Origin of the sequence: Aeromonas sp. TW 6 (assembly GCF_013168745.1) — a bacterium.
Lineage (GTDB): Bacteria > Pseudomonadota > Gammaproteobacteria > Enterobacterales > Aeromonadaceae > Aeromonas > Aeromonas caviae.
In genome coordinates, this window is record NZ_JABERS010000010.1 from 57,180 (window position 1) to 114,670 (window position 57,491).

Consider the following 57,491-nt stretch of genomic DNA (forward strand, 5'->3'; position numbering starts at 1 on the left):
GACCACGCGATACTGCACGTCCATCTCGACCCGCACCACGTTTTCATCCTGGGTCAGCATGAAACCGGACGCCGGCAGGGAACGGACAGACTCTACGTCCACCGGGATCACCCGGTCGATGAAGGTCGGTTTCCAGCGCAGACCCGGGTCCACGTTGTGGGAATATTCGCCAAAACGCAGCACCACGCCCCGCTCGGCTTCGCGAATGGTGTAGAAGCCGCTGACGACCCACACCACCACGGCCACCACCAGCGCGATGGAGAGGCCGAACTTGCCGACGTCACCACCACCGGATTTGCCACCACCGAGCAGACCGCCAAAACGACGGCTCACCTTGCGAAGCATCTCGTCCAGATCAGGGGGGCCCTGATTCTTGCCGTTGTTCCCCCAGGGGTCACGGTCTTTGCCATTGTTACCAGGCTCATTCCAAGCCATCAGCGTCTCCATTAATACATGCGGATGGATATCATCTCTATCGGGCCACAGAGGGGCGATGAAGTCAGCAAACCAGTTATGTTCATCGACCCATCAATGCCTGATAAAGCGTTGTAAACTCTCACCTTCTTGTTTCATGAGGCGGTTCCAGTCAGCCAGTTGCAGGCGAACTTCCAGCACAAAGTCCCCCTCCTCGCTGAAACCTTCCTGCTCGATACCTTTCAGCCGATAGAGCGCACTGCGCAGTCTGGCGGCGGAAGGGGGCAGTTGCAGGGTGTGATGCACCATGGAGCCGGCCAGCAGTTCGGTCAGTGCCTGGAACAGGTATTCACTGCCCTCGCCAGTCTGGGCCGACAACCAGACTCGCACCGGTCGTCCAGCCTCATCCCGTTCAAGACCAGCCGGACGATCCCCCAGCTTGTCGATCTTGTTGCAGATCATCAGTTGGGGACGGTCATCCGCCTCGATCTCGGCCAGCACACGCTGGACCGACTCGATATTCTCCTGCATCTGTTCATCGGCACAGTCCACCACGTGCAGCAGCAGGTCCGCTTCGCGAGTCTCCTGCAGGGTCGCCTTGAAGGCCGCGACCAGATCATGGGGCAAGTGTCGAATAAATCCAACTGTATCCGCCAGGATCACATCACCCACATCCTGGATCACCAATTTGCGCAGGGTGGGGTCCAGGGTTGCGAACAATTGGTCGGCAGCATACACGCTGGCATCTGTAAGTTGGTTGAACAAAGTGGATTTTCCGGCGTTGGTATACCCCACCAGAGAAACGGTCGGCACTTCGTTGCGGTTGCGGGCACGGCGCCCCTGCTCCCGCTGCTTGGCCACCTTGTCGAGGCGGCGCAAAATGGCCTTGATGCGCTCACGCAGCAGGCGTCGGTCGGTTTCAAGCTGGGTTTCACCCGGGCCGCGCAGACCGATCCCCCCCTTTTGTCGCTCAAGGTGGGTCCAGCCTCGCACCAGACGAGTGGAAAGATGGCGCAACTGGGCCAGTTCGACCTGCAACTTGCCTTCGTGAGTGCGGGCGCGCTGGGCGAAGATATCGAGGATAAGGCCTGTTCTGTCCACGACCCGGCACTGGAACAGACGCTCCAGGTTGCGCTCCTGGGCGGGGGTCAGGGCATGGTTGAAGATGACCACGTCGGCGTCCAGCATCTGGACCTGGGACGCGATCTCTTCCGCCTTGCCGCTGCCGACAAAAAATTTGGCGCTGGGTGCGCTGCGACTGGTGGTGATCACCCCCAGTGCATTGACCCCGGCCGAGCTCACCAGCATCTTGAGCTCGTCCAGATCCTCCCGCTCGCCCTCATCGCTGAAGTTGACATGTACCAGAACGGCCTGTTCACCAGCTTCGTAACGGTCAAACAAGCGCTTGCTCCTTGACAGGTATCATGATGGATCTGAGTTGGCGAGTGAACTCGCCGCAGGATATCACGCCTCGGCTTCACCCTGCTCTTCACCGGCGGCGCCCGGGGCGTGCTGGTGATGGTTGACGGCACGGGCCGGCACCACGGTGGAAATGGCGTGCTTGTAGACCATCTGGCTCACGGTGTTCTTCAGCAGAATGACAAACTGGTCAAACGATTCGATCTGACCCTGCAGTTTGATACCGTTCACCAAATAGATAGAAACAGGAATACGCTCACGGCGCAGCGCATTCAAAAACGGGTCTTGGAGAGATTGCCCCTTAGCCATCTTTCTTTTCCTTATAGTTTGTTGTTTTTAAACACCGGATATTCAATATAACAACCTGATTATACAGGAGTGTCAAGCCGGACCAGCTTGGGCGACGACCCTGGCCAGATTGCCAGACTCACCAGATTCCAACCAGGTCACATCAGGCCAACCGCGCAACCAGGTCATCTGACGCTTGGCCAACTGGCGGGTGGCAACAATACCGCGATAACGCATCTCATCATACTCGACTTCCCCCGCCAGGTAGTCCCACATTTGGCGGTATCCCACGCAGCGAATGGAGGGAAGATCCGGGGTAAGATCCCCCCGCTCGTAAAGCGCCCTGACCTCCTGCTCGAAGCCGCTGCCCAGCATCTTGTCAAACCGCTGTTCGATGCGCTGGTGCAGCACGGCCCGATCCCTCGGCGCGATGGCAAACTGCAGCGCCCGGTAGGGCAGCCCCTCTCCCTGTACCTGGGTCAGCTCGGTGAGGGTCTTGCCGCTGATGCGGTAAACCTCGAGCGCCCGGCACAGGCGCTGGGGATCGTTGGGGTGGATGCGTGCACCGGCCACCGGGTCGATGCGCACCAGTTCGTCGTGCAGCGCCTGCCAGCCGAGGCGGGCAGCATCTTCCTCGATGCCGGCCCGAATGGTGGGATCGGCGGAAGGCAGCGGAGAAAGCCCCTCCAGCAGCGCCTTGAAATAGAGCATGGTGCCGCCCACCAGCAGCGGAATGCGGCCACGGTCGGCGATCTCTTTCATCTCCCGCAGGGCATCCTTGCAAAAATCCGCCGCCGAATAGCTCATGGCGGGATCCAGGATGTCGATCAGCCGATGCGGGGCCTGCGCCAGCTCGGCTGGCGTCGGCTTGGCGGTGCCTATGTCCATGCCGCGATAGATGAGCGCGGAGTCCACGCTGATGATGTCGCAGGGCAGGGCCTGGCACAGTTCAATGGCGAGATCCGTCTTGCCGGAGGCCGTCGGCCCCATCAGAAAAATTGCAGTCGGCAAGTCAGCCACGTTAAACACTCCCTTCGGCCGCCCCTTCACGGGCGAGCCGGCATAAAACTGGTCATATGGATGCAACAGACGACGAGACGCCGTCAGTTGCCATCGGCAAACTCGGCCAGCACGTTCGCCAGCGACAACGGGCGCACCATGCGAACGTCTGCCAGTTGGTCACTGAAATCGGCAACAAGTTCCGTCAACAACCGGGTGGCAGTGGCAAAATCGTATATTTTTTCGTCACTTATGCCTTGTTCCACCAACCACTGGCATAGTACCCCAGCCTGCGCGTCGGCATCACTGTCAGATCCGCTCTCGACCAGTTGCAACAATTCGGGTAAGAGGCGGGCCAGATCGGTCTGGCGCAGCAGGGCGGGCACCCGAGTCAGGATCATGGTGTCGCGCCCCCCGCTTTTCAACTCCAGCCCCATGCGTTTGAGCAGACGTTCCCGCTCCTCCACCAGGGCTACCAGGTTTTTCGGCAACTTGAAGGAGACCGGCAGCAATAGAGGCTGGGCCGCCAGCCCCTGGCCCCAGGCATCCAGCAGCCAGTGGCGCAACAACAGACGCTCGGCGCGCACCAGGGAGAGCAGCGCCAGCTGCCCCTGACGCTCCATCAGCAGATAGGCCTGCTCGACCAGGCTCAGGGCGCGCCACTCCCCCGTTCGGGCTGGCGTCTCGACGGCACCGCTCTCGGCTCCGGGCCGGGATGCCGGCGTCGCCACCTCGGGCAGGGTGGTGAGCAAGGCGCCCATGCCTCGCATCGCGGCCCGGCTCGGGGGTTCGGGAGGCTGGTAGTGTCCTCCCCTGCCACCACCGCCTTCCCGCACGCCGTCGCCATCTCGTGCAGGGGCAGGAGCCCGATAGCCGTGTTCGGCACCGTACCACTCGGTGCGCGGCGCCTGACCCGGATAGGTGATCTCCGGGCTGCCCGGCAGCTCGACCTGGGTCTCGGCCAGGGGTTCATCGGTGGCGCTCCCTGCTCCGTCCTGGCGCAGGGCGGTAAACAGCGCCTGGAAGATAAAATCGTGGATGAGACGCGCCTGATGGAAACGCACTTCGTGCTTGGCCGGATGGACGTTGACGTCCACCTGGCGGGGATCCAGCTCGATATAAAGCACATAGGCCGCGAAGCGATCGGCGGGCAGCAGCTCGTCATAGGCCTGGCGGATGGCGTGATTGATGAGCTTGTCCCGCATCATGCGGCCATTGACATAAGTGTATTGCAGGTCGTTCTGCGGCCTGGCCCCTGCCGGAGTGGCCAGCCAGCCCCACAACCGCACGTCGCTGTGTTCGCTCGATACCGCCAGGGCATGGTGCATGAAGGGGGAGCCGCAGACGGCGGCAAGGCGGCGCTCCTGCTCCGCCACCGTGTTGGCCGCCTTGTACTGGCGCACCACTTTGCCGTTGTGACGCAGGATCAGGGTGGCGTCGAAGCGGGAGAGCGCGATGCGGCGCACCAGTTCGTCGATGTGGGCAAATTCGGTCTTTTCGCTGCGCATGAACTTGCGCCGCGCCGGGGTGTTGAAGAAGAGATCCACCACCTCCACCGTGGTGCCCACCGGGTGGGCCGCCGGCTTGACGGTGACGCTCATCTCACGCCCTTCCGCCTGGGCCTGCCAGGCCTCGCTCTGCTCTGCCGTACGGGAGGTGAAGGTGAGGCGGGAGACGGAGCTGATGGAGGCGAGCGCCTCCCCGCGAAAGCCCAGGCTGTTGATCCCTTCCAGATCGTCCAGGGTCGCCACCTTGGAGGTGGCGTGGCGCGACAGCGCCAGCACCAGCTCATCCCTGGCGACACCGCAGCCGTTGTCACGAATGCGGATAAGCTTGGCGCCTCCCTTGTCGATGTCGATCTCGACCCGGTCAGCCCCCGCATCCAGGCTGTTTTCCACCAGCTCCTTGACCACGGAGGAGGGCCGCTCCACCACCTCACCGGCAGCAATCTGGTTGGCCAGAATCGGCGGCAATATACGGATTGGCATCGCTTGCTCCTGCAGATGAAAAAGGGGAAGAGGTGGACCTGGCGCCATCAACGCTCACCGCCCCTCCCTGCCATCGGCAGAGAAGGGCTGCGTTCTTCAGCCCGCGCTATTTTCGCGGAATATAGAGCACCTGCCCTATCTGGATGTCCCGTGACTTGAGCTTGTTGATCTCCACCAGTCGCGCCTGACTCACCCCATGTTTTTCGGCGAGCCGGGAGAGACTCTGGCCACGGGTGACCACGTGGCGGATCATGTTGGACTTGTCGTTGCTCTGCACGCTGGCTACCGGCGCACTCGGCTCCTGGGCTGCGACCTTGTAAGGTTTGATCACGCCGGCACCGGAGGCGCTGCCGACACTGCTGACCGGGGCGCCGCCCTCACCGACGCGATAGGGCTCGCTCGCCGGCATCCGGTTGGTCACGACCTGCTGCGTTGGCTGGGCAGCCGGCTTGCTGACAGCGACCGGCTTGCTGGCAGGCGCCTGACGCGGTGGGGCGGCAACCTGCCCCTTGCCGGTGAGCATGGGCCCCTTGGTCGGGTGGCTGCGGTAATAGTTGCGGATCCCCTCGAAGATGGCCCGGGCCAACTGATCCTGATAGCTGGCGGTGGCCAGCAGCTTCTCCTCGGCGTGGTTCGAGATAAAGCCCGTCTCCACCAGTACAGAGGGGATGTCCGGCGCCTTCAGCACCGCCAGACTCGCATGTTCCGGCGCCTTCTTGTGCAATCTGGCCACCCGGCCGAGCGAGCGCAGGATCTGACGGCTGACGTCATAGCCTTCGGCCCTGGACTTGTCCATGGAGAGATCCAGGAAGGTCTGTGCCAGATAGGGGTTGGGATCGGATTCGGCCAATACCTTGCCGACGCCGCCGAGCAGCTCACCCTGCTTCTCCTGCTTCTCGAGCCAGCTGCCCATCTCGCGGTTGGCACGGTTGGTCGACAGCACCCAGACGGACGCGCCGCGCGGGGTCGAGTTGTGGAAGCTGTCGGCGTGCACCGACACCAGCAGATCCGCCTTGGCCTTGCGGGCGATCTCGGAGCGCTTGTTCAGGTCGACGAAGTAGTCGCCGCGCCGGGTCAGCACGGCACGCATGCCGGGCTCGCGATCGATGAGGGCCGCCAGCTTCTGCGACACCGACAGGGTCACCCGCTTCTCGTAGGTGCGGCGCGGGCCGATGGAGCCCGGGTCTTCCCCGCCGTGACCAGGATCGATGGCGATGACGATGGCCTTGCCCTGTCCCCCGACGGGCGCGGGTTGTGCCGCCGCGCTGCCCTTCTCTTCGTAGGGCAGATCGATCACCAGCCGGTGGCCATAGGGACCGGCCGGCGCCAGCGGGAAGACCACTGGCTTGATGGCAGAGCCGAGATCCAGCACCAGGCGCAGGCTGCCTTGTTCAAGGGGCGTGCTCTCGCGGATCTTGCGCACCAGCTCGCTCTTGTTCTCGATGCGGGCCAGGTTGGTGGCGTTGCTCGCCCCTTTCAGGTCGATGACCAGACGGTTCGGACCGGTCAGGGTGAAGTAGTTGAAATTGGGGGCGCTGCTCATGTCGAGCACCACCCGGGTGTTGTCCGGTGATGGCCACACCCGCACACTCTTGAGCTGATTGGCCCAGGTGGGCAATGCCATCAGGGAGAGAACAAAGACAAGGATCACGCGCACTGAGATGACAACCGTTCCAGAATGGCTTCGCCGATAGCAGTGCGGGCATCAATCTGCACCTCGCGCTGCTCGTTTGCATAACTCAGGGTGATCTCGAGATCCGGGGCTGGCAGCCAGCCCTCGCCCTTCTCTGGCCACTCCACCAGGCAAAGGGTATCGGCGGCGAAATAGTCGCGAATGCCCATGAACTCCAGCTCTTCCGGGTCGGCCAGTCGATAGAGATCGAAGTGATAGACCTGCCACTGGGCAAGCTCATAGGGCTCCACCAGGGTATAGGTCGGACTCTTGACCTTGCCCTCATGACCCAGTCCCTGCACCCAGCCTCGGGTCAGGGTGGTTTTGCCGGCCCCGAGGGCACCGTGCAGAAATACCGTGGTGGCCTGCTGGCACGCCTTTGCCAGACGGCCACCCAGCGCCACTGTTGCTGCCTCGTCCGGCAGTGTCATCATCAAGGTTTTTGCCATGTTCTTCTTGTTACTTGTTACTGTGTCGGATTGACCAGACGACGGATCCAGGGCAGCAGATCCGATGCCAGCATGCCCCTCTCACCCTCGGCGGCGGCCAGATCGGCGGCCTCTGCGTGGATCACGGCCCCGAGTCGGGTGGCCATGCCCGCAGACCAGCCCTGAGCCAGAAGGGCGGCGATTATACCAGACAAGAGGTCACCCATGCCGCCACTGGCCATGCCGGGGTTGCCCTCGTCGCACAGGGAAATACGCCTGCCGTCGCAGATGAGCGACCCCGCCCCCTTGAGCAACACCACACCACCGTAGCGCTGTTGCAGCCGCGAGACGGCCGCAAACCTGTCCCCCTCGACCTCGGCGATGGAGCAACCCAGCAGGCGAGCCGCCTCCCCGGGGTGGGGTGTGAGCACCCAATTATCCTGATGACGGGGGGCCTGCGCCAGCCAATTCAATCCATCGGCGTCCAATACCAGTGGCACGGCGGCTCCGATGCCCTGTTCGAACCGGTCCCGGCCCCACTCATCCTGACCGAGCCCGGGGCCCAGTACCTGCACCGATGCCCACCCTTCATCCATGTCCGCCGGGCATCCCATCAGCTCGGGTTGAACCAGGCTGGCCGCAGGGCAATCCGGGTGCTGGCGCAGGCGTACCAATCCCGCCCCCGCCCGCAGACAGGCCTGACCCGCCAGCAGGATGGCCCCCTGCATCCCGAGGTTCCCCCCCGTCAGCAGTACCTTGCCGCTGTGTCCCTTGTGAGCCGAGCGCCTGCGCGGGGTCAGCAACCCCTTGAGGCTGGGATAATCGATCCGCTCGGCAGCGGGAACCCGTTCCTCCCCCGGCGTCACTCCCAGGGGATCCCGGTCGAGGTGGCCGACTCCGTCTACCCCGTCGGCGGTGTGCATGCCCTGCTTGATGCCGATGAAAGTGAGGGTGCGGGTGGCGCGCACCAGTGCGCCCATGGCGCGGCCGGTGTCGGCATTGAGACCGGAGGGGAGATCCACCGCCAGCACGGGCGCGTTCAAGCCATTGATTGTTGCGACGATCTTTGTCATTGACGAGGAGAGGGGAAGCTGGACACCGGTACCGAGCAGTGCGTCTATGACCAGATCCGGCGGCGGCAGCGTGGCGGGCAGCAGATCCTCGGCCATGGTCACGCTCCCCCCCGATGCGAGCCACTCTTCGGCAGCCCGCCTGGCATCTCCCCTCAGCAGGCCGGGAGCCCGGGCAGCAATCACCAGAGGCTCGAGGCCGATGCGCCGGGCAAGGCGGGCCAGCACGTAGCCATCCCCACCGTTGTTGCCAGGGCCGACGAAGATCCACCACTGACGGCTGTCGGGCCAGTGGTGACAGGCATAGTTGCACAGCGCACTCCCGGCCCGCTCCATCAGCACATAGAGGGGCAACCCCTCCTGCTCGGCCCAGCGCCGTTCCATGCTGCGGATCTGCTCGGCCCGCCACAGGGGTTGTGCTAGACTCTCCCACTCATTTTTGCGGATAGCGTCCCCGAACACCTCTACCATGACGGCCCCCACGTTTCATCATCCCATGACCCGGCAACTGGCACGCCATATTGCCGCCCTGCGCCTGCCACACTCCTGCAGGCAGAGGGGGGATGCTGCATGACGGCTGCCGAACTTGCGCAACTGGCCCACGATATCAAGCTCTGGGCAAGGGAGCTAGGATTTGACCAGGTCGGCATCGCCGACACCGACCTCACCCTGGAAGAGCCAAGGTTGCAGGCCTGGCTGGATGCCGGTTATCACGGCACCATGGACTACATGGCGCGCCACGGCATGATGAGGGCCCGCCCCCACGAGCTGTTGCCGGGCACCTTGCGGGTCATCTCGGTGCGGATGAACTATCTGCCGTTCGAGGCGGGCTTTGCCGCCACCCTGCGCGATCCCACCCTCGGCTACATCAGCCGCTATGCCCTCGGCCGCGACTACCACAAGGTGCTGCGCAACCGGCTCAAACAGTTGGGGGAGCGCATCGAGCTGCGGTGCGAAACCCTGTTGCAGGCGGCGGGACAAACCCTGGGCGAGTGGCGCCCCTTCGTCGACTCGGCCCCTATTCTGGAAAGGCCGCTGGCGGCCAAGGCGGGCCTTGGCTGGGTGGGCAAGCACTCGCTGCTGATCAACGAGTCCGCCGGCTCCTTCTTCTTTCTGGGAGAATTGCTCATCGCCCTGCCGCTGCCCGTGGATGCCCCGGTGGAGAAGGAGCTGTGTGGCAAGTGCGTGGCCTGCATCAATATCTGCCCCACCGGTGCCATCATCGCCCCCTATGTGGTAGACGGACGGCGCTGCATCTCTTATCTCACCATCGAGAATGACGGCCCCATTCCCGAGGAATTCAGGCCGCTCATGGGCAATCGCATCTATGGCTGTGACGACTGCCAGCTCATCTGCCCCTGGAACCGCTATGCCAATGCCAGCCCGGAGCCCGACTTCAGCCCGCGCCCCAATCTGCACCGCCCGCCCCTCTTGACCTTGTGGGGCTGGAGCGAGGCCGAATTTCTCAAACACACGGAAGGCAGCCCCATCCGCCGCATCGGCTATCAGCGCTGGCGCCGCAACCTGGCGGTGGCCCTTGGCAACGGACCGGCCAGCAGCGAGGTCCTGGCCGCCCTGCAACAGGCGCTGCCTGAGGCGGCGCCCATGGTGGCCGAGCATATCGAGTGGGCGCTGGCGACCCTGGCCAGGCGTCAGCAGGAAGAGAATAAAAAGACGCGATTGCTGATCCGCTGCATCGAAAAAGGTCTGCCGGATCACGCATAAGTGATCTGGCACTTGCCGGATCGCAGCCATTTTTTCATGCTCTGCCGACCATTGAACATCGGCACAATAAAAGGAAGATTCTGATGCAGATGCTGGGAGTAGATATTGGGGGGTCCGGGATCAAGGGCTGCCTGGTCGACACCGAAACCGGGGAGCTGATTGGCGAACGCCACCGCATCGCCACACCGCAACCGGCAACCCCGGCCGCCGTGGCACACACCCTCAAGGCGCTGGTCGAGCACTTCCAATGGAAGGGTCCCGTGGGGTGCGGTTTTCCCGCCACCATCCACAACGGCATCGCCAAGAATGCCTCCAACATCGACAAGAGCTGGATTGAGACCGATGCCGCCCACCTGTTTGCCGATGTGACCGGCCTGCCCTGCCATGTCCTGAACGACGCCGATGCGGCCGGTCTGGCGGAGATGCGCTTTGGCACCGGGCAGGATCGCCAGGGGGTCATCATTCTCATCACCGTCGGCACCGGCATCGGTACCGCCGTCTTCGTCAATGGCCAGTTGCTGCCCAACACCGAACTGGGTCACCTGATGCTGGAAGGCATGGTGGCCGAACACTATTGCTCCGATGCGGTGCGCAAGCGCGAGGATCTTTCCTGGGGCCGCTGGGGCAAACGTTTCAACAAATACCTGGCTCGCCTGGAGTTTCTGTTCTCCCCCGACCTCTTCATCCTGGGGGGCGGCAGCGCCGCCAAGCTCGACAAGTTCATCGACAAGATTGAGACCCGGGCTCCCCTGGTGGCGGCCGCGAACCTCAACCAGGCCGGCATCATAGGCGCCGCCCTCTATGGCGCGGCCCGGCAAGGGGGCTGACCGCCAGCAACATCAGAAGACCCGGCCCGTGCCGGGTCTCTCTCATCCGGGCTCAGAGATCGTCGAGGCGATGAGCACCGTGTACCAGACGGGTCAGGCGGGATTGGGCCATGGAGGCCAGGGCTTTCAGCAGCGCCGCCGTGTCGGGCGTGGGGCACTCCCGGGCCAGACGTTCCAGCTCGCCGATGAGCCTCTCCTCCTGGCGTGACACCAGGGCCACTATCTCCGCGGGCTGGGTTGTGGCGGGCAGCGCCAGACGATCCCCCTCGGCCAGCAGATCCTCGCCAAACCCCTGATCCAGCCAGGTCTCCTTCACCGCGCTTCCCATCTGCTCGCGATAATCGTGCAGATGAGCCGCCGCGGCATCCTCCCGCCCTTGCAGATAGGCCAGCAACATTCTGCTGCGCTCAGCATCCACCCGGGGGATCTGGCGCCCGTAAATGTGCCCTTGCCGATGATGAAGCTCCTCGAGATAGAGCATCAGGTCCTTGATCTGTTGGAATCGCATCTCGCCCCCCTCCTGGCATCCACCTGCAGCCAGTATAGGGAGCTGGCATGTCGACACGGCCACAAACTGGTCATTTATTGTTCTGCATCAAGGAGATGGAAAAGAAAGCAGGAAAAGAGACGGCAGGAGGAAGGGGAAGCCGGCAGCGATGCTGCCCGGACGACCGGGCACCTTGTCCGAAGGGGAGACATCAAATCGACGACATAAAAGATATTTACCAGCTTATATTCGGACCAATGTCATCAAATCGGAATCTTATATTGATACTGGTGGTTATACCTCCACACCATAGTCAAATGGCGGGAATCCTTATCCATTTTTTAGACGTCTAGACGTAAAAACATGCGTTGACACAGCCATCCGGACATCTTAGCATCATCCTCCATGATGACAGAGCTACCCAGTGAAACCTCTGCCCAATTTACCCGCCTGTAGCGCCCTGTGCTTTAAGGCTGTTAGCACGGAAGAATCCATGATTAAGTTGATCGGTCTCAACAAAGTCTACGGTAAAGGCAGTGATGCCGTGCACGCCCTGCGTGACGTGAGCCTGCATGTGCCCCAAGGCAAGATCTTCGGGGTGATCGGTGCCTCCGGTGCCGGCAAGAGTACCCTCATCCGCTGCGTCAACCTGCTGGAGCGCCCCACCGAGGGGCAGGTCATCGTCGATGGCCAGGACCTGGTCGCCCTCAGCGAGCGGGATCTGACTCAGGCTCGCCGCCAGATCGGCATGATCTTCCAGCACTTCAACCTGCTGGCCTCTCGCACCGTCTCCGCCAACATCGCCTTCCCGCTGGAGCTGGCGGGCTGGAGCAAGGACAAGATCCAGAGCCGGGTCAGCGAACTGCTGGCCCTGGTCGGGCTGGAAGCCCGTGCCCACGCCTATCCGTCCGAGCTCTCCGGCGGGCAGAAGCAGCGCGTCGCCATCGCCCGCGCCCTGGCACCGGCTCCCAAGGTCCTGCTGTGTGACGAGGCCACCTCGGCCCTCGACCCGCAGACCACCCGCTCGATCCTGACCCTGCTCAAGGAGATCAACGTCAAGCTGGGGCTCACCATACTGCTCATCACCCACGAAATGGACGTGGTGAAGGGGATCTGCGACGAAGTGGCCATCATCAGCGACGGCCGTCTCATCGAGCAGGGGGAAGTGGCCTGGTTCTTCAGCAATGCCAAGACCCAGCTGGCCCGGGATTTCATCCACTCCACCATCCACCTGGAAGTGCCTCAGGAGTATCAGGATCGGATGAGTGCCGAGCGGGTGCCCGGCAGCTATCCCCTGGTGAAGCTCGGCTTTACCGGGACCACGGTGGATTCGCCGCTGATTTCCGAGGCGAGCCGCCGTTTCAACATCGACATCAGCATCCTGAGCGCAGACATCGAATACGCCGGTGGCGTCAAGTTCGGCTTCCTGCTGGCGGAACTGTTCGGGGACGAGGCCCAGTGCGAGGCCACCCAGCAGTTCCTCATCGACAACCACATTCAGCTGGAGGTAATGGGTTATGTCCGAAGCAATGATTAATCTGCTGATTTCGGCTCTGGGCGACACCCTCATCATGGTGTTTGCCTCCGCCCTGTTCGGCTGCCTGCTCGGCCTGCCGCTCGGCGTGGCGCTGCACGTGACCAAGGCGGGCCAGATCCTGGCCAATCCGCTGCTCAACAAGGTCCTGGGCGTCATCGTCAACGTCGGTCGCTCGGTGCCCTTCATCATTCTGCTGGTCGCCATCATTCCGTTGACCCGCTTCATCGTCGGCACCAGCATCGGCACCATCGCCGCCATCGTGCCGCTGACCGTGGGCTGTATTCCCTTCATCGCCCGCCTGGTGGAAGGGGCCCTGATGGAGGTGCCTGACGGCCTGCTGGAAGCGGCCAAGGCCATGGGGGCCAAACCCCTGCAAATCATCGCCAAGGTGCTGCTGCCCGAGGCCCTGCCGGGGATCCTCAACAGTGTCATCATCACCCTCGTCACCCTGGTGAACTACTCCGCCATGGCAGGTGCCATCGGAGGCGGTGGTCTCGGTGATGTGGGTATTCGCTACGGCTACCAGCGTTTCGATCCCACCGTCATGCTGGTCACCGTGGTCATTCTGGTGGTGCTGGTTCAACTCATCCAGAGCGCGGGTGAGCGCCTGGTCAAACAATGTGATCATCGTTAATCGTCGATTTCTGACAGGAGGTTTTTATGAAATTGGGCATCAAATCCGCAGCAGCTGCGCTGCTGGCAACCCTGGTACTGGTCGGTTGCGGCCAGAAGGAAGAGAACAAGACCCTGAAGGTGGGCGCCATCGCCGGTCCCGAGACCGAGCTGGTTGAGACCGCGGCCAAGGTGGCCAAGGAAAAATACGGCCTGACCGTCGAAGTGGTCACCTTCTCCGACTACGTCACCCCGAACGTGGCCCTGAACGACGGCAGCGTCGACGTCAACGCCTTCCAGCACAAGCCCTACCTGGATGCCCAGATCCGTGATCGCGGCTTCAAGCTGGTGCCGGTCGGCAACACCTTCGTCTACCCGATCGCCGGTTACTCCAAGAAGGTCAAGGCCCTGTCCGAGCTGAAAGACGGTGCCCAGATCGCGGTGCCGAACGATCCGACCAACCTGGGTCGTTCCCTGATCCTGCTGGAGAAGCAGGGCCTGCTGAAGCTGAAAGAGGGTGCCGGTCTGGAAGCGACCGTACTGGACATCGCCAGCAACCCGCGCAACTTCAAGATCGTCGAGCTGGAAGCCGCACAACTGCCGCGCTCCCTGGAAGACGTGGATCTGGCCATCATCAACAACACCTTCGCCGGTCAGATTGGTCTGACCCCGACCGAGAACGGCCTGTTTGTCGAAGACAAGGAGTCCCCCTACGTCAACCTGATCGTTGCTCGCGAGAACAACAAGGACGACGAGAAGGTCAAGGAGTTCGTCCAGTCCTTCCAGACCGACGAGGTCTTCAAGAAGGGGACCGAGCTGTTCAAGGGCGGTCTGGTGAAAGGTTGGTAATCACTCACTCTGGAAAAAAGGCCACGTCAAGCGTGCAATGCTGTTCACTTAAGAGAATTTGAGTTCCAGTCCACGTAGTATCAGGACAAAAAATCGAGGGAGGCATGATGCCTCCCTCTTTCTATTGCAAGCCCCGCTGGATAAAGGCTGGAGGAAGATCGACTGGACACAGCCTTGCCCCCTCAACTCAAATCCAATTTATGAATAATCAGTCAAAAAAGTGCTTATCTGAACAGCATTGACGTCAAGCGTGGCCTTTTTTTTTACCCCCGTTATCATAGCCACAAGCACGGCAACACGAAAAACAGAACAACAATGAAAAAATGGTATCTGGCCTACTGCAAACCCAAGGAAGAGGCCCGCGCCCGCGCCCATCTGGCAGCCCAGGGCGTTGAATCCTATTACCCCATGGTCGAGATTGAAAAACTGCGGCGAGGCAAGCGCGTGCCCCAGCGCGAGCCCATGTTCCCCAACTACCTCTTCATCTACGTGGATCTGGAAGAGGTCACCCCGGTCACCCTGAAATCGACCCGGGGCATCAGTCGCATCATCCACTTCGGCAAGGAGTGGACCCCCGTCAGCAGCCAGCTGATCTACCGGCTCATGAGCCGGGACGACAGCGACGAGGCGCGCGCCAGCTATGCCCGCCTGCCGACCCAGGGAGACAAGGTACTTATCGAATCCGGCCCCCTCGCCGGGTTTGAAGCCATCTATCTGGAACCGGATGGCGAAAAGCGGGCCATCCTGCTGGTCAACCTGCTCAACCAGGAGACCTGCAGCAGCTTCGAAAACCAGGCCTTCCGCCGCCTGGAGTGACCCGTCCTGCCGGCAGAAAGAGCCACAGGGCAGTACACAAGACACCATCCCCCAGCTTCCGAACGGTCAGGACCGCACCTGCGGCGTGCATCCTTCCACCACCAGGTTTTCGGGCCGAAAAAAACGGGGCAGACCCAGAGGTCTGCCCCGTTTTTCTCTCCCTTGCGTCAGGCATCCAGTTCGAAGCGGCTGATGGCCGATGTCAGTCTCCCGGTCTCCCGGGTCAGGCGGGCGGCGATCTGCTCCCCCTGCTGGCCATGCTCGCTGGACTGATGGCTGAGCCCGGCAATCTCCTCCACCGTGCCCGCCACCTCCTGCGCCGCCCTTGACTGCTGCTCGGTGGCGGTGGCGATGGCGGCAAGCTGGCCGCTGAGATCCTGCACCAGCGTCGCCATCGACTCCAGAGTCTCGGTCACCGAGGCCACGGCGCCGCGCCCCTGCTCCACCAGCAGGGTGCCGCTGCCCACGGTATCCGCGGTCTCCCGGGTCTGCTGCTGGATGCTGGCAATGGTCTGGTTGATCTCCATGGTCGATGCGCTGGTGCGGCTGGCCAACTGCCTCACTTCATCGGCCACCACGGCAAATCCCCGTCCCTGCTCACCGGCCCGCGCCGCCTCGATGGCCGCATTGAGTGCCAGCAGATTGGTCTGCTCGGCGATAGTGGCGATCACTTCGGTGACCCTCCCCACCTGCTCGCTCTGGCTGCTGAGCTGCGTCATCGCCTGGTTTGCCTGGGCAATCATGGCACCAATCTGCGCCATGGTGGTCCCCATGCGGGCGAGGGCCTGCTCTCCCTCCCTTGCCTGTTGCTCGGTCTGGCGAGCCGCTCCCGCCGCGTCCGCAATGTTGCCCGCCACATCCCGGGTACTGACCGACATCTGCTCGATGGCGGCTGCCACCGCATCGAGCCGCTGGTTCTGGCTCGCCAGATCATCCACGATGGCATTGGTGGTCTGGCCCACCTCGCGGCCAGCCCCTTCCACCTGACCGACCGCCCCCTGGATCTCCCCCACCAGCTCGCGCAGCTGTGCCGACATTCGGTTGATGGAGCCCGTGAGCCCTCCCAGCTCATCCTGACGAAGCACGGGCAAGGGGGTGACGGGGAGGCGGCCATCGGCCACCAGGCCCGCCCGTTTCACCAGGCTGGCGATGTCCCGGGTCAGGCGCCGGCTGAACAGCAGGGCCACCAGGGTACCCAGCAGGATGACGCTGGTGGTGGCCAGCAGCAGGGTGCGGTGAATGGTCTGACTGGCGGCCGCCATCTCCCCCGCCATCTTGTCCACCTCGGCACGGGTATGGGTCACCTGGGTCGCCAGCTGATCCGCCAGCCGGGTCAGGGCGGGCTCTATCTCGGTGGCCATCAGGTGGTTGGCCCTGTCCCAGTCCGGGGCCTGGCGCTTCTCGATCACCTGACCGACCAGCTCTGCAAAGGGGGCTGACATCTCTTCAAAGAGCGTCCAGAGCCCCTTTTGTGCCTCGGTGAAGTTGGCCTCTTGCTGTTTCAGCTCGGCCACCCGCTGCTGGTGGAACTGGTAGTAGTCCCGATACTTGTCCAGGTACTCCTTCTCCCCCGAGATGAGGAAATCCCGCAGGGCGGAGAGCGCATTGCCCAGGCTGTTGTAGGCATCCCCCACCTGCTTGAGCAGCAGGCGCCTGTCACCGGGCAACGTCGCCTGGGGCGTCGCCACCTCTTCATTGGCAAAAGACTGCAACTGATCGAGGGCCGATTCCGCCAGGGGGCCGGCCTCGAGCAGCATCAGGGTGTGGGCGGGCAGGTTCTCTTCGGTGTGAGCCAGGGCCCACACCTGTGACTGTGCCCCCTTGAAACCCTTGAGTGCCCGGGTCAGGTCGGGGGTGAAACGCTGGCGCTCGATGGCGTACCAGGCTTCTTCCCACTCCTGTTTGATGCGATCACCCTGTGCCGGATCCTTGCCGAGGATGAGATAGGCCCGCAGGGATGAAACGGTGGCAATCAGGGCTTTCTGGCTCGCCTCGTCCCGCTGCAGGGCGGGCAGGGCCTGGGCCAGCAAGGCATCTTGCGAGCCTTCGATCCGGCCGAGCTGATGATAGACAAGGGCGGAGGAGAGAATGATGAGCAGGTTGATAAAACAGAAGCTCAACAACAACTTGCTTGATATTTTCATGGCCATCCTTGGAATTCGTCGGGCATCCTGCCCGGGATTAGCGTCTGATGAGCGCGGGCAAACGAGCCTGCCAACCCTGATGCCACCCCATCAGCTCCTCGCGGGGCATGGGGCGGGCGGAGAAGAAGCCCTGGCATTGATCGCACCCCAGCTTCGCCAGCAATTGCCAGGTCGCCTCATCTTCGACCCCCTCGGCCACCGATTTCAAGCCCAACTTGCGAGCCAGCTCGATGCTGGACTCGATGATGGCTAGGCGAGAGGGATCTTCATAGCAGCGATCCACGAAGGATCTGTCCAGTTTCAACTCGGTAAAGGGGAGCAGGGCAAGCTGCTGCATGGAGGAGTAGCCGGTCCCGAAATCATCGATGGAGAGACCAAAACCGTGCATCCGCAAGCGGGTCAGCACCTCCAGCGACTTGCCGAGATCCTTGACGAAGGCGCTCTCGGTCACTTCGAGGGTGATGAGCTCGGGGTTGATGCTCCAGCGCTGGCAGTGGCTGAGCAGGGTGTTGCACAGATCCCCCTCGATGAGGGAGGTGGTGGAGAGGTTCATCGACAGGTTCAGGGAGAGCCCGGTCTTCTCCCACAGGTGGCCGTCCCGCAGCGCCTTGCCGATGATCACCTCGGTGAGCGGGTCGATGAGCCCGTTGTGCTCCGCCAGCGGGATGAAACGGGCCGGCGAGATGAGGCCATATTCGGGGTGCTGCCAGCGGGCAAGCGCCTCCATGCCGAGCCACTCCCCGTTGTGAAAACCCACCTTGGGTTGATACCAGGGCAGCAACTGGTCCTGATCCAGCGCCCGGCGCAGCTCATCCAGGGTCAGGTGATAACCATCCTCCTCCTGGCTGCGCACCTGCTGGGGCCGCCAGGCACCGATGAGCTGCGCGATCTGCTGGGGAGACGCGGGTTTCTCGATGCGCCCCAGCACCTGCAGGCCATAGGCCCGGCTCATGCGCAGCACGGCATCGACCACGTCATCCTCCAGGGCGCTGCACAGCACAATGCCGCCGCGGAACCCGCCAAGGGAGAGGCGGCGCAGCAGCGCCATGCCATCCATGCCCGGCATGCGCAGATCGCAGAACAGGATGTCGACCCTGTGGTGCTGGCACTGTGCCAGCGCCTCCTCCCCGTCCTGCGCCTCCAGCAGGTTGCCGTAGCCCAGTCCGCGGATCTGGTGCATCAGGGCCTTGCGCTGGAAGTTGTGATCCTCCACCACCATGATCGCCAACTCATGCCGTGCGCTATTCATCGAGCCATAACCCCGTTTCACCTCTGATAGAGTCCATCAATGCCTGTACCGCCCTGGCCAGGTCATCGAGCTTGTCTAGTTGTTTCAATCTGGCCGCCGCCTCCAGCCGGGCCGCCTCCTCTGCCAATGCCTGCTGTCCTACCATGCGCGCGGCCCCCTTGATGCGATGTGCCGTCTCCACCAGCGCCTGGGTATCCTGGCTGGCCAGCGCCAGCCTCATGTCCTCGCCATCCTGCTCGCTGGCGTCCAGGTATTCGCTGGCCATGCTGCGAGCCACCGCCTCATCCCCGAACAGGGTCAACCAGCTTATGCCTGGCAGCTGAACCCTGGCTTGCCGAGGCACCTCCGAGGCGAGCTGTTCTTCCTGAGTCGGCAACCAGCGCCCCAGGGTCTGGCTCAGGGCATCCAGGCTGTAGGGCTTGAACAGCATGTCGTTCATGCCGGCATCACGCATCTGCTGGCTCGCCTCCTCAGAGGTATCGGCCGTCACCCCGATAATGGGAGCACTGTCCCCGGCATCCCGCAAGGCTCGCGTGAGGGCATAGCCATCCATCACCGGCATGTGGCAGTCGGTCAGCAGCAGGGCGAAGTCCTGCCCCTGCCAGGCGCGCAGCGCCTCCTCGCCATCTTCCACCACCTCGGATTCGAGCCCCAGGATAGCGAGCTGCCTCGTCAGCAATGCCCGGTTGACGGGGTGATCATCCGCCACCAGCACCCGCCCCCTGAGCTTCTCCCCCTCCATCCCCATCGACTGGCTCGCCTGCTGGTTGAACAGTGACTGGCAGGTTTCCAGCAACAGATCGGGGTAGAGAGGCGATTGTCCCAGTCGCCACCAGGCGTCGCCCCCCATGCGCCCCCGCAGGGCCTCATGGGGAGAGAGTACTATGCCCTTGAGGTTCGAACGCTGCAAACAGGCCAGCCAGTCACTGCCAAGGGCCTGTTCCAGGTGATTCTCCTGCGCCAGCAGATGCCCCTCGAGGGGCTGCTGCCAATGGTGTGCCTCCATGCGAACCAGTCTGGCGCCCAGCCTGGCCATCACCGATTCCAGCCCCTCATCCTCCCCAAACCACCACCATACCTGACCGGTCAGGGGCGGCGCTTCCCACTGGCACTCGGCCAGGGGCAGCGTGAAGGTCACGCAGGTGCCCATTCCGGGGGTACTTTCCAGGGTCAGGCTCCCCCCCATTTTCTGGGTGAGTTGATGACAGATGGCAAGCCCAAGCCCGGTGCCGCCAAACCGGCGATTGGTGTCGGACTCCACCTGCTTGAACGGGATGAAGAGGGTGCGCTGCTGCTCCAGGGCGATGCCTATCCCGGTATCCCGGACCCGGAAGGCCAGCCGGTCGTCTTCATAATCCACCTGGATGGCGATCGCCCCCGCCTCGGTGAACTTCACCGCGTTGTTCAGCAGATTGGAGATCACCTGCCCCACCCTTATCCCGTCGATGCAGGCCAGATCCGGCACAGTCTTCCCCCACCGCAGCGTCACGTTGAGCCCCTTGCCATAGGCCAGGGCCGCATGTCCCCGGATGACATCGCAAATCACCGAGGTCAGGCGGCAGTGATGGGGATGCAGTTGCAACTGCCCGGCTTCCATCTTGGAGAAGTCCAGGATGTCGTTCACCAGATAGAGCAGGTGGTTGGTGGAGGTCGAGATATTGCGCAACATGTAGCGCTGATCGTCATCCAGCGGGCTCATTTGCAGCAGCTCCAGCATACCGTGCATGCCGGAGATGGGAGTGCGAAGCTCATGACTCATGGTGGCGAGGAAGCGGCTGCGCGCCTGGGTCGCCTCCTCCGCCACCCGCCTGGTCTGGCGCAGCTCCAGCTCCTGGCGCTTGAGCTTGGTGATGTCCTGCACCACGCCGTTCAATATGACCCCTTCAAGCCCCTCCTGGTGAACGAAGTGACCACGGATCTGCAAATAGCCCGCCTCCCCCTGGCGCCGGATCTCCACCTCGAGATCCAGCGGCTGCATGCTCAGGGCATGACGATCCACCGTGGCCACGAAGTCCTCGTGCGCCTTGCCTGTCAGCCCCAGGATGGAGGCACCGGTGACCGCCATGCCGGCATGCTCCTCTTCAACCCCCACCATCTCCCTGACCCCTTGCGAGGTGTAGAGGAAGTGCCCCTTGCCCGGCCCAAGCCAGTGATACTGATAGACCAGACCCGGCATGCTGTCGGTGATCTGGGTCAGCCGAGTCTGCGCCTCCTGGGCCGCAAACCGCGCCTGCTCCAGCTCGGTCACGTCGGTCAGCACGGTCAGGATCCCGAGCCGCTTGTCATCGGGCCCCGCAAAGAGCCGCTTGGTGTAGATCATCTGGTGCAGGCGATCGTCATCAAACCGGATCTCGCCCCGTCCATGAAGCTCCTCTCCGCTCTCCCAGACGCTGGCATCCTCCTCCATCACCCTGGCACGGATCGACTCGGGCAATCGCTCCTGGAGCAACCGCTCATAGGAGCCCGTCAGGTTCTCCCCGCCGAGGAACATCTGCCGATACGCCCGGTTCGTCATTGCCACTTCATAGCGCTCGTTGGTCAGCACCACCTGGTTGGGCAGGGCATCCAGCATCATCTGGACAAACACCAGCTGCTCCTCGAGCCGCCGCTCGGCCTCCCGCCGCTGGCTGATCTGGCGGCGCAGCGTCCGGTTCCAGCCCATGAACAGCAAGAGGCAGAGCAGGAAAATGCCGCCACCAAGGGAGGACCAGAGCAGCACCGTCTTCGGATCCAGTCCCGTCTGTATGGTCAGGGAGAGCCACTCTTTCTCCAGGGCGGAGAGCTCGTCGGGGGGAATGGCGATCAGCACCTTGGTGAGGATCTGCTGCAGCATGGGGTCCTGCAACTGGGTCGCCATGGCGATGGGTACCCGCAGGTCGCTGCCGGAGAAGACCACCTGGTAGCGGTCGCTGAATCCCTTTTGCAGCGACTGCTCCAGGGTGGTGGTGCTCATCAGCACATAGTCGACCTTCTGCTGGTCCAGCAGGGGCAGCAATTCGGCATCGCTGGCCACCGGCACGGCGATGGCCCCCACCTCGTTCAGCAAGACCTGCTCCACCGAGCCCCCTACCATGCCCACCCTGTGCCCTTTCAGTGCCCTGGCGGCGGTGAGCTCGGCCATCCCCTGCCTCGCCACGACCACCCGGTTGATCGACGCGTAGTTGGGGGTAAAGCGGGCAAACTGCTGACGCTCCGCGGTGGGAGTCATGGCCGGGATGAGATCCAGCTTGCGATCCTGGAAGAGCGCCATGCTCTGGGCCCAGCTCCGGGTCGGCACCAGGGTGAACTGGAGCCCGGCACGCTGGCTCATCAGTGTCAGCAGATCGGCAATGAGCCCCTTGAGCCGCCCCCTGTCGTCCACCTCGCTCATCCCGGGCCAATCCGGAGCAACCCCGTAGCGGATGACCGGATGTGCTTGCAACCACGCCTGCTCCTGCGGATTGAAGACGATCTCCCTGCTCCTTTTCACCAGGGCATAGTCGAGGATGTCCCCCGCCTCCAGAATGGCGCGACGCTCGAGGGGAGAGATATCCTCGAGGGCCCGCTCCAGCAATCCCTGCAAGACATCATTCCTGGGTGCCACGGCCATGGCGAGGGAGGTATCCCTCATCCAGTCGATCCTGGCCAGCGCCATGCCCGCCATGGCTTGCAGCCTGTTCAGCATGGGCAGCTCGGCCAGGTAGGCATCCGCCTTGCCCTCCTTGAGCATGAAGATCGCCTCGTCCCGGCTGTCGGCCGTGATCAGGTTCGAGATCCCAAGGCGCAGCAGCTCATCGCAGGCGCTGACACCGAAGACGCAGACCCAGCGCACCCCATAGGCCTCCTCCAGGGAGAGGCTCTCCCGCCCCCCCGTCAGCAGCACGGCCCGGGGCAGTGCCATCAGCTCGGAGGTAAATTGCATCTGCAGGGTGCGGGTCGGGCTCGGTGCCACCCCGATCAACATGTCGACCTTGCCATCCAGCAAGGCCTGCTGGACCGCCGCATTGTTGGCATAGGCACGGTAGCGAAGGCTCACCCCCAGCCTGGCTGCAATCTGGGAGGCGAACTCATCCAGGGGGCCGGTGAAGTTGCCGCGCCCATCGGTATAGACATAGGGTGGCCAAGCCGCCGAAGGCATGCCGACGACCAGTTCATCATGGGTGGCAAGCCAGTGCAGTTCGTCCAGGGTGAAGTTGCTCTGGTCCAGTTGCGCCGACGCAGCCGCAACCATCAGGCTCCAGAAAGCCAGACCACATAGCAGGATGAGACGACAGCAGCGGCGGAACATTATCAACTCCCATACGAAACGGAGGGGGATCATAGAGTGTTTGGCGCAATGTGCGACAACTAAATTGAGACAATGCTCATCAGGAAAGAAAAATGGCAGGCCCAGGCCTGCCATCCACCAGGTCGGGGGCCGGGCCCCCTCCCATCAGGTTATTCGGTTCCCGAGCCGGAAACCGGTTTGAAACTCCCGCTCACGGATGTGGGCGATCTGCACTTCCTTGCCTTCCAGCCCGATGTCTTTGAGCAGGGCAGGTGAAAGATGCAGGCAGCTGACGCGAAGCTCCAGCCGGAGCCGGGTGATCCTTTTTTGAACCAGGGTCTCTACGTGGCGCAGCAGGGCGAGTTCGATAGACATAATATTCTCCAGTTGAACGTGCGGTTCCCCCGGAGAGAGGTGATCACCCTGCGGGACAACCGCGGGTGATGAAAAAAGCAGGTGTTACCTGTCCCCTCCACGCGGCAAATAAAGAGCACAAGTCTTCGCGCTGCCAGAGCAGCGATCGAACGCAACGTTGAACATGGAATGTTGCATGGTCGTCTCCTTACCGTGTGAAAGTTGAACAAGTTGCCGCAGTGTAAAAAAACACCGAATTTTACGCAATATCTCTCCCACCCATATGGGTGGAATGCGGCCAAAAAGAGGTTCAGTCAAATCCCTGACAACAGCCGGAACTCCTCCAGTGCATAGGTATCCGTCATGCCGCTCACATAATCGAGCAGCAGCCGCACCCGGTAGTACCACTCCTGCTCGCTCTCCTTTTCGAAACGGGGATCCCGGCTCGCCACCGCCAGCCGGTACGCCTTGAGGTGGCGGGCAGAGAGGCGGTGGAACAGCCGCCGGGCAAAGAAGAGCTCGCTCCCGCCGTTGCCTGCGAGCAGCCGCTCGAACTGGCTGACGGGCAGGGCCAGCAGGCAGGCGTAGGTGGAGAGCACCCCGCGCAGGGCGGCATAGCCTTCCAGCTCCAGCGCCTCCACCTCCGGGCGCATGAACACCAGCTCGCGAGCCACCCGCTTGAGGGTATCGAGTACCCGGGCTGCCGGAGCCTGACCGTGCAGCAGCGCCTGGGGATAGGCCCCGCTCAGGATCTGATCGTGCTCGGCCACATAGGTATGGGCGGCCAGCGCCACCAGATCCCGGGTCAGATGCTGGCGAAAATGGGGGAAGAACCCCCGACCGGAGGCAAGCGCCTCATCGAGCAGATCGGCCATGTAACCGCCCTCGTCCGCCTCGCGCAGGGCTGCCAGCAGCTCGCTCTGGGTGAGGATGCGCCTGTCCACCGCATCCTCGAGATCGGCGATGCAGTAAGAGATGTCGTCCGCCGCCTCCATGATGTAGACCAGCGGATGACGGCACCCCTCGGCCAGCCCCAGGCTCTGGCCGAGGGCACGATAGAGGGGTTGTTCGCTGAAGAAGATGCCGCGCTTGCTGGTCCAGCCGTGGTGCTGACCATAGCCCTGTGGATGGTGCAGGCCCGGCAGGGGCTGCTGCGGGTATTTGCACAGCGCCGCCAGTTGCCCCAGGGTGAGGTTCAGCTCATGGAGGCTGTGCACCAGTCGCAGGCTCTGGGCATTGCCGTCAAACACCAGCAGATCCTGGCGAAGGGTTGCCCACTGGGGGCTCGGCAACTGGTCGTGGGCACGGGCGAAGAGGCCGTCCAGCTCCTGGGCAAGCCACTGACTCATCACCTGCTCGCCGAAATGGCCAAACGGCGGGTTGCCGACATCGTGCAACAGGCAGGACATCTCCACCAGATTGATGAAGGCCCCCTCGCACACCACTCCGGCTGGCAACGCCGCCAGGATGCGGCGACTGATCTGGCGACCGGTCTCTTGTACCTCCAACGAATGGGTGAGGCGGCTGCGCACCGAGGCTTTCACATCGAGCGGGAAGACCTGGGTCTTCTGCTGCAGGCGGCGCACCGGCGCCGCCTGCACGATGCGGGTGCGGTCCTGCTCCGTCGCCTCCAGCAGGTCTTCGTCTCCCCAGGGGTGAATGCGCTCGGGGGGGATCAAACGGTCATACATGTCGTGGCTCCTTGCCTGAGGCGTCGTGTCTACGAGAGCAGCCAGCGCCGCAGGCGGGCGATGTCACCCGGGTATTCCCGGCGCAGGGTTTCAATCCAGTCCTCCACGTTCTCCCACCAGGCGGGGTGTTCCGGGCTCTGGATGAGCTGGGCCGTCTGCTGCAACCGGCGCAGGCCGATGGAGCCCGCCGCCCCCTTGATCTTGTGGGCCTCCTCCACCACACCGGCCTGATCCCTGGCAATCATGTTGGAGTCGAGCACCGCCATGTAATCCGGCATCATCTTCTCGAACAGCTCGACGCTGGAGAGCAGCACCGGCTTGCCGACCGTGCTGGCGTAATCGGTGAGGAAGGGCAGATCCAGCAGGGCATCCTGATGGTGGACATCGTCCTGCTCGTCCGCCTCGTCCCCGGCAAGATCCGCAAACAGGTGGCCTATCACCTCCCGCACCGCCTTGGAGCCCAGCGGCTTGTTGATCACATCCTGCATGCCGTGATCCCGGTAGTACTGGCGATCGCCGGTGGCGTTGGCGGTGAGCGCCACCATGGGGGGCAAGCTGTCGCCGTAGCGCGCGAGCAGTTGCTCCGCCACATCGAACCCCGTCATGTCCGGCAGCTGGATGTCGAGCAGGATCAAGTCGAAATCATCCGGGTTGGCCATGGCCAGCGCCTCTGCACCATCCCGCGCCACCTTGACCTGATGGCCGAGCTTGTTCAGCAGAGCGCAGGCCACTGTCACGTTGAGCTCGACGTCCTCCACCAGCAGGATATCGAGGCAGGGCATCTCGGGCTCCGGGGCCGCGGCCTTGGGCTCGACGCAGTCCACCTCCAGCTCGGCGGTGAAGCAGGCGCCTTCGCCCGGGTCGCTGTCCACGTAGAGTTGACCGCCCATGGCCTGCACCAGCTGGCGGGAGACCGCAAGGCCGATGCCGGTGCCGGTGGCGTGCTTCTTGCCCTGCACCTGATAGTACATGGCGAAGATCTTCTCCTGCTGGGCACGGGGAATGCCCACCCCGGTGTCTTCCACCTCGAAGTGCAGCGCCAGCTTGCCCGGTTCATCAGCGGCGTGGGCGAGACAGCGTATGGTGACGCCCCCTTCATCGGTGAACTTGACCGCATTGCCCACCAGGTTCCACAGCACCTGACGCAGCCGGGTGCCGTCCGCCATCACGAACTGGGGCATGTCGCCGTCCCGGTCGAAGTGCAGGTAGAGCCCCTTCTGCTCCGCCTGGATGCGCGACAGCGTCTCCAGCTCGTCGAGGAAGGCGGGCAAATCCAGCGGAGCCGGCGCAATCTCCAGCCGACGACGGTCGAGCTTGTCCAGATCGATGATGTCGTTGAAGATGTTGCCGAGCGTCACCGCGCTCAGGTGGATGGTCTTGAGCTGCTGCTGCTGTCTGGCATCGAGGGGCGTATCCATCAGCATCCGGCTTAAGCCGACGATGCCATTGAGCGGGGTGCGCAGCTCGTGGCTGATGGTGGAAATGAAGGTGGTCTTGTCCCGACTCGCCTTCTCCAGCTTGTCCTGGTACTGCTTGCGCTCGGTGATGTCGCGACCAAAGCCGAGCAGGCCGAGCCGCTTGCCGAAGCGGTCGAAGAAGGGCACCTTGCGCAGCTCGAAGTAGGCCTTGCGGCCATCGGGATACTCCAGCCACTGCTCATAGGTGAGCGGCTCGTTCTGGGCGAAGACCTGCTTGTCGGTCTCCACCACCTTGCTGGCGATGTCGTGCTTGTAGACATCGAACGGGGTCAGGCCGATGAGTTCCGCTTCCACCTTGCCGGTGAGCTCCTCCATGGCGCGGTTGCAACCGGAGAACTGCTCGTCCTCGTTGCGGTAATAGACCAGATCGGGGGAGCAGTCGATGAAGGAGCGCAAGAGGGCGGTACGCTCCCCCAGATGCAGCTGGGCCTTCTCCCGCTGGAACACCTCGTTCTCCAGATCCTCGATGGCTTGCTGGCGCAGGGTCTCGGCCCGGTTGGTCTCGGCGATCTGGGCATTGAGGCGGCTGATGTTCTCCTGTAACTGGCTGTTGAGCTCGAGGTCGCGCTCGCGCATGTCTTGCAACTTGCGCACCATCCGGGTCAGCCGTTGGCGGGAGTCCTCCAGCTGATCCACCACGATGGAGAGAAAATAGACGGCCCAGGGGGTCACCAGCAGGCCGAAGAAGACAGAGCGCACCAGGTCGACGATGTCCACGGTGCCGCGCAAAAACAGGGTCACCCCCATCTGGATCGACACGGCCAGCACTATGATGGCGGTGGCCAGGAACATGCTGAAGCGCACCAGTCCCAGCTTGGTCATCAGGTCGACGTAATATTGCGCCCAGGATTTGATCTGCTTCATCTCGTTGTTTTCTCCCCTTTTCTTGCGCAAACAGGATACCAGTACGGCGCCATGAACTCTTGTCCGTCGCGTATTCAATTATTGATTAACGTCACACTCCGGCTGGGGTAGCATGCCTGCCATGCCTCAGTCAGCACCGGTTCCACCGGAATACCGGGGCACACTGTCACCCTTCTCATTCGTTATGTCAGGAGCATACCCGATGCGAAATCATGTTCTGTTGAGCCTTGGCCTGCTGGTCGCCACCACCGCCCACGCCGATCTGGGGGAGATCCCCCGCCAGACCGGCTGGTCCGGTTTTCTGCTGGGCGGAGTCAATGCCGGCAGCCACAAGTCCAACTTCTATGCCGGTGACGACAGCAACAGCCGTATCGATGATCTGGGCTCCCCCGGCCGCGAAAGCGGTCTGAGCCCGCTGCTCAATGCCGATATCCGCTACACCTTCGCCGATACCCGCACCCAGGTCTTCCTCGGCAACCTCATCCAGGACGCGGTGCGCTTCGACTTTACCCAGCAACTCGGTCTGCGCCAGGAGATGGGTGACAAGGGTATCGTCGCCACCTCCCTGGTGTTCAACCTCATGCCGGTGGAAGTGTGGAGCGATCCCTTCGCCACCGGCGTGGACCGCAGCGCCACCGATCTCACCTCGAAAGGGGTGCGCTTTGCCTGGGACAGGATCTGGGGCAGCAACGTCTACGCCACCCTGACCAGCCGGGAAGTGGAGCTCGACGAGGAGCGCAGCGGCCAGCAATATGACCTGACCCACGGCACCCACTACGCCTCCATGCTGAGCCGCAACGGCAAGGTCCACGACCTGGCTGTCTCCTACCAGTACCACTTCGGCGGCAACCAGCTGCTGGAGCCCGCCTTCCTCTACAAGGAGGCCCGCCTGGACGGGAGTGCGGAGAGCTTCAAGAACACCGGTCTGCAGCTGACCTATGCCAAGCGCGCCTCCCAGTGGTCCATCGTGAGCAGCCTCTACGCCGGCAAGCGCAAGTACGACGAGGCGAATCCCCTGTTCGGCCAGCGCGCCGATGCCAGCGAGTTCGCCCTCAATGGCACCTTCTTCTGGCACAACCTGTTCGGCATCAAACCCCTTGCCGCCACCTTCACCGCTGCCTACTCCAGCGCCGACTCCGACATCGACTTCTACGATGCCGAGGCGCTTCGCTTCAGTACCGGGCTGCTTTACAACTTCTGACCCGTACCAAGCAAGGAGGCCACCCCCGGGGTGGCCTCTTCATTTGCACAACCCTCGACCATCAGATGCCGAGGGAATCCAGCAGATCGTCGTGCTCGTTGCTCGCCGGCGCGGCCGCCGGTGCCGGTTTGGCTGACTGCTTGGCCTGGGCGATCAGCTCGTCGGGATCCACCTCCTCCTGCACGCCGCCATCATGGATCCGGATAAACTCCGTCTTGTCCATGGCCAGCTCCAGATAGAAGATGTTGTTGCTGGCGGTGAAGAAGGTCACCCGGCGGGTCTCGGGATTGTCGAGGTTGGTGTCGACGCTCAGCATCACCTGCTTGTTGAGCGCCAGCATCTTGGGCTGGTTCTGGGTAATGTGGGTCTGCAGCTCGCGCCCCACCTTGGTGGTGAAGCTGCCGACGATCTGGTTCATCAGCTCGCCCATGACGTTGCTCACCTCGTCCGAGGTGTGGGAGATGGCGAGATCCTCCTTGGAGAGCCCCATGCTCAGCATGTAGCTCTGGTAGAGTTCCATGGCCGCGGCGGCGGAGAAGTTGATCACCACCAGCCCGGAGAAGCCGCCGTCAAACAGCACGAAACAGCCGATGTCAGGCTTGAGGCAGGTCTTGCTGATCCGCTGCACCATGCCGGAGAAGCGCACCTGGGTCTGGGTCGCCGCACTCAATACGCTCGTCACCGAATTGCACAGGCTCAGCAGTACGTCCTCTGTGGTCAATACGGCATCATCCTCGGATCTTGTCACTATCATGGAACCTTCCTGCTGATCGAAATAATGGGGCTGTCACTCGTGTCGCCCATGTCACCATGCACCGACGCGATACGCTAACAGATTGCGTGATCCCGGTGCCCAAAGCGCGAGCCACCTCTCACTTGACTGGATTATCAGTCAGAAATGGCTGAAATCCATCCAGGGTAGCCAGACGGGTTTGCCAACTGGCAGCCGCCCCTTGCAAGGCCTGCTCCTCATAGGGAATGGCGGGACAGGCACCCCAGATGGGACCGGGCCAGGCCGCATCCGAGCTGAAGCGGGCCACGTGGTGCAGGTGCAGCTGAGGCACCAGATTGCCGAGGGCCGCCACGTTGATCTTGTCCGGGCCGAGTGCCCGCTCCATCAGGGTGGCGACGGCGCAGGACTCCTGCATCAACTGCTGTTGCTGCTCGGGGGCCAGATGATGGATCTCCCGCAGGTTGGCGACCCGGGGCACCAGAATCAGCCAGGGATACTGGCTGTCTTTGGCCAGCAGGACGCGGCACAGGGGCAGATCCCCGAGTATCCGGGTATCCGCCTGAAGGCGGGGGTGCAATTCAAACATGGGGGCCTCGCTGATCAACATGGGCACATCGGGAATCAAAGATGTGCCCACGTTACTGCAACGGGGAGCAAACTTAAAGGCGCGGCACGGCCCAACCGATGAAGCGCTTGCGAAGCGCGGGGTCCGCCTGCAGGAAAAGCTGTTGCAACTGCCCTTCCAGGGCGCTGGCCGGCACGGAGGAGACCCGGGGCGTCGCCACGGCGGCCGCAGTCACATCCGCCGCACCGGCGAGCACGGCAGGCCCCTCGCCACGGTTGTACTCCATCAGCCTGGCATGCCAGTCCATGCCGATCTGCATCCCCTGCACCATCAGCGTATCCTGGCGCACCTCGAGGGGCTGCCCCCCCGCCACCAGGCCCAGGACAGGGGCCCTGGCGTAGCGTTCCATCCCGGCCTCGTCCGCAGGCACGGGAGCCTGCAGGCGCACCGACTGCCCGCGGGCCTCATAGCGAAGCACCTGGGGCTCGGAGCGAACCTGGCGATCGTTGTCGCTGCTGTTGCGACTCGGGATCACCCCCTCGTAGCGCACCAGCAGTTGCTGCTCCCCGTCGGCCAGCACGGCATGCTGCTCGTCCTGCACCTTGCCGGCGCTCACCGCCAGGATCTGGAAATCCCGGGGCACCTCGACCCTGACCTCGGCCTGCACACCGCCGCAGCACAGCAGCGCAACCCCTGCCCAACCCTGATGACGCTTCATTCCCTGACTCTCCTTTCGCGATGAAGGGCGCAGGGTAGCAGCCCCAGATGACAGAAAAATAACGGGATGCAGGCTCACCCCAGCAGATAATGGGGCCGCTCGGCAAACCACTGGGCCAGCACCTGCTTGAACAGCCGGATCTTGCGCGGCACCCGGCGCTGCTGGGCGTGCAGCACATGGATCGGGTGCAGGCCGGTCTGCCACTCCGTCAGCACGGCCACCAGCTCCCCTCGGGCCAGGCTGGCCTCCACCAGCATCAGTGGACACTTGGCAAAGCCCATGCCCGCCCGGGCCAGTTGCAGCAGGGTGCTGTAGTGGTTGGCCCGCACTCGCCCCTGCACCAGGATGTGCGCCTCCTCCTCCCCCTGGCGAAAGTGCCACTGCTCCCAGTCCGGGTTGTGGCCCTGCAGCAGGCAGGAGCGCCCCCCCAGCTCATAGGGAGTGGCGGGGATCCCCTCTCGCGCCAGCAGGGCGGGGCTTGCCACCACCACATCCTTGAGCCTGCCGAGCGGCAGGGCCACCAGGTTGTCGGGGATCAGCTCCATGGCCCGCAGAGCGATGTCATTCTCCCCCTGGCTCATGTCGATCATGGCATTGGTGAAGTTGAGCTCGACCTGGACGCCGGGGCAGAGCTCGGCAAAACGGGCGAGCAGCTCGCTCACCATGCGGTCCCCCGTGCTGACCGGGCAGGTGAAGCGCAGGCGGCCGCTGTCCTCCTCGGTCAGGGCACGGATCCCCTCCTCCGCCTCCCGGGCCAGGGCGAAGATCTCGCCGGCCTGCTGGTGAAGCACCCGCCCCGCCTCGGTCAGGCTGAGTCTGCGGGTCGTGCGCTGGAGCAGTTGGGCATTGAGGGCGGACTCCAGGGCGCTGACATGGCGACTCAGCATCCCCTTGCTCACCCCCAGGGCATCGGCAGCGGCGGAGAAACTGCCTCGTTGCACCACTTCATAGAAACTGGCCAGGTGAGTGATATCCATCATTAGCTCCAATATGGAAACAATGGGTTCATCATAAGCGCTTTTTCTCCCTTTTTATCCCGCTATCATCAACTCATCTCAACCAGGAGCGATAGATATGAAGATTGTGATTGTGGGTGCCTCCGGCACCATTGGCGCCGCCGTCAGCGAACTGCTTGCCCAGGATCACCAGGTGATCCGGGTCAGTCACAGCCAGGGGGATGCCAGAGTGGACATGCGCGACCCCGCCTCCATCCGGGCGCTCTTCGAGCAGATCGGATCCTTCGATGCCCTGGTGGTCGCCAGCGGCAGCGTCGCCTTCAATGCCCTGACCGAGATGACGGACGAGCAGTGGCAGGTGGGGCTTCAGAGCAAGCTGATGGGCCAGATCAACCTGACCCGGGCCGCCATTGCCCACCTGAGCGACCGTGGCTCCATCACCCTCATCAGCGGCATTCTGAGCGAGGAGCCCATCCACTGGGGGGTGAGCGCCACCACCATCAACGGTGCCATCGAGCACTTCGTGAAAGGGGCAGCCTGCGAGCTGCCAAGGGGCATTCGCATCAACGTGGTCAGCCCCACCGTGCTGGAAGAGTCCATGGGCAAGTATGCCGACTTCTTCCCGGGCTTCGTGCCGGTACCCGCCGCCCGGGTGGCCCAGGCCTACAAGAAATCGGTACTGGGGGTACAGACCGGTCAGATCTTCCGGGTCAATGGCTGAGCGCTCCGGACAACCCAATGAAAACGGGCCCCGTCATGGGGCCCGTTTTGTCATCTGCGTTGCAAACGCCTCCCCTGCCACCGGCAAACGTTTGTGCGCCTGCGGCAAAAAAAGCGGTCGGCCTCAGTCGATCAGGCCGTACTGCTCCCGCAGTACCTCGATGATCTCCTGCTTCGGATTGGCACTGCGTACCAGCGGCTGACCGATGATCTTCTCGGCGATCCCCACATAGGTGCGGGAGATATCCATCATCACCTCGGTGGGCAGCTTGTTGTCACGGGCCAGGGCGAAGCGCTCGGGCATGCGGTTCTTGTTGAGCAGGATGTCCGGATCCGGGAAGTGGTTCAGCAGCCACTGGCGGAAGCCCTCTTTGGACTTCTCGATGATCTCGCCGCCGCGAAGGGCTGCGCCGTCCCAGATGCGTGAGCTGTCGGGGGTGCCCACTTCATCCATGTAGATGAGCTTCTCGCGACCGGCGGCATCGGTCACGTAACCGAACTCGAACTTGGTGTCGACGAAGACCTGATCCAGGGCTGCCAGCGCCTCGCTGATGACGTTGAAGCCCTCTTTGAGCAGCGCCTCGTAGCGGTCGATGTCCGCCGGGGAGCGGAAGCCGAAGGCCTGATGGTGGCGCTCGATGTCGCCGCGGGAGACGTTGACGTCGTCCGCTTCCGGCACGCCATCCAGCCCCTTGAGGATCCCCTTGGTGGACGGGGTGATGAGGATCTCGGGCAGCTTCTGATCCTTCTTGAGCCCTTCCGGCAGGGTGATGCCGCAGAATTCCCGCTCACCATCCTTGTAGGCACGCCACATGGAGCCGGTGATGTACTGGCGGGCAATCGCCTCGATCATCACGGGACGGGCTTTTTGCACGATCCAGACGAAGGGGTGCGGGATGTCCAGGATGTGGCTGTCCGCCAGCCCCTGCTCCTTGAACAGCTTGAACCAGTGGCTGGAGATGGCATTGAGCGCCGCGCCCTTGCCCGGCACGCCGTTCAGACCGTCCACCCCTTGCCAGATGCAGTCGAAAGCCGAGATGCGATCACTGATCACCATGAGGGCCAGGGGCGTATCGGCCGGCACATCATAGCCTTTCTCCCGAATGAGCCGGGCACTGTCTGCCGGGGTCAACCAGTAGACGCTGCGCACTTTGCCGGAATGGACAGGTTTATCGGTACGGATCGGCAAATCGTCGTTCACCGCCAATACTTGATCTGCAAGACTCATGGCTAATAACACTTCCTGTTGTGGGACTAGTTAGGCAGGGGCACCAGACCCCTGTCTGTGGGGGATTCACATCATCAGGTACTCAGGCCCGGGGCAACCGGCTCGGCACGCTGGCCCTGCGGCAACCCGGACATAACAAAACAGGGGCGCGAGGCCCCTGTTTCCATGCTTACTTCGCCCCCTGATCGGCCAAGCCCTTGGCAAAGGCCTCGGACAGGCTGATGTACATCTGGGAGATGACACCGGATGCGACAGGCTTCTTGTCCTTGTCGAACAGGGTGATGGAGGTCTTGCCGCCCGTCATCTCGCCGAGCTGGAAGCGATACTTGTCTTCCTCGAGCTTGAAGGGTTCCGCTCCCTTGGCCTTCCAGAACTCGCTGTCCGGCTCATCGTATTCCACGTCGATCCAGCCCAGGGACTGCTGGGTATCCTTGATGGTGAAACCATAGGCAGGCAGCACCTGATTGAGGCGGCGCCATACCTGGTCAAACGACCCTTCGGCAATCCAGGCGCTCAGCTCGTTGTTGTCCAGACCGAGCTCCAGCCCCATGCCATCGCTGGACTTGTGCTGTTCACGGGCCTTGAGCTGCTTGTCGTAATAGAGGGAGAACTGGTTCAGGGCGCGGGTAGCATAACGCTGGGCGTCCGCCGGCGTCAGCACAGTGCTGGTCTCGCCGTCGATGGTCTCTTCGTGATCCAGCACCCGTACCGACATCTTGATGGCGTGGCGCTGCACATCGTTGCGCAGGGTGAACTGGTAACGCTGACGGATCTTGAAGTCATCGTCATCTTCCGCCCAGCCATCGAGCACCGCTGAGTTGTCAAACCAGCCGGTCTGCAAGACGCCGTCCTGTTGATCCAGCTTCTCGGTAGTGACCTTGTGTTCGGCCAGGAAGTTCATCAGGAAGGCCCAGGTATCGCGCTCCACGCTCTGGGAAGTGCTGAGGGCATAGAAGGCAACGGTTGGCTCGCTGGCATTGGCCACCACCTGGCTGCCGGGCACCACGGTGAGCAACTGGGCGGGTGGACGCACGTCCACCTTGGCCCCGAGGGCGCCCTCACGGCTGCTCTCGGGCAGGGCCGGAATGTCGAAATTGCTGTTAAAGGCGGGGGTACTCAACCCGGCGGGCACAAGGAAGGCGCGGCCTTCGAGGCGGCTCTCTTCATACTCGAAGCCACGGTTGGCCATTTTGCGTTCCTGGGGTGAGCTGCAGGCAGCCAGCACGGCCACCGTCGCGACACTCAGTACCAGGCGCACTGCATTTCCCTTTCCATTTGCTTTAAACACTCGCCATCAACTCCGCAGTCGTCAGTGCTCGCGCCATCGCCGCTTCCCCCTCGGGGGTGAGATCGGTCAGGGGCAGACGCAAGGTCGCCGTCGCCATCAATCCCAGCCGGGCACAGGCCCATTTCACCGGAATGGGACTCGGTTCACAGAACAGAGTCTGATGCAACGGCATCAATCGATTGTTGATGTCATGAGCCTGCCCGGCATCACCGGCCAGGGCAGCACGACACATGTCGGCCATCTGGGGCGCCGCAATATTGGTGGTGACCGAAATGACACCATCGCCCCCTTGCAGCATAAAATCACATCCGCTGGCGTCATCGCCACTATAAAGCGCAAAATCCGGCCCGCACAATTCGCGCAGCAGCGGGGTACGGCCAAGATCGCCAGTCGCTTCTTTCAAACCTATGATGCCGGGCACCTTGGCCAGACGGGCCACCGTCTCGGGTTTGAGGTCACAGCAGGTGCGACCGGGCACATTATAGAGAATTTGAGGCAGACCACTAGCCTCGGCGATCGCACAATAGTGACGATAGAGGCCTTCCTGGGTGGGTTTGTTGTAATAGGGGGTAACCGAGAGACCCGCCACCACGCCCATGGTGGCGAAACGCTGGGAGAGGGCGATGGCGTGAGCAGTATTGTTGGATCCGCAGCCCGCGATGACGGGAATGCGTCCGGCGGCGTATTCCACCGTCTTCTCAACCACGGCGATATGTTCCTGCTCGCTCAGGGTGACCGACTCTCCCGTGGTTCCCACGGCGACGATGGCGCTGGTCCCGGCATCCACATGATATTCCACCAGCGCTGCCAGACTGACCCAATCGATGTTGCCCGAAGGCAGCATGGGGGTAACGAGCGCAACAATACTACCGCGTAACATGGATAATTCTCCCGATTTTCAGGGGCGTAATGGTAAAGCTGCCCCTTTTGAAAAACAAGGGAGGCACGGGACAAGCCGTGTTACCATCCGGCACAAAACGTATGAATGCACGAGCGCACAAGAGGCCTCCCGGCAGGGTGCCGGCACCCGCGGTCAACGCATTCTCAATAATGGACGAGAGACGATTTATGACTCACTACCTGGTCGTAACGGCCATCGGCACGGACAGGCCTGGCATCGTCAATGAGGTGACCCGTCACGTCAGTGGCTGCGGTTGCAACATTGTCGACAGCCGTCTTGGCATCTTCGGCAACGAATTCACCTTCATCATGCTCCTGTCCGGTGACTGGAACAGCCTGATGCAACTGGAAATCAGCCTCCCACTGCGCAGCCAGGAGTGGGATCTCATCACCATGATGAAACGCACCGAGCGCCACCACTCCCTGCAATATGACATCAGCGCCAGCGCAGAGGTGCTGATCCGGGATCAGCCGGGCATCGTAAGTCAGTGCACCCAGTTCTTCAGCGATCACGGCTGGGACATCCAGGCCATGCAGACTATCACCCTGGAACAGCAGCCCTTCAACCTGCTCAAGGCGAACTTTCAGTTGAATCTCTCCAAGCAGGGAGAAGAGCCCGGCTCGAAGACGGCCTTCGCCGATTTCTGTCGTGGACTGGGCGCCGAGTCGTTCGAATTCATCGTCAATCACAAGTACGCCTGACGGCGTTTATCCGAGGAGACCCCATGTCACCACTAGAAGCTGGTACCCAGGCCCCCGATTTCTCCCTCTCCGATCAGGACGGCAATCAGGTTCGCCTCGCCGACCTGCGCGGCAAGAAGGTGCTGATCTATTTCTACCCCAAGGCGATGACCCCGGGTTGCACCACCCAGGCCTGCGGTCTGCGCGACGTCAATAGCGAGCTGGCTGCCCTCAATGTGGTGGTGCTCGGCATCAGCCCGGACAGCGCCAAGCGCCTGAAAAAGTTCGAGGAGCGCGACAACCTCAACTTCCGCCTGCTAGCCGATGAGGATCACGCGGTGGCCGATGCCTTTGGCGTCTGGGGCCCGAAGAAGTTCATGGGCAAGGAGTATGACGGCATCCATCGCCTGAGTTTCCTCATCGACGAAGAGGGCAAGGTTGCCCATCGCTTCGACAAGTTCAAGACCAGCGATCACCATCAGGTGGTGCTCGACCTCGTCAAGGGCTAAGCCACCAGCGGCATTGTTGCAGGGCTCGCCATGGCGGGCCCTGCTCGTTTCACCACGGCATCAGCCCCACTCTCTGGCGGCCCACCAGGGCGCCTCTTCCCCCCTTTTCTCGCCAACCTCCCCTCTCAGATCAAAAAATTCATCCTGGATATGGGTTAACGTGACCCCAGATTCATTTTCCAGCGAGACAGCCCATGAACATGAGCCACACCGAACGCCTGATCCTGAGCAACCAGTACGAGATCCTGGCCAAACTCAATCCGGAAAAGGCGGCGTTTTACCAGCGTGCCAGCACCATCGTCGAGCGCGGCTACTGCCTGCAAATCCTCGAGCTGGAGAAGAGCTTCGGCCATCTGGATCTCGCCACCTGCCAGGAGGTGCTGGACACTCTGGAGCTGCACCATGCACTGGCCATCTCCTGGGGCAACCTGGATGCCAGCGCCCGGGCCGATGTCAACGAGAGCCGCCTTGCCTTCAACGGCTACAGCCGCAGCCAGGAGCGGGAACTGGCGGATTACGTCTGCTTCCTGCTGGAAGTGGACAAGCGCTTCCCCGAACTGCCCTGCCCCTGCGACGAGCTCTCCAGCGACATCGCCATGCGGGACAAATACCAGCGCATGCTGACGGTCTGGCGTCAGTGCCCCCGTCAGTACAAGCTCTCCATCCAGGAGATCAGCAAGGTGCTGGCCGCCTGAATGTGAAAAAGGCGCCTGAGGGCGCCTTTGTCGTCAGTCTGACTTCGGAAAGTCATTCGTAGAGGAAGGATTTGTCCAGCTGCTTGAAGGCGGCGTTGAGGGTATCGGCCAGCTCTTCGTAGCGGGGACGGGCCACCAGCTGACGTTGACCGCCCTGCTCGTTCATCTTGCCGTTTATCTCCCGATACCAGGTGGCGAGGGAGGGGGGTAGCCGGGTATCGGCGCGCTGGCCGAGCCAGTAGTACCCTTGCAGCGGCAGGCTGAGCAGGAAGAGCACGGACGCCATCACGGAGGGCCAGTATTGAAGCTCGCCAAACTGGAACTGCACCATGACGCTGAGCACCGCCAGTGCCGGGATCACCTTGAGGGCGAATTCGGTGGCCTTGATCACCCGATTCTCCGGGAACATGGAATTAAGCTCGGGACGGCGCGGCCAAAGAGTCATATAATGACGGCCTTGCTGTAATTTAGTTCCAAAAATGTTCATGCTCATGCTACCTCCGAGCTCTTTTCGAACGCATTAACGGCAAAACCTCGACAATATTTGAGAGGCAATAACAAAGGTTGAGGATGACTTTGTTATTTTTCAACAATCAGGTTATCCTTTGTACGCCCATTTTTACGCTGGGGCACGGCCACTGACCAGTCAGGGACGTCTGAATTTCGGGTCTTGTATCACTATACAAGGGGCAAGCAACAGATTGCCAACCCTCATAAGGATAAGTTGATAGTTTTTGGACGCACCGCGTCCGGCGCATCCTCCAACCCAACCCAATCTGCGATAGGATTTATTCATGAGTAAGCTGGTTCTTGTTCTTAACTGTGGCAGCTCGTCCCTGAAGTTTGCTGTCATTGACGCAACCACCGGTGATGACCTGCTGTCCGGCCTGGCCGAATGCTTCAACCTCGACGACGCCCGCATCAAGTGGAAGCTGAACGGCGAGAAAGGCAACGCTGATCTGGGTGCCGGTGCCGCTCACCAGGAAGCGCTGGACTTCATCGTTCACAAGATCCTGCCGCTCAACCCGGAACTGTCCAAGAACCTGATCGCCATCGGCCACCGCGTGGTACACGGCGGCGAGCGTTTCACCTCCTCCGTTCGCATCTGTGATGACGTCATTGCCGGCATCGAAGCCGCCATTCCTTACGCGCCGCTGCACAACCCGGCTCACCTGATCGGTATCCGTGCCGCCCTGAAGGTCTTCCCGGAACTGGCCGAGAAGAACGTCGCCGTGTTCGACACCGCCTTCCACCAGACCATGCCGGAAGAAGCCTTCCTGTACGCCCTGCCGTACAAGCTCTACAAAGAGAACGGCATCCGTCGCTACGGCGCCCACGGCACCAGCCACTACTACATCAGCCAGGAAGCGGCCAAGCAGCTGAACAAGCCGGTGGAAGAGCTCAACATCATCAACTGCCACCTGGGCAACGGCGGCTCCGTCTGCGCCATCAAGAACGGCCAGTCCGTCGACACTTCCATGGGCCTGACCCCGCTGGAAGGCCTGGTGATGGGTACCCGTTCCGGTGACATCGATCCGGCCATCATCTTCTTCCTGCACGACAAGATGGGCATGAGCGTTGCCGAAATCAACACCATGCTGACCAAGGAATCCGGCCTGCAGGGTCTGACCGAAGTCACCTCCGACTGCCGTTTCGTTGAAGACAACTACGACAGCAAGGAAGAAGCCAAGCGCGCCATGGACGTATACTGCTACCGTCTGGCCAAGTACATCGGTGCCTACGCCGCCGCCATGGACGGTCGTCTGGATGCCGTGGTCTTCACCGGCGGCATCGGCGAGAACTCCGCCCCGATCCGTGAGATCACCCTGAACAAGCTGGGCCTGCTGGGCTTTGACGTCGACCACGACGCCAACCTGAAGGCTCGCTTCGGCAAGGGCGGCGAGATCACCAAGGCTGGTTCCACCAAGGCCCTGGTTATCCCGACCAACGAAGAGTGGGTCATCGCCCACGACGCGCTGGAACTGGTCGGCGCATAAATTAGCTGTAGAGCAAGGCCGCCCCAGGGCGGCCTTTTCCTGATCCCAAAAAATGAACAAGGGGTAATAAGTGGCACGCACTATTATGCTCATCCCGGTCGGCACTGGTGTCGGCGTAACCTCCGTGAGTCTTGGCGTCGTTCGCGCCATGGAACGTCACGGTGTCAATGTCAGCTTCTTCAAACCGGTCGCCCAGCCGCGTCCGGGTGAAACCGGTACCGAGCGCTCCACCGCAGTGATCCGCGCCGCTGCCAACATCAACCCGCCCGAGCCGTTCGCCCTCTCCTACGCCGAGAACATGATCACCTCCAGCAACACCGACATCCTGCTGGAAGAGATCGTGGCCCGCTTCGAAGAGCACGTGAAGACCAGCGGTGCCGAAGTGGTGGTGATCGAGGGCCTGGTTCCGACCGACAAGCAACCCTTTGCCAACAAGCTGAACTACGACGTCGCCAAGGCGCTGGACGCCGACATGGTGTTCGTGACCCATCCGGGCAACGACTCCAGCCAGAAGCTCAAAGAGCGCATCGAGCTGGCCTGCTCCAACTTCGGTGGCGTCAACAACCCGCGCATCGTGGGCTGCGTCATCAACAAGGTGGGTGCCCCGGTTGACGAGCACGGTGTGACCCGTCCCGACCTGACCGAGATGTTCGAAGCGCACCACCACGGCGCCGATACCGGCCACAACCTGGAAGTGCTGCAAGTCTTCGGCAAGAGCCCGCTGCGCATCCTCGGCTGCATCCCCTGGAACACCCAGCTGATCGCCCCGCGCGCCAAGGATCTCGCCAAGCACCTGGCCGCCAAGATCATCAACAAGGGTGAGCTGGAAAGCCGCCGCCTGCAGACCGTGACCTTCTGCGCCCGCTCAATCCACAACATGATCGAGCACTTCCGTCCGGGCAGCCTGCTGGTGACCTCCGGCGACCGCTCCGACGTCATCGTCTCCGCCTGCCTGTCCGCCATGAACGGCGTCAAGCTGGGTGCCCTGCTGCTGACCGGCAACTACCACCCGGAACCCCAGGTGATGGCACTGTGCCAACAGGCCATGGCCACCGGTCTGCCGATCATGATCACCGGCACCAACACCTGGCAGACCGCCGTCAGCCTGCAGAACTTCAACGTCGACATCCCGGAAGATGACCGCGAGCGTATCGAGCTGGTGCAGGACTACGTTGCTGGTCACATCGACAAGCACTGGATCGAGTCTCTCTCCGCCAAGTCCACCCGCTCCCGTCGCCTGAGCCCGCCGGCCTTCCGCTACCAGCTGACCGAGCTGGCCCGTCAGGCCAACAAGCGCGTCGTGCTGCCGGAAGGGGAAGAGCCGCGCACCATCAAGGCGGCCGCCATCTGTGCCGAGCGCGGTATCGCCCGTCCGGTGCTGCTGGGCAACCCGGACGAGATCCGCCGCGTCGCTGAACAGCAGGGCGTGATCCTGACCGACCGCGTCGAGATCATCGATCCCGTTGCCGTGCGCGAGCGTTACGTGGCCCGTCTGGTCGAGCTGCGCAAGAACAAGGGCATGACCGAAGTGGTTGCCCGCGAGCAGCTGGAAGACAACGTGGTACTGGGTACCATGATGCTGGAGCGCAACGAGGTCGACGGTCTGGTATCCGGCGCCGTGCACACCACTGCCAACACCATCCGTCCGCCGATGCAGATCATCAAGACCGCCCCGGGCTCTTCCCTGATCTCCTCCATCTTCTTCATGCTGCTGCCGGACCAGGTGCTGGTCTACGGTGACTGCGCGATCAACCCGGATCCCACTGCCGAGCAGCTGGCCGAGATCGCCATCCAGTCCGCCGACTCCGCCGCCGCCTTCGGTATCGAGCCGCGCGTGGCCATGATCTCCTACTCCACCGGCACCTCCGGCGCCGGCGCGGACGTGGAGAAGGTGCGTGAAGCGACCGAGCTGGCCAAGGCCAAGCGTCCCGACCTCATCATCGACGGCCCGCTGCAGTACGATGCGGCCATCATGGAGAACGTCGCCAAGTCCAAGGCACCGAACTCCCCGGTTGCCGGCAAGGCCACCGTGTTCGTGTTCCCGGATCTCAACACCGGCAACACCACCTACAAGGCGGTACAGCGCTCCGCCGAGCTGGTCTCCATCGGCCCCATGCTGCAAGGCATGCGCAAGCCGGTCAACGACCTCTCCCGTGGCGCCCTGGTGGACGACATCGTCTACACCATCGCCCTGACCGGCATCCAGGCAGCCCAGGCCGAGTAATCGACCCGCAGTCCGATACAATGAAAAACCCGCCGAGAGGCGGGTTTTTTATGGCTCGCGCCCAGAAATGTTGATCCGCAAGATCAGGTCGGGATCCCGTCCGGATCCACGGACAGATCCGTGTTCCGCCCTTGGCAAGGCTCGAGGGATAAGCAAACGCTCACACCCTCGCCAGGGGATTGCACAAATGCGATCCAGCCAGGATCAAATTGAAATATCCCTTTAAGATCATAAGACTAACGCCAGACACACCGCTAATCTACAGAGTTTTCCACAGCTTTTGTGGATAGTTTACCGATCATTTGAAAGAAAATGACAGGTGAAGCCCCTCCCTTCCCCCTTCTCTTTCACCCCTCGATAACCTCCTGATGCTGTGGCCAGCATCCCTACCGGCGCCCCCACTTGCCCGCAACGCTGCCAGACACGAAAAAGGGCTCCGAAGAGCCCTTGAACAGCTATTTTCACATCCGGCCACATCAGGGACGCAGGGATTTGTCCGCCCGGGAGATGCCACAGACACCGGAGCGCACCACTTCGATGATCTCGTTGGTCTGGGCAGCCGTCTTGATGAAGGCGTCCAGCTTTTCGCTGGTCCCGACGAGCTGCACCGTGTAGAGCTCGGGGGTGACGTCGACGATCTGGCCACGGAAGATGTCCGCCAGCCGCTTCAGTTCGTCACGGGCACCACCGGCGGCGCGCGCCTTGACCAGCGCGATCTCCCGCTCGATGTGCTCCCCCTCGCTCAGGTCACATACCTTGAGCACGTCCACCAGCTTGTGCAGCTGCTTCTGGATCTGCTCCAGCACCCGCTCATCCCCCATGGTGACGATGGTCATGCGGGACAGGGTGGGATCCTCGGTGGGGGCCACCGTCAGGGTCTCGATGTTGTAGCCGCGCTGGGAGAAGAGGCCTACCACACGGCTCAGGGCGCCGGATTCGTTCTCCAGCAGTACTGAAATGATGTGTCTCATGATATTTCCCCCGCCTTGCTCAGCCACATCTCGTCATTGATGGAACCAAACTTGAGCTCCATGGGTACGACCGAAATAATGTGTCCCATTGTCAGGTTCTCTCCGTCTTGCTCAGCCACATCTCGTCCATGGCACCAAATTTGATCTGCATCGGATAGACGTGCTCGTCCGGATCGACCGAGATGTCCATGAACACCAGTCTGTCCTTCATGGCAAAGGCCTTCTCCATGGCGCTCTCCAGCTCCGCCGGATCGCTCACCGCGATGCCGACGTGGCCATAGGCTTCCGCCAGCTTGACGAAGTCAGGCAGGGATTCCATGTAGGAGTGGCTGTGACGGCCGCCGTAGAACATCTTCTGCCACTGCTTGACCATGCCCAGCGCACGGTTGTTGATGGAGATGATCTTGATGGGCACCCCGTACTGCATGCAGGTGGAGAGCTCCTGAATGTTCATCTGCACCGAACCGTCACCGGTGACGCAGCAGACCACCGCATCCGGGTTGGCAAACTGGGCGCCCATGGCGGCCGGAATGCCGAACCCCATGGTGCCGAGACCACCTGAGTTGATCCACTGACGTGGTTTGGCAAACGGGTAGTAGAGGGCGGCAAACATCTGGTGCTGGCCCACGTCGGAGGCGACGAACGCCTCCCCCTTGGTCACCTTGTAGAGAGTCTCGATGACCTGCTGCGGCTTGATCAGGGTGGGATGGGTTTCGTAGGCCAGGCAGTTGCGGGAGCGCCACTGGCCGATCTGGCTCCACCAGTCCGCCAGTACCTGCTTGTCGTTGTCAAAGCCGCACTCGCGGATCACTTCCAGCATCTGCTCCAGCACGGTTTCCACCGAGCCGACGATGGGCACATGGGCCTGCACCGTCTTGGAGATGGAGGTGGGATCGATGTCGATGTGGACTATGGTGGCGTTGGGGCAGAACTTGGCCACGTTGTTGGTGACGCGGTCATCGAAGCGGGCACCCACGGCGAAGATGAGATCCGCGTTGTGCATGCTCTTGTTCGCTTCGAAGGTGCCGTGCATGCCGAGCATGCCGATGAACTGCGGATGGGTGCCGGAGAAAGCGCCCAGCCCCATGAGCGTGGTGGTCACCGGCAGGTTCAGCAGCTCCGCCAGCTTGGTCACCAGGTGATCCGCATTGGCGTTGATGGCGCCGCCACCCACGTACATGACCGGGCGGCTCGCCTCGGTCAGCAGCTTGGCAGCCCGCTTGATCTGGCCCTTGTGTCCCGCCTTGGTCGGATTGTAGGAGCGCAGGGAAACGGACTCGGGATACTGATAGGGGAACTTCTCTTTCGGATTCTGCACGTCTTTGGGCAGATCCACCACCACGGGCCCCGGGCGGCCACTGGCGGCAATGTAATAGGCCTTCTTGATGGCCTCGGGAATGTCGCTGGCTTTCTTGCACAGGAAGCTGTGCTTCACCACCGGGCGGGAGATGCCGATCATGTCGGTCTCCTGGAACGCATCCTCCCCGATCATGCTGGTCGGCACCTGGCCGGACAGGATCACCAGGGGAATGGAATCCATGTAGGCGGTGGCGATCCCCGTGATGCAGTTGGTGGCGCCGGGACCCGAGGTCACCAGCACAGTGCCCACCTTGCCGGTGGAGCGGGCGTAACCGTCCGCCATGTGCACTGCGGCCTGCTCGTGCCGCACCAGGACATGCTCCATCTTGCCGTTTTCGAAGAGAGCGTCATAGATGTCGAGCACTGAGCCACCAGGGTAGCCGAAAACGTGTTCCACTCCCTGATCTTCCAGCGCTCTAACCACCATCTGGGCGCCTGATAACATCTCCATGATAAAGCCCTCCAGGCTTTGCTCCGTTAAGCGAAAGCTATCGACAGTCCGCTGCTTCCCGGCAGCGCCGATCCGAGTCTTGTTGTTGTCTGCAGGCAGATCAGGCGAGTTCGGAGCCGTCGATAGTAGAAAAATAGGGGTTTTCCATCATTCACCCGAAAAGCGGGTGAAAAACCAACTTAACCCGCCCGTGAACGCTTGTCCACGGCTTTGTCTGGCCATAACAGTCATAAATTTCAAACAGCTATTAACATTCAGTGACTTGGCCACCAGACGGGCAACAAAGAGGGGCCCTGGGGGGAACAACCAGCGGATCATGCTGCCCGCGTCGGTCAGGAACAAAATAAACGGCCCACCCCGAGGGGGTGGGCCGTCAAAAACTGGCTGGTTTCACTGCTCGTCTTCGGGTTCTGCCAGCCAGATCTGCTGATCCGGATCCGTCTCTTCGCAGACCGAAATGCTGACACCCATGTCGAGCAGCTCATGCAGGGTGAGATTGTCTGCCAGAGTCATGGTGTCGCCGTTTTCATTGGTAAAGCGCATGGTGTCCGTCCTCTCCGTGGTGGGATCGACTCAGTTTAGTCAAAGGCGCTGAGTTGGGATAACCAGGGACGCTCCTGGCCGGTGCGGCTGGCAAGCTCCCCCAGGCTGTCACACACCTCCTCCGGAAAGAGAGTCCTGCCCCAGAGGCGGCGGGAGAGCGCCCCCACCTCCTCCCCGGCCCCGGCCCCGGCCAGCAACCAGTCGGCCAGCTCTCCTGCCACATCGGGATAGCGTACCCTGCCAGGAGAAGGGGCCTCCAGCCAGCTTCGCACCGCATTGGCATCCAGGCTGTCCATCAACTGGGCCAGCCCCATCAGCTCCAGGGTCCTGCCGTTGGTCAACTGCTCGAACTGGCCACCCAGGGGTTTGACCAGCAGCTTCTTGCCAAGGGAGAGCGCCTCGGAGGCAAGCTCGAATCCCGCATTGCTCATGACCCCGCGACAACCTGCCAGCGCCAGCTTGAACCCCTCTCTGGCCTGAGGTTCAAAGCGGATGTTGCGCCACTCGCTACGCTTGCGCACCTCGGGATGGAAGCAGATGAACGACTGCGGGCTGAAACGCGACAACAGGGCCGCGATCGTCTCTGTCTGCTCGAATGGCAGATAGACCAGGATCTGCTGGTTGTCCGGCACCGGCTCGAGGGGATCGACGATGGGAGGCAGCAGGGGCTGGCCGAAATGGAACCAGTGCAGCCCCAGGGACTGGCGTACCGGCGCAAAATGGCGCATCAGCTGACGGTTGAAGCCGCTCTCCCCCCAGCGCGGGATCGGCCAGTCGAAGCTCGCCTGATGGCTGATGGTGAGGCTGGGTTTGCCCCAGCGGCGAGCAGCATGGGCACTGAGCGGCTCGAAGTCGCTGATGACCAGATCGTACTCGCGACAATCGAGGGCACGCAGATCTTGCCAGAAACGCAGGGGAGAGAGTCCCTTGAGGGTGCGCCAGCCCGAGATGCGCCCCTGATGGCTGGCGAAAGTGATACCGGGGAAGGTGCGATAATCCCCGAACTCCCCCATCTCGAAGTAGCCGTCGGCGGCGCGCCCGCTGAACAGATAGTCCACCGCCACGCCCCTGCTCTTCAATGCGCGCGCCAGGGTCCGGCTACGACTGATATGACCGTTGCCGGTCCCCTGAACGCCGAACAGAATCCTCATCCCTGGCTCCAACCCAGCGCCCAGAGGGCGCAACCACCGCCAAGCAGCGCCCCGGCCACCAGATCGCTCAGATAATGCACCCCGAGCAGCAGGCGGGACGCCCCCACCAGCGCGGCCCAGACAAACAGCAGCGGTGCCCAAAGCGGGAAACTGGCGGCCATTACGGTCGCCATCAGAAAGGCGGCCGCGGTATGGCCCGAGGGCAGGCTGTAACGATCCGACGGGGTGATGAAGACAGGCAACCCTGCCGGGCGCTGGCGTTTGAGGGCATTCTTGAGCAGCAGGTAGAGCGGCAACTCGAGGGCAAACGCCCAGAGCGCCACCCTGACCGCCTCCTGCCCGGCGCTCCCCTGCCACCAGAGCAGGCAGGCCGCCACGGCATAGAGGGGGCCGTCACCGGTACGGGAGACAAGCCGGCTTATCCTGGCCTGCGGCTGATTGTAGGGGTGGAGCAGGCAGACACGACACACCCGCAGGTCCCATTGCTGGATCTTGTTCATCACGGCCCTCCCTTGCATCCTGAGTGCAGACTAGGAGGGCGGCATGACACTTCGTTGACGCCCAGATAACAGATTGATGAAAAAAAGGGCCCAGGGGCCCTTTTTCATCCGTCATCCCGAAAAAGTCAGTTCAGGGCACCACGCAGGCCGTTTTCCATCAGGCGGCAGTTGTGGGCCGCGAGGCGGCTCATGAAGCGCTCGTCCACCGTCAGACCAAACACCTGCTCGTAGAGATCCTTCATCACGAATGGCTGCCACATCATGCTGAGGAAGGAGATCTTCAGCATCTCGGGGTCCAGGTTGTCCGCCAGCTGGCCGTTGGAGCGCATGGACTCGAGCAGGGCATCGAACTGGGGAAGTTGGCGATCCAGCAGGCGGCTCAGCACAAAATCACGCCCCGGGCTCTTTTCAGTGGACAATGCGCTGGAGATGGCGGAGGTCAGCTCGCTGTTGGGCGCCATCACCTGATAGTAGGTGTTGAGCAGATCGGTCAGGCTGCGGTTGCTGCTCTCGTCGTGCCAGGCTTGCTCGAGGGGCTCGGCCACATCCCCCAGCACCGCCTTGTAGAGGCCTTCCTTGCTGCCGAAGTAGTAGTGGATCATCGCCAGATTGGAGCCTGCCAGCTCGGCAATCTCGCGGGTCGTCACCTTGCTGTAGGGGGTGTTGAGAAAACGTTCGCGTGCGGCGGCAAGCAGCTTGTCACGAATGTCGGAACGTCCGACTGGACGGCCAGGTCTGCGTTTTTCCATGGAATACCTCAGATAATTCAGCAAGGGCTGATAAGTCGATCTGATTGTGCGGGTGATCGAGTACAGCAGGAATGACCAGATAATCAGGCATGAACCGAATATGGGACAAGAGAATTTGCACTCCTTTACAATCCGATTAAATAAACCAGTGGATTGAACCTGTCCATTCCGGTTGACACAGCATAAAAATCTCGTTATTGGTAGTAGCGTTATCGACTGGAAGGATTGAGACATCATGCGTATTGCCGCTCCGCTACTACTGCTCTCCCTAATCGCGACTCCTCGCGCGGGATCCTTGTAGCCGGGCTAAGGCATAGCCGGAATTTACAGAAACCCGTGCACCCCGCACGGGTTTTTTTATGCCATGCAGGATGCACGCAGCGAACTTAGGAAGAGGGAAGTCACATGTCAGATCGGGTCATCATATTCGACACCACCTTGCGTGATGGTGAGCAGGCGCTGTCGGCCAGCTTGACGGTCAAGGAGAAGCTGCAGATCGCCCAGGCGCTGGAGCGGCTCGGTGTCGATATCATGGAAGTGGGTTTCCCCGTCTCCTCCCCCGGCGATTTTCAATCGGTTCAGACCATCGCCCGCCACATCAAGAACAGCCGGGTCTGCGCCCTGGCTCGCGCCCTGCAAAAAGACATCGATGCCGCCGGCGAAGCCTTGAAAGTGGCAGAGGCATTTCGCATCCATACCTTCATCTCCACCTCCTCCATTCACGTGGAGAGCAAGCTGAAAAAGAGCTTCGAAGACGTGCTGGAGATGGGGGTCGGCGCCATCAAGCACGCCTTGCGCTACACCGATGACGTGGAGTTCTCCTGCGAAGATGCGGGCCGCACCCCGATAGACAACCTGTGCCGCATGGTGGAAGCCGCCATCAAGGCCGGCGCCCGCACCATCAACATTCCTGACACCGTGGGCTACACGGTGCCGACCGAATTCTCCGGCATCATCCACACCCTGTTCAACCGGGTACCCAACATCGACAAGGCCATCATCTCGGTGCACTGCCACGACGATCTGGGCCTCTCGGTGGCCAACTCCATCAGTGCCGTGCAGATGGGGGCCCGCCAGATCGAGTGCACCATCAACGGCATCGGCGAGCGTGCTGGCAACTGCTCTCTGGAAGAGGTCGCGATGATCCTGAAGACCCGCGCCGACCTGCTCGGGGTACACACCAACATTCGCCACAGCGAGATCCACCGCACCAGCACCCTCGTCAGTCAAATCTGCAACATGCCGGTGCAGCCCAACAAGGCCATCGTCGGCGCCAACGCCTTCTCCCACAGCTCAGGCATCCATCAGGACGGCGTGCTCAAGGCGAAGAACACCTATGAAATCATCACCCCCGAGAGCATCGGTCTCACCCAGAACAACCTCAACATGACCTCCCGCTCCGGCCGCCACGTCATCAAGCACCGGATGGAGTCCATGGGCTACGCCGAGAGCAGCTACGACCTCGACGATCTCTACGCCAAGTTCCTCACCCTGGCTGACAAGAAGGGCCAGGTGTTCGACTACGACCTGGAGGCCCTCGCCTTCTTCAGCCAGATCCATGAGGAGCCCGAGCACTTCAAGCTGGAGTACCTCGGCGTGCAGAGCGGCAGCTCGGTGCTCGCCACCGCCTCGGTCAAGCTCAAGGTAGGCCAGGATCTGGTGTGCGAGGCCGCCACCGGCAACGGCCCGGTGGATGCGGTCTACCAGTGCATCAACCGCATCACCGGCTACGAGATCCGCATCGACAAATACGAACTCAAGGGCAAGGGCGAGGGCAAGAACGCCCTCGGCCAGGTGGACATCGTCGCCGAGTACAAGGGGCGCAAGTTCCACGGCATGGGGCTGGCCACCGACATCATCGAATCCTCAGCCCAAGCCCTGGTCCACGTGATCAACAGCATCTGGCGCGCGGACCAGGTCGCCGAGCAGATGGAGCGCAACCACACCATCAAATCGGAAACCGTCTGAGCCCGCCGCCGGACAAGATGACAGCATGACATGGGGAGGACCGGGGCCTGGGCAGTGGTCCGGACCGGCCTCCCGGATGAAACGGAATCACACTATCAAGACGGAGAGAGTATGAGCAGTTATCGGATCGCAGTATTGCCGGGTGACGGCATTGGCCCGGAAGTGATGGCAGAGGCCATCAAGGTACTGGAAAAGGTGCAGACCAAATTCGGCTTCTCCCTCGACTATGACCGTCACGACGTCGGCGGCATCGCCATCGACAACCACGGCACACCGCTGCCCCAGAGCACGATCAAAGGCTGCGAAGCGGCCGATGCGGTGCTGTTCGGATCGGTGGGCGGCCCCAAGTGGGAGCACCTGCCGCCCAACGATCAGCCGGAGCGCGGTGCCCTGCTGCCCCTGCGTGCCCACTTCAAACTGTTCTGCAACCTGCGCCCGGCCCGCATCTACACCGGTCTGGAGCAGTTCTCCCCGCTGCGTGCCGACATCTCCGATCGCGGCTTCGACATCGCCTGCGTGCGCGAGCTGACCGGCGGCATCTATTTCGGCCAGCCCAAGGGGCGTGAAGGGGAAGGCGCCACCGAGAAGGCCTTCGACACCGAGGTGTACCACCGCTTCGAGATCGAGCGCATCGCCAAGATAGCGTTTGAATCGGCCCGGGTGCGCAAGGCCAGGGTCACCTCCATCGACAAGGCCAACGTGCTCGCCTCCTCCATCCTGTGGCGCGAGGTGGTGACCGAGGTCGCCAAGTCCTACCCGGACGTGGCCCTGAACCACATGTACATCGACAACGCCACCATGCAGCTCATCAAGGATCCGTCCCAGTTCGACGTGCTGCTCTGCTCCAACCTGTTCGGTGACATCCTCTCCGACGAGTGCGCCATGATCACTGGCTCCATGGGCCTGCTCCCCTCTGCCAGCCTGAACGAATCCGGCTTCGGCCTGTTCGAGCCGGCCGGTGGCTCGGCCCCGGATATCGCCGGCAAGGGGATTGCGAATCCCATCGCCCAGATCCTCTCCGCCGCCCTGATGCTGCGTTACAGTCTCGGCCAGGAAGCCGCCGCCCAGGCCATCGAGCAGGCCGTGGCCCAGACCCTGGCAGAAGGCTATTTCACCGCCGACCTGCATCAGGCCAGCGCCACGCACCCGGTGCAGAGCACGGCCGACATGGGCAGCCAGATCGCCGCGCGCATCTGACCCCACGGCATCGATAACAAGGAAACCGAGCAATGTCCAAGACCCTCTATCAGAAAGTGTTCGACGCCCACGTGGTGCGGGAAGTGGAAGGGGAAACCCCTCTCATCTACATCGACCGCCACCTGGTGCATGAAGTGACCAGCCCCCAGGCATTCGACGGCCTGCGCGCCATGAACCGCCAGCTGCGTCGCCCGGATCTGACCTGGGCCACCATGGATCACAACGTCTCCACCACCACCAAGGACATCGCCGCCTCCGGTGAGATGGCCCGCATCCAGATGGAGACGCTCGCCGCCAACTGCAAGGCGTTCGGGGTTCGTCTCTATGACTTGAACCACAAGTACCAGGGTATCGTCCACGTGATGGGCCCCGAGCTCGGCATCACATTGCCCGGCACCACCATCGTCTGCGGTGACTCCCACACCGCCACCCACGGCGCCTTCGGCTCGCTCGCATTCGGTATCGGCACCTCCGAAGTGGAACACGTGATGGCCACCCAGACCCTGAAACAGGGCCGTGCCAGGACCATGCGTATCTCTGTCAACGGCAAGCTGGCCGCAGGCATCAGCGCCAAAGACGTGGTGCTCGCCATCATCGGCAAGGTGGGTCATGCAGGCGGGACCGGCTACGTGGTGGAGTTCGCCGGTGAAGCCATCGAGGGGCTCACCATGGAAGGGCGCATGACGGTGTGCAACATGGCCATCGAGCTCGGCGCCAAAGCGGGCATGATTGCCCCCGACCAGACCACCATCGACTACATCCGTGGCAAGGAGTTCGCTCCCAAGGGGGAGGCGCTGGAACAGGCCATCGCCTACTGGCTGACCCTCAAGAGCGACGAAGGTGCCCACTTCGACGCCGAAGTGGTGCTCGACGCCGCCGACATCGCCCCGCAAGTGACCTGGGGCACCAACCCGGGCCAGGTGATTGCCGTCAATGAGCCCATCCCTGCACCGGAATCCTTCGCCGATCCGGTGGAGCAGCAGTCCGCCCGCAAGGCCCTCGCCTACATGGACCTGCAACCGGGCCAGAAGCTCTCCGACGTGGCCATCGACAAGGTGTTCATCGGTTCGTGCACCAACAGCCGCATCGAGGATCTGCGCGCTGCCGCCGCCATCGCCCGCGGTCGCAAGGTCGCGGCAGGGGTACAGGCCCTGGTGGTGCCGGGCTCCGAGCAGGTGAAGGCCCAGGCCGAGGCCGAGGGGCTGGACAAGATCTTCATCGAGGCAGGCTTTGAGTGGCGCTTGCCCGGCTGCTCCATGTGTCTGGCCATGAACAACGACCGGCTGCAACCGGGGGAGCGCTGCGCCTCCACCAGCAACCGCAACTTCGAGGGGCGTCAGGGTCGTGCCGGCCGCACCCACCTGGTGAGCCCGGCCATGGCCGCCGCCGCCGCCGTCACCGGCCGCTTCGCCGACATTCGTGCGCTGTAACGACAAGGAGAACATGATGACAGGTTTCAAACAGCATAAAGGGATCGTCGTTCCCCTCGACAGCGCCAACGTCGACACCGACGCCATCATTCCCAAGCAGTTCCTGCAGAAGGTGAACCGCATCGGCTTTGGCAAGCACCTGTTCCACGACTGGCGCTTCCTGGACGATGCAGGGGAGCAGCCCAACCCGGAGTTCGTACTGAACAAACCGCAATTCGCCGGTGCCAGCATCCTGTTGGCCCGCGAGAACTTCGGCTGCGGCTCGAGTCGCGAGCACGCCCCCTGGGCGCTGGCGGACTACGGCTTCAAGACCATGATCGCCCCGAGCTTTGCCGACATCTTCTACGGCAACGCCATCAACAACGGCATGGTGCCGGTTCGTCTGAAGGAGGAGGAGGTCGACGCCCTGTTCCAGCTGGTCGCCGCCCAGCCGGGCATCGAGATCGAAGTGGATCTGGAGGCCAACCAGGTGCGTGCAGGCAGCCTCACGTTCGGCTTCGAAATCGACGAGTTCCGTCGCTACTGTCTGCTCAACGGGCTGGATGCCATCGGTCTGACCCTGCAGCACGAGGCCGCCATCAGCGCCTTCGAGGCGAAGCAGCCAAGCTGGATTTGACGAGCCTGCGACAAGAAAGCGAGTAGAATCAACAGGGAGCCGAGGCTCCCTGTTTTATTGTCGGGTCGCTGTACAAAGCCCGCCACCTCTGCATGTCCGACAGGAGACACCTATGTCCGCAAGGGGCGCCCTTTCATTGCTCTGCCTGCTGCTCAGCCTCCCGGCCCTGGGCGGACAGACCTCTTTCACCAACAGTGGCGGTCAGCTCAATGTCGGCTGGCAGGACAGAGAGGGCAAGGCGCAGCAGCTCAGCTATCGGCTGGAGGCGGGCAAGCTGCCCCCTCTCATCGCTTACCGTCCAGCTAGGATGCAGGAAGACGTACTGCAAAGCCTGCTGCAGCAGGCACCCCTGGCGTTCCCCGAGGTGCAGTTCTCCCTCGTTCGCCCCGCCATGAGCCTCAGCATCAAGAGCCGCAACGCCGACAAGGCGCGGGAAGCCTCCCAATGGGTCAAGCCCGAGCAGGCCAAACTGGAGGCCGCCTGGCTCACGCAGCACTACTTCCAGCCCTTCACTGCCCCCGACGGCGCTCCCGCCATCAAGCAGGATCATGTGCGCATCGCCCTGGAGAGTCGGGACGAGCTGGCCCCGTTGATGGAGCAGCTCAAGCAGGAAGGGGCCACCGAGACCGAGGCGCGCCAGAAGACGGTGGCCTACATGCTCGACTTCATCCAGGCCATCCCCTATCAACTGCTCGACAGCCAGTCGGGCCGCTCTGGCAAGGGGTTTCTGAGCCCGCGCCAGGTGCTGGAGCAGAACCGGGGGGATTGCGACAGCAAGGTGACCCTGATGGCCGCCCTGCTGGCCCAGGGGTATCCCGATCTCAAGCAGGCCATGGTGTTCGTGCCGGGACATGTCCTGCTGGGGGTGGCCCTGCCAGCCAAACCGGGGGAGGCCACCTTGAGCCGGGCGGGGGAGACCTACCTCCTGATGGAGCCGACCGGCCCGGCCCAGCTGCCCATGGGCCAGCTCGCGCCCACCAGCAAGACGCTGGTCGACAGCGGCCAGTTGAGCGTGCAACCGGTGCAGGATGAGGGGAAATGAGACAGGCCAGCCCATGGCTGGCCTGTCTCGAGGAGGACGGGCGCCCGGGTCTCAGGTGAGGGAGAGAAACTCCAGCGCCAGCAGGAGACCGTCTTCTTCCTCCAACACCCGCACGATGCGAGCCTGGGCCTCGAAGGGAGGCAGAAGATTGCTGCTGGTCGCCAGGCTCACCCGGATGGGCTGGGCCAGATCGAACTCGTGCTTGTTCACTTCGACGCCCATGCCGTTGGCGCTGAGATCCCGGCAGACCCCCTCCAGCACCTGCTGATGCTGGAACAGGGTGACGGGGGCATTGATGACCATGCGCTGGAAGGCACGTCTTTCCTTGGTGCTGGTGATCACTGGGGACTTCCTCCTTGGTGGTGGCTCGCACGATGCGGCCCGTGAAACATAGTGCTGGCCTCCCCCCAGGAACGCCAATACAATGCGATGCGTTGCTCAAACGGGGTGCGGTTTACCGCTGAGATTATACCCGTGAACCTGATCCAGATAATGCTGGCGGAGGAATTTGAGGCATGGCGCGCGTTTTTTGTGCCCTCATCCGCCGGCGCTCACCACACGCGAGGTGCCATTGATGAGCACCCCGACATCCACAGGAGTGCCATTGATGAAGACCCTGCTGCTGATCGCCACCAGCCTGCTCTCTGCCCAGGCGTTTGCCGCCGACACCCTCACCGTCTACACCTACGGCTCCTTCGCCGCCGAATGGGGGCCGGGTCCCAAGATCAAGCAGGCCTTCGAGAAGGAGTGCGGCTGCACCCTCAATCTGGTGCCCCTCGAGGATGGCGTCGCCATCCTCAACCGGCTGCGGCTGGAAGGCCAGCACAGCAAGGCCGACATGGTGCTGGGGCTGGACGATGCCCTCATCAGCGAGGCCAAACAGAGCGGCCTGTTCGCCCCTCATTCCACCAGGCTCGATGACCTCAAGGTGCCGGGTGGCTGGCAGGATGACACCTTTGTCCCCTATGACTACGGCTACTTCGCCTTCGTCTATGACAGCAACAAGCTCAAGCAGCCCCCCAAGAGCCTGAAGGAGCTGGTGGCGCGCCCCGATATCAAGGTGATCTATCAGGATCCCCGCACCTCCACCCCGGGTCAGGGCCTGATGCTCTGGATGAAGTCGGTCTACGGGGATGAGGCACCGACCGCCTGGGCGCAACTGGCCAAAAAGACGGTCACCGTCACCAAGGGGTGGTCAGAGGCCTACGGCATGTTCCTCGACGGCGAGGCGGACATGGTGCTCTCCTACACCACCTCCCCCGCCTATCACCTGATTGCCGAGAGCAAACCCCAGTACCGGGCGGCCGCGTTCGAGGAGGGTCACTACCGCCAGGTGGAAGTAGCCGCCAAGCTCAAGGGCGCCACACAGGGCAAACTGGCTGACCAGTTCCTGCAATTCATGGTGAGCCCCGCCTTCCAGAACGAGATCCCCGGCGGCAACTGGATGTATCCGGTGACAGACGTGGCGCTGCCCAAGGGGTTCGAACAGATGATCACCGTAGCTAAGCCACTCACCTTCAGCTCTGACGAGGTAGCCGCCAACCGCAAGGGGTGGATCCGCGAATGGCTGCAAGCCGTCACCCAGTGAGTTCAGGTCGTCGCACCCTCTGGTGGCTGCCCGGCAGTGCAGCCACCCTGGTCATCCTGCTGCTCTCCATTGGGCCGCTGGTCGCCCTGTTGTGGCAGGCGGGGGCCCTCTCCCCCCGCGCCCTGCTAGGCGATCCCTACCTGCGCCACGTGCTGGGTTTCAGCCTCTGGCAGGCACTGCTCTCCACCCTGCTGAGCCTGGGGCTTGCCATCCCGGTGGCCAGAGCCCTGGCGCGACGCCGTTTCACCGGACGCCGCCTGCTGCTCAAGCTGTTCGGTCTCTCCCTGGTGTTGCCGGTCATCATCGCCATCTTCGGCATGGTGGCGGTGCACGGTCGTCAGGGCTGGTTGCCGCAACTGCTGCACGGCCTGGGCCTGGATCCCGGCAACTATCTCTATGGCCTGTTCGGCATCCTGCTGGCCCATGTCTTCTTCAACATGCCGCTGGCCGCCCGCCTCATCCTGCAGAGCATAGAGAGCATCCCCGAGTCCTCCTGGCGCCTCGCCAGCCAGCTCGGCATGCGCTCCTCCCACATCTTCCGGCTGCTGGAGTGGCCGCTCATCCGCGGCATATTGCCGGGGCTCGCCAGCCTCATCTTCATGCTCTGCTTCACCAGCTTCACCACAGTGCTGGCGCTCGGGGGCGGCCCCAAGTCCACCACACTGGAGGTGGCCGTCTACCAGGCGCTGCGCTTTGACTTCGATCTCGCCACCGCTGGCGGGCTCGCCCTGGTGCAACTACTGCTGACCCTGGCCCTGCTCCTGCTGCAACACAAGCTGCAGACCACCCCGGCCAGTCGCCTCACCAGCCGTCGCCCCTGCCTGCGTCCCGACAGACACCAGAAGGGCAGCGCGCTGGTGGATGGCCTTGCCCTGACCATGGGGCTCGCCATCTTCCTGCCGCCCCTGCTGGCCATCGTGGTCGCCGGGTTCAACCCCGGTCTGCTGGCGGCGCTCGGCTCACCCCGGCTGTGGCAGGCAGGGGGACAGTCCCTGGGCATAGCCCTGGCGGCGGGCTCCCTGGCCACTTTGCTCGGCGCCGGGCTGCTGCTCACCAGCCGGCATCTGAGGGTGCGGGATCGCAAACGGCGGGCCGCCGCCCTGTGGGAGGCCAGCGGCTCCATGATCCTGATGATCCCGGCGGTGGTGCTCTCCACCGGCCTCTTCATCCTGTTCATGCCTTTCACCGACGTCTTTGCCCTGGGCCCCTGGCTGGTGGTGCTGGTCAACGCCCTGATGGCGCTGCCCTATGTGCTGCGCACCCTCTCGGCCCCCATGCAACTGGTGGTGCGCCAGTACGATCGGCTGGCGGACAGCCTGGGGGTGCGCGGCCTGCATCGCCTGCGCCTGGTGGAGTGGCCCCTGCTGCGCCGTCCGCTGGCCCTGGCCATGGCGCTCTCGATGATATTGTCCCTCGGGGATCTCGGGGCCATCGCCATGTTCGGCAGCCAGACGCTCACTACCCTGCCCTGGCTGCTCTATCAACAGCTCGGCAGCTACCGGCTGACCGAGGCGGCCGCCACCGCCCTGCTGCTGCTCACCCTCTGCTTCTCCCTGTTCTGGCTGGTGGAGCGGGGACTGGGAGGCAGACATGTGGATCACTGATCCCCGGCGGCATTGCCGCCTCCCTGCCCCCAGGATCCGCCCGGGCACGCCCCTTGGGCGCCACTTGGAGCAGTCACTCACGCTGCTTTTCATCAATTTTTCTTACTTGTTGTTCTATAAAACGACATTCAGGAGCCAAACATGCTGGTAATTGAGGAACTGGTCACCAGTTATCCCGACTGGCAGGTGACCTTCAGTGCGACCTTGCCCAAGGGGGAGATCACCGCCCTCATCGGTCCGAGCGGCGCCGGCAAGTCCACCCTGCTCGGCATGATCGCGGGCTTCGTGCCGGTGGAGTCGGGCACCCTCACCTTCGACGGCCAGGATCTGCTGTCACTGGGCCCCGCCGAGCGCCCGGTCACCACCCTGTTCCAGGATCACAACCTCTTCCTGCACCTGTCGGTGTTCGACAACATCGCCATCGGCCTGCATCCCGGCCTGCGCTTGAATCCGGCCCAGAAAAGGCAGGTGCAGGAGGCCGCTGACAAGGTGGGCCTGGGGGAGATGCTGACGCGCCTGCCGGAGCAGCTCTCCGGCGGCCAGCAGCAGCGGGTGGGGCTGGCCCGCGCCCTGGTGCGGGGCAGGCCGCTGCTGCTGCTGGACGAGCCCTTCTCGGCCCTCGATCCGGCCCTGCGCCGGGAGATGCTGGCGGAGGTCGCCCGCCTCGCCTGCGAGCAGGGCATCACCGTGCTGATGGTCTCTCACAACCCCGAGGATGCCCAGCTCATCGCCGATCAGGTGCTCTTCATC

At 62.6% G+C, this 57,491-nt stretch carries 51 protein-coding genes and 1 riboswitch (2 of these 52 cut by a window edge); of the genes, 21 read left to right on the forward strand and 30 right to left on the reverse strand.

Going from position 1 to position 57,491, the window contains the following annotated elements; all coding sequences use genetic code 11:
• The 8 genes from hflK to HKD46_RS07185 form a co-directional block, all read right to left on the reverse strand.
• Positions 1–435, reverse strand: the 5' portion of a protein-coding gene (hflK, locus tag HKD46_RS07150; protein WP_010673195.1) for an FtsH protease activity modulator HflK. Its footprint begins 717 nt before the window's first position; only the first 435 of its 1,152 coding nucleotides appear in the window; the start codon lies at positions 433–435; its stop codon lies off the left edge, out of view.
• Between the two features lie 93 nt (positions 436–528).
• Positions 529–1,815, reverse strand: coding sequence for a ribosome rescue GTPase HflX (gene hflX / locus HKD46_RS07155; protein WP_010673194.1), 1,287 nt, complete (start codon positions 1,813–1,815; stop codon positions 529–531).
• Between the two features lie 63 nt (positions 1,816–1,878).
• A complete protein-coding gene (hfq, locus tag HKD46_RS07160) occupies positions 1,879–2,142 on the reverse strand; it encodes an RNA chaperone Hfq (RefSeq protein WP_011704864.1) in 264 nt (87 codons plus the stop codon).
• A gap of 72 nt (positions 2,143–2,214) precedes the next feature.
• Entirely contained in the window at positions 2,215–3,132 is a 918-nt protein-coding gene (miaA, locus tag HKD46_RS07165; protein ID WP_119197807.1) for a tRNA (adenosine(37)-N6)-dimethylallyltransferase MiaA, read from the reverse strand.
• Between the two features lie 92 nt (positions 3,133–3,224).
• Positions 3,225–5,108: a DNA mismatch repair endonuclease MutL gene (mutL, locus tag HKD46_RS07170; RefSeq protein ID WP_119197354.1), complete on the reverse strand. Its 1,884-nt coding sequence runs from the start codon at positions 5,106–5,108 to the stop codon at positions 3,225–3,227.
• 106 nt (positions 5,109–5,214) lie between these two features.
• Entirely contained in the window at positions 5,215–6,765 is a 1,551-nt protein-coding gene (locus HKD46_RS07175; RefSeq protein WP_171865074.1) for an N-acetylmuramoyl-L-alanine amidase, read from the reverse strand.
• Positions 6,756–7,229: a tRNA (adenosine(37)-N6)-threonylcarbamoyltransferase complex ATPase subunit type 1 TsaE gene (tsaE, locus tag HKD46_RS07180; protein WP_045523780.1), complete on the reverse strand. Its 474-nt coding sequence runs from the start codon at positions 7,227–7,229 to the stop codon at positions 6,756–6,758. Before tsaE ends, HKD46_RS07175 begins: the two co-directional genes overlap by 10 nt.
• Before the next feature lie 17 nt (positions 7,230–7,246).
• Entirely contained in the window at positions 7,247–8,749 is a 1,503-nt protein-coding gene (locus HKD46_RS07185; RefSeq protein ID WP_171865075.1) for an NAD(P)H-hydrate dehydratase, read from the reverse strand.
• 99 nt (positions 8,750–8,848) lie between these two features.
• Between HKD46_RS07185 and queG the strand changes: the two genes are divergently transcribed.
• Positions 8,849–10,003, forward strand: coding sequence for a tRNA epoxyqueuosine(34) reductase QueG (gene queG / locus HKD46_RS07190; protein WP_103261495.1), 1,155 nt, complete (start codon positions 8,849–8,851; stop codon positions 10,001–10,003).
• An 83-nt stretch (positions 10,004–10,086) separates the two neighbouring features.
• A complete protein-coding gene (ppgK, locus tag HKD46_RS07195) occupies positions 10,087–10,830 on the forward strand; it encodes a polyphosphate--glucose phosphotransferase (RefSeq protein ID WP_010673187.1) in 744 nt (247 codons plus the stop codon).
• Positions 10,831–10,882: 52 nt separating this feature from the next.
• Here the strand turns inward: ppgK and HKD46_RS07200 are convergent, their stop codons facing one another.
• On the reverse strand, positions 10,883–11,338 hold the full coding sequence (locus HKD46_RS07200) for a hypothetical protein (RefSeq protein ID WP_010673186.1): 456 nt from the start codon (positions 11,336–11,338) through the stop codon (positions 10,883–10,885).
• Positions 11,339–11,810: 472 nt separating this feature from the next.
• Here HKD46_RS07200 and metN point away from each other — a divergent pair, with 472 nt between their 5' ends.
• The 4 genes from metN (at position 11,811) to rfaH (ending at position 15,131) form a co-directional block, all read left to right on the forward strand.
• The gene (gene metN, locus HKD46_RS07205) at positions 11,811–12,854 is read left to right on the forward strand and encodes a methionine ABC transporter ATP-binding protein MetN (RefSeq protein WP_010673185.1); all 1,044 of its coding nucleotides are present in this window, start codon (positions 11,811–11,813) and stop codon (positions 12,852–12,854) included.
• Positions 12,835–13,488: a methionine ABC transporter permease gene (locus HKD46_RS07210; RefSeq protein WP_029313844.1), complete on the forward strand. Its 654-nt coding sequence runs from the start codon at positions 12,835–12,837 to the stop codon at positions 13,486–13,488. Before metN ends, HKD46_RS07210 begins: the two co-directional genes overlap by 20 nt.
• A 26-nt stretch (positions 13,489–13,514) precedes the next feature.
• On the forward strand, positions 13,515–14,315 hold the full coding sequence (gene metQ, locus HKD46_RS07215; protein ID WP_010673183.1) for a methionine ABC transporter substrate-binding lipoprotein MetQ: 801 nt from the start codon (positions 13,515–13,517) through the stop codon (positions 14,313–14,315).
• A 315-nt stretch (positions 14,316–14,630) separates the two neighbouring features.
• The gene (rfaH, locus tag HKD46_RS07220) at positions 14,631–15,131 is read left to right on the forward strand and encodes a transcription/translation regulatory transformer protein RfaH (protein WP_010673182.1); all 501 of its coding nucleotides are present in this window, start codon (positions 14,631–14,633) and stop codon (positions 15,129–15,131) included.
• A gap of 167 nt (positions 15,132–15,298) precedes the next feature.
• Here the strand turns inward: rfaH and HKD46_RS07225 are convergent, their stop codons facing one another.
• From HKD46_RS07225 to arcB, 6 genes are all read right to left on the reverse strand, one after another.
• Positions 15,299–17,275 carry a methyl-accepting chemotaxis protein gene (locus HKD46_RS07225; protein WP_103261497.1) on the reverse strand — a complete coding sequence of 659 codons (1,977 nt, stop codon included), beginning with the start codon at positions 17,273–17,275 and terminating at the stop codon, positions 15,299–15,301.
• 37 nt (positions 17,276–17,312) lie between these two features.
• Positions 17,313–18,524, reverse strand: a complete 1,212-nt coding sequence (locus tag HKD46_RS07230; protein ID WP_041214588.1) for an EAL domain-containing protein — start codon at positions 18,522–18,524, stop codon at positions 17,313–17,315.
• Positions 18,517–22,791, reverse strand: coding sequence for a transporter substrate-binding domain-containing protein (locus HKD46_RS07235; protein ID WP_171865076.1), 4,275 nt, complete (start codon positions 22,789–22,791; stop codon positions 18,517–18,519). The genes HKD46_RS07230 and HKD46_RS07235 overlap by 8 nt, the downstream gene beginning before the upstream one ends.
• A 144-nt stretch (positions 22,792–22,935) precedes the next feature.
• The gene (locus HKD46_RS07240; protein WP_161470219.1) at positions 22,936–23,145 is read right to left on the reverse strand and encodes a hypothetical protein; all 210 of its coding nucleotides are present in this window, start codon (positions 23,143–23,145) and stop codon (positions 22,936–22,938) included.
• 293 nt (positions 23,146–23,438) lie between these two features.
• Positions 23,439–24,815 (reverse strand): dGTPase, encoded by a 1,377-nt coding sequence (dgt, locus tag HKD46_RS07245; protein WP_124245070.1) that lies wholly within the window; start codon positions 24,813–24,815, stop codon positions 23,439–23,441.
• A gap of 29 nt (positions 24,816–24,844) precedes the next feature.
• Positions 24,845–27,157 carry an aerobic respiration two-component sensor histidine kinase ArcB gene (gene arcB, locus HKD46_RS07250; RefSeq protein WP_171865077.1) on the reverse strand — a complete coding sequence of 771 codons (2,313 nt, stop codon included), beginning with the start codon at positions 27,155–27,157 and terminating at the stop codon, positions 24,845–24,847.
• A 202-nt stretch (positions 27,158–27,359) separates the two neighbouring features.
• Here arcB and HKD46_RS07255 point away from each other — a divergent pair, with 202 nt between their 5' ends.
• Positions 27,360–28,358 (forward strand): DUF2860 family protein, encoded by a 999-nt coding sequence (locus HKD46_RS07255; RefSeq protein WP_103261498.1) that lies wholly within the window; start codon positions 27,360–27,362, stop codon positions 28,356–28,358.
• A 61-nt stretch (positions 28,359–28,419) separates the two neighbouring features.
• On the opposite strand, the gene HKD46_RS07260 is transcribed toward HKD46_RS07255, so the two are convergent.
• The 4 genes from HKD46_RS07260 to HKD46_RS07275 all read right to left on the reverse strand — a co-directional run bounded on the left by HKD46_RS07260 (position 28,420) and on the right by HKD46_RS07275 (position 31,351).
• Positions 28,420–29,112 carry a DUF3334 family protein gene (locus tag HKD46_RS07260; RefSeq protein WP_029313837.1) on the reverse strand — a complete coding sequence of 231 codons (693 nt, stop codon included), beginning with the start codon at positions 29,110–29,112 and terminating at the stop codon, positions 28,420–28,422.
• A gap of 118 nt (positions 29,113–29,230) precedes the next feature.
• Entirely contained in the window at positions 29,231–29,677 is a 447-nt protein-coding gene (locus tag HKD46_RS07265; protein WP_039040966.1) for an HIT domain-containing protein, read from the reverse strand.
• Positions 29,678–29,750: 73 nt separating this feature from the next.
• Positions 29,751–30,374, reverse strand: a complete 624-nt coding sequence (locus HKD46_RS07270) for a DUF2057 domain-containing protein (RefSeq protein WP_171865078.1) — start codon at positions 30,372–30,374, stop codon at positions 29,751–29,753.
• Between the two features lie 74 nt (positions 30,375–30,448).
• Entirely contained in the window at positions 30,449–31,351 is a 903-nt protein-coding gene (locus HKD46_RS07275; protein WP_042016837.1) for a LysR family transcriptional regulator, read from the reverse strand.
• A 97-nt stretch (positions 31,352–31,448) separates the two neighbouring features.
• Here HKD46_RS07275 and HKD46_RS07280 point away from each other — a divergent pair, with 97 nt between their 5' ends.
• Positions 31,449–32,051, forward strand: coding sequence for a short chain dehydrogenase (locus HKD46_RS07280; protein WP_103261500.1), 603 nt, complete (start codon positions 31,449–31,451; stop codon positions 32,049–32,051).
• A gap of 123 nt (positions 32,052–32,174) precedes the next feature.
• Here HKD46_RS07280 and HKD46_RS07285 read toward each other — a convergent pair whose 3' ends face one another.
• From HKD46_RS07285 to dapA, 3 genes are all read right to left on the reverse strand, one after another.
• Positions 32,175–33,278, reverse strand: coding sequence for a phosphoribosylaminoimidazolesuccinocarboxamide synthase (locus HKD46_RS07285; RefSeq protein WP_039040947.1), 1,104 nt, complete (start codon positions 33,276–33,278; stop codon positions 32,175–32,177).
• Between the two features lie 169 nt (positions 33,279–33,447).
• The gene (gene bamC / locus HKD46_RS07290) at positions 33,448–34,566 is read right to left on the reverse strand and encodes an outer membrane protein assembly factor BamC (protein WP_029313833.1); all 1,119 of its coding nucleotides are present in this window, start codon (positions 34,564–34,566) and stop codon (positions 33,448–33,450) included.
• Positions 34,559–35,446, reverse strand: coding sequence for a 4-hydroxy-tetrahydrodipicolinate synthase (dapA, locus tag HKD46_RS07295; protein ID WP_171865079.1), 888 nt, complete (start codon positions 35,444–35,446; stop codon positions 34,559–34,561). The genes bamC and dapA overlap by 8 nt, the downstream gene beginning before the upstream one ends.
• A 188-nt stretch (positions 35,447–35,634) precedes the next feature.
• On the opposite strand from dapA, the gene HKD46_RS07300 reads away from it, so the two are divergent.
• The 3 genes from HKD46_RS07300 (at position 35,635) to HKD46_RS07310 (ending at position 37,351) form a co-directional block, all read left to right on the forward strand.
• Positions 35,635–36,168, forward strand: coding sequence for a glycine cleavage system protein R (locus tag HKD46_RS07300; protein WP_010673166.1), 534 nt, complete (start codon positions 35,635–35,637; stop codon positions 36,166–36,168).
• A gap of 23 nt (positions 36,169–36,191) precedes the next feature.
• A complete protein-coding gene (gene bcp / locus HKD46_RS07305) occupies positions 36,192–36,656 on the forward strand; it encodes a thioredoxin-dependent thiol peroxidase (RefSeq protein WP_010673165.1) in 465 nt (154 codons plus the stop codon).
• Positions 36,657–36,850: 194 nt separating this feature from the next.
• Positions 36,851–37,351, forward strand: coding sequence for a YfbU family protein (locus HKD46_RS07310; RefSeq protein WP_042016678.1), 501 nt, complete (start codon positions 36,851–36,853; stop codon positions 37,349–37,351).
• A 52-nt stretch (positions 37,352–37,403) separates the two neighbouring features.
• Here the strand turns inward: HKD46_RS07310 and yfbV are convergent, their stop codons facing one another.
• Complete coding sequence (gene yfbV / locus HKD46_RS07315) at positions 37,404–37,844, reverse strand: terminus macrodomain insulation protein YfbV (RefSeq protein WP_113069686.1); 441 nt, start codon at positions 37,842–37,844, stop codon at positions 37,404–37,406.
• A gap of 301 nt (positions 37,845–38,145) precedes the next feature.
• On the opposite strand from yfbV, the gene HKD46_RS07320 reads away from it, so the two are divergent.
• Both HKD46_RS07320 and pta read left to right on the forward strand, forming a co-directional pair.
• Complete coding sequence (locus HKD46_RS07320) at positions 38,146–39,348, forward strand: acetate kinase (protein WP_109421833.1); 1,203 nt, start codon at positions 38,146–38,148, stop codon at positions 39,346–39,348.
• A gap of 70 nt (positions 39,349–39,418) precedes the next feature.
• A complete protein-coding gene (gene pta, locus HKD46_RS07325) occupies positions 39,419–41,572 on the forward strand; it encodes a phosphate acetyltransferase (protein WP_041211116.1) in 2,154 nt (717 codons plus the stop codon).
• A 476-nt stretch (positions 41,573–42,048) separates the two neighbouring features.
• Here the strand turns inward: pta and ilvN are convergent, their stop codons facing one another.
• The 6 genes from ilvN to HKD46_RS07355 all read right to left on the reverse strand — a co-directional run bounded on the left by ilvN (position 42,049) and on the right by HKD46_RS07355 (position 47,296).
• The gene (gene ilvN / locus HKD46_RS07330) at positions 42,049–42,543 is read right to left on the reverse strand and encodes an acetolactate synthase small subunit (protein ID WP_010673160.1); all 495 of its coding nucleotides are present in this window, start codon (positions 42,541–42,543) and stop codon (positions 42,049–42,051) included.
• A 91-nt stretch (positions 42,544–42,634) separates the two neighbouring features.
• Entirely contained in the window at positions 42,635–44,353 is a 1,719-nt protein-coding gene (locus HKD46_RS07335) for an acetolactate synthase 3 large subunit (RefSeq protein WP_171865080.1), read from the reverse strand.
• 390 nt (positions 44,354–44,743) lie between these two features.
• Entirely contained in the window at positions 44,744–44,896 is a 153-nt protein-coding gene (locus HKD46_RS07340; RefSeq protein ID WP_010673158.1) for a hypothetical protein, read from the reverse strand.
• A gap of 35 nt (positions 44,897–44,931) precedes the next feature.
• The gene (locus tag HKD46_RS07345; RefSeq protein ID WP_171865081.1) at positions 44,932–46,047 is read right to left on the reverse strand and encodes an MJ1255/VC2487 family glycosyltransferase; all 1,116 of its coding nucleotides are present in this window, start codon (positions 46,045–46,047) and stop codon (positions 44,932–44,934) included.
• Entirely contained in the window at positions 46,044–46,547 is a 504-nt protein-coding gene (locus HKD46_RS07350; protein WP_069784571.1) for a phosphatase PAP2 family protein, read from the reverse strand. Before HKD46_RS07350 ends, HKD46_RS07345 begins: the two co-directional genes overlap by 4 nt.
• Positions 46,548–46,672: 125 nt before the next feature.
• Positions 46,673–47,296 carry a TetR/AcrR family transcriptional regulator gene (locus HKD46_RS07355; protein WP_171865082.1) on the reverse strand — a complete coding sequence of 208 codons (624 nt, stop codon included), beginning with the start codon at positions 47,294–47,296 and terminating at the stop codon, positions 46,673–46,675.
• A gap of 405 nt (positions 47,297–47,701) precedes the next feature.
• On the opposite strand from HKD46_RS07355, the gene leuA reads away from it, so the two are divergent.
• The 5 genes from leuA to HKD46_RS07380 all read left to right on the forward strand — a co-directional run bounded on the left by leuA (position 47,702) and on the right by HKD46_RS07380 (position 53,549).
• Positions 47,702–49,264: a 2-isopropylmalate synthase gene (gene leuA / locus HKD46_RS07360; RefSeq protein WP_010673154.1), complete on the forward strand. Its 1,563-nt coding sequence runs from the start codon at positions 47,702–47,704 to the stop codon at positions 49,262–49,264.
• 111 nt (positions 49,265–49,375) lie between these two features.
• Complete coding sequence (leuB, locus tag HKD46_RS07365; protein ID WP_041211114.1) at positions 49,376–50,461, forward strand: 3-isopropylmalate dehydrogenase; 1,086 nt, start codon at positions 49,376–49,378, stop codon at positions 50,459–50,461.
• Positions 50,462–50,493: 32 nt separating this feature from the next.
• Positions 50,494–51,891, forward strand: a complete 1,398-nt coding sequence (gene leuC, locus HKD46_RS07370) for a 3-isopropylmalate dehydratase large subunit (RefSeq protein WP_041211113.1) — start codon at positions 50,494–50,496, stop codon at positions 51,889–51,891.
• 16 nt (positions 51,892–51,907) lie between these two features.
• Positions 51,908–52,507: a 3-isopropylmalate dehydratase small subunit gene (gene leuD / locus HKD46_RS07375; RefSeq protein WP_039041180.1), complete on the forward strand. Its 600-nt coding sequence runs from the start codon at positions 51,908–51,910 to the stop codon at positions 52,505–52,507.
• A 112-nt stretch (positions 52,508–52,619) separates the two neighbouring features.
• A complete protein-coding gene (locus tag HKD46_RS07380; protein WP_161470223.1) occupies positions 52,620–53,549 on the forward strand; it encodes a transglutaminase domain-containing protein in 930 nt (309 codons plus the stop codon).
• 51 nt (positions 53,550–53,600) lie between these two features.
• On the opposite strand, the gene HKD46_RS07385 is transcribed toward HKD46_RS07380, so the two are convergent.
• A complete protein-coding gene (locus HKD46_RS07385; protein ID WP_010673149.1) occupies positions 53,601–53,891 on the reverse strand; it encodes a PilZ domain-containing protein in 291 nt (96 codons plus the stop codon).
• Positions 53,892–53,982: 91 nt separating this feature from the next.
• Positions 53,983–54,073: riboswitch (TPP riboswitch) on the forward strand.
• Positions 54,074–54,156: 83 nt separating this feature from the next.
• Here HKD46_RS07385 and thiB point away from each other — a divergent pair.
• The 3 genes from thiB to thiQ all read left to right on the forward strand — a co-directional run.
• Positions 54,157–55,137 (forward strand): thiamine ABC transporter substrate binding subunit, encoded by a 981-nt coding sequence (thiB, locus tag HKD46_RS07390; protein ID WP_109111917.1) that lies wholly within the window; start codon positions 54,157–54,159, stop codon positions 55,135–55,137.
• Positions 55,113–56,741, forward strand: coding sequence for a thiamine/thiamine pyrophosphate ABC transporter permease (gene thiP, locus HKD46_RS07395; RefSeq protein ID WP_042016674.1), 1,629 nt, complete (start codon positions 55,113–55,115; stop codon positions 56,739–56,741). The genes thiB and thiP overlap by 25 nt, the downstream gene beginning before the upstream one ends.
• Before the next feature lie 141 nt (positions 56,742–56,882).
• Positions 56,883–57,491 carry the 5' portion of a thiamine ABC transporter ATP-binding protein gene (gene thiQ / locus HKD46_RS07400; protein WP_049637131.1) on the forward strand. Its footprint extends 102 nt past the window's final position, so only the first 609 of its 711 coding nucleotides appear in the window; its start codon is at positions 56,883–56,885; its stop codon lies beyond the right edge, outside the window.

Bases quoted from the DNA above. Each gene is read 5' to 3' on its own strand.
- hfq (WP_011704864.1), bottom strand. From the start codon at position 2,142: ATGGCTAAGGGGCAATCTCTCCAAGACCCGTTTTTGAATGCGCTGCGC.
- mutL (WP_119197354.1), bottom strand. From the start codon at position 5,108: ATGCCAATCCGTATATTGCCGCCGATTCTGGCCAACCAGATTGCTGCC.
- tsaE (WP_045523780.1), bottom strand. From the start codon at position 7,229: ATGGCAAAAACCTTGATGATGACACTGCCGGACGAGGCAGCAACAGTG.
- HKD46_RS07185 (WP_171865075.1), bottom strand. From the start codon at position 8,749: ATGGTAGAGGTGTTCGGGGACGCTATCCGCAAAAATGAGTGGGAGAGT.
- queG (WP_103261495.1), top strand. From the start codon at position 8,849: ATGACGGCTGCCGAACTTGCGCAACTGGCCCACGATATCAAGCTCTGG.
- ppgK (WP_010673187.1), top strand. From the start codon at position 10,087: ATGCAGATGCTGGGAGTAGATATTGGGGGGTCCGGGATCAAGGGCTGC.
- HKD46_RS07200 (WP_010673186.1), bottom strand. From the start codon at position 11,338: ATGCGATTCCAACAGATCAAGGACCTGATGCTCTATCTCGAGGAGCTT.
- metN (WP_010673185.1), top strand. From the start codon at position 11,811: ATGATTAAGTTGATCGGTCTCAACAAAGTCTACGGTAAAGGCAGTGAT.
- HKD46_RS07210 (WP_029313844.1), top strand. From the start codon at position 12,835: ATGTCCGAAGCAATGATTAATCTGCTGATTTCGGCTCTGGGCGACACC.
- metQ (WP_010673183.1), top strand. From the start codon at position 13,515: ATGAAATTGGGCATCAAATCCGCAGCAGCTGCGCTGCTGGCAACCCTG.
- rfaH (WP_010673182.1), top strand. From the start codon at position 14,631: ATGAAAAAATGGTATCTGGCCTACTGCAAACCCAAGGAAGAGGCCCGC.
- HKD46_RS07225 (WP_103261497.1), bottom strand. From the start codon at position 17,275: ATGAAAATATCAAGCAAGTTGTTGTTGAGCTTCTGTTTTATCAACCTG.
- HKD46_RS07230 (WP_041214588.1), bottom strand. From the start codon at position 18,524: ATGAATAGCGCACGGCATGAGTTGGCGATCATGGTGGTGGAGGATCAC.
- HKD46_RS07235 (WP_171865076.1), bottom strand. From the start codon at position 22,791: ATGTTCCGCCGCTGCTGTCGTCTCATCCTGCTATGTGGTCTGGCTTTC.
- HKD46_RS07240 (WP_161470219.1), bottom strand. From the start codon at position 23,145: ATGTCTATCGAACTCGCCCTGCTGCGCCACGTAGAGACCCTGGTTCAA.
- dgt (WP_124245070.1), bottom strand. From the start codon at position 24,815: ATGTATGACCGTTTGATCCCCCCCGAGCGCATTCACCCCTGGGGAGAC.
- arcB (WP_171865077.1), bottom strand. From the start codon at position 27,157: ATGAAGCAGATCAAATCCTGGGCGCAATATTACGTCGACCTGATGACC.
- HKD46_RS07255 (WP_103261498.1), top strand. From the start codon at position 27,360: ATGCGAAATCATGTTCTGTTGAGCCTTGGCCTGCTGGTCGCCACCACC.
- HKD46_RS07260 (WP_029313837.1), bottom strand. From the start codon at position 29,112: ATGATAGTGACAAGATCCGAGGATGATGCCGTATTGACCACAGAGGAC.
- HKD46_RS07265 (WP_039040966.1), bottom strand. From the start codon at position 29,677: ATGTTTGAATTGCACCCCCGCCTTCAGGCGGATACCCGGATACTCGGG.
- HKD46_RS07270 (WP_171865078.1), bottom strand. From the start codon at position 30,374: ATGAAGCGTCATCAGGGTTGGGCAGGGGTTGCGCTGCTGTGCTGCGGC.
- HKD46_RS07275 (WP_042016837.1), bottom strand. From the start codon at position 31,351: ATGGATATCACTCACCTGGCCAGTTTCTATGAAGTGGTGCAACGAGGC.
- HKD46_RS07280 (WP_103261500.1), top strand. From the start codon at position 31,449: ATGAAGATTGTGATTGTGGGTGCCTCCGGCACCATTGGCGCCGCCGTC.
- HKD46_RS07285 (WP_039040947.1), bottom strand. From the start codon at position 33,278: ATGAGTCTTGCAGATCAAGTATTGGCGGTGAACGACGATTTGCCGATC.
- dapA (WP_171865079.1), bottom strand. From the start codon at position 35,446: ATGTTACGCGGTAGTATTGTTGCGCTCGTTACCCCCATGCTGCCTTCG.
- HKD46_RS07300 (WP_010673166.1), top strand. From the start codon at position 35,635: ATGACTCACTACCTGGTCGTAACGGCCATCGGCACGGACAGGCCTGGC.
- bcp (WP_010673165.1), top strand. From the start codon at position 36,192: ATGTCACCACTAGAAGCTGGTACCCAGGCCCCCGATTTCTCCCTCTCC.
- HKD46_RS07310 (WP_042016678.1), top strand. From the start codon at position 36,851: ATGAACATGAGCCACACCGAACGCCTGATCCTGAGCAACCAGTACGAG.
- yfbV (WP_113069686.1), bottom strand. From the start codon at position 37,844: ATGAGCATGAACATTTTTGGAACTAAATTACAGCAAGGCCGTCATTAT.
- HKD46_RS07320 (WP_109421833.1), top strand. From the start codon at position 38,146: ATGAGTAAGCTGGTTCTTGTTCTTAACTGTGGCAGCTCGTCCCTGAAG.
- ilvN (WP_010673160.1), bottom strand. From the start codon at position 42,543: ATGAGACACATCATTTCAGTACTGCTGGAGAACGAATCCGGCGCCCTG.
- HKD46_RS07335 (WP_171865080.1), bottom strand. From the start codon at position 44,353: ATGGAGATGTTATCAGGCGCCCAGATGGTGGTTAGAGCGCTGGAAGAT.
- HKD46_RS07340 (WP_010673158.1), bottom strand. From the start codon at position 44,896: ATGCGCTTTACCAATGAAAACGGCGACACCATGACTCTGGCAGACAAT.
- HKD46_RS07345 (WP_171865081.1), bottom strand. From the start codon at position 46,047: ATGAGGATTCTGTTCGGCGTTCAGGGGACCGGCAACGGTCATATCAGT.
- HKD46_RS07350 (WP_069784571.1), bottom strand. From the start codon at position 46,547: ATGAACAAGATCCAGCAATGGGACCTGCGGGTGTGTCGTGTCTGCCTG.
- HKD46_RS07355 (WP_171865082.1), bottom strand. From the start codon at position 47,296: ATGGAAAAACGCAGACCTGGCCGTCCAGTCGGACGTTCCGACATTCGT.
- leuA (WP_010673154.1), top strand. From the start codon at position 47,702: ATGTCAGATCGGGTCATCATATTCGACACCACCTTGCGTGATGGTGAG.
- leuB (WP_041211114.1), top strand. From the start codon at position 49,376: ATGAGCAGTTATCGGATCGCAGTATTGCCGGGTGACGGCATTGGCCCG.
- leuC (WP_041211113.1), top strand. From the start codon at position 50,494: ATGTCCAAGACCCTCTATCAGAAAGTGTTCGACGCCCACGTGGTGCGG.
- leuD (WP_039041180.1), top strand. From the start codon at position 51,908: ATGACAGGTTTCAAACAGCATAAAGGGATCGTCGTTCCCCTCGACAGC.
- HKD46_RS07380 (WP_161470223.1), top strand. From the start codon at position 52,620: ATGTCCGCAAGGGGCGCCCTTTCATTGCTCTGCCTGCTGCTCAGCCTC.
- thiB (WP_109111917.1), top strand. From the start codon at position 54,157: ATGAAGACCCTGCTGCTGATCGCCACCAGCCTGCTCTCTGCCCAGGCG.
- thiP (WP_042016674.1), top strand. From the start codon at position 55,113: ATGGCTGCAAGCCGTCACCCAGTGAGTTCAGGTCGTCGCACCCTCTGG.